Origin of the sequence: Salmonella sp. NW645 (genome assembly GCF_051703725.1) — a bacterium.
In the GTDB taxonomy this organism is placed as follows: Bacteria; Pseudomonadota; Gammaproteobacteria; order Enterobacterales; family Enterobacteriaceae; genus Salmonella; species Salmonella enterica.
The window spans coordinates 230,686-288,356 of the sequence record NZ_JAMMKR010000003.1 but is presented as its reverse complement, the minus strand read 5'-3'; the positions used below and the strand labels follow the sequence as shown (position 1 = coordinate 288,356).

53 protein-coding genes, 1 other RNA gene and 1 pseudogene (2 of these 55 only partly in view) are annotated in these 57,671 nt (G+C 53.0%); 26 read left to right on the top strand and 29 right to left on the bottom strand.

From position 1 onward, the window contains the following. Both ispA and xseB read right to left on the bottom strand, forming a co-directional pair. Positions 1-709, bottom strand: partial view of a (2E,6E)-farnesyl diphosphate synthase gene (ispA, locus tag NA389_RS08580; protein WP_000348072.1) — the 5' portion only. The gene continues 191 nt to the left of window position 1, outside the view; only the first 709 of its 900 coding nucleotides appear in the window; it begins with the start codon at positions 707-709; its stop codon lies beyond the left edge, outside the window. Then, positions 710-952 (bottom strand): exodeoxyribonuclease VII small subunit, encoded by a 243-nt coding sequence (xseB, locus tag NA389_RS08575; protein WP_001124944.1) that lies wholly within the window; start codon positions 950-952, stop codon positions 710-712. 209 nt (positions 953-1,161) lie between these two features. Between xseB and thiI the strand changes: the two genes are divergently transcribed. Next, on the top strand, positions 1,162-2,610 hold the full coding sequence (gene thiI, locus NA389_RS08570) for a tRNA uracil 4-sulfurtransferase ThiI (RefSeq protein ID WP_000668648.1): 1,449 nt from the start codon (positions 1,162-1,164) through the stop codon (positions 2,608-2,610). Between the two features lie 43 nt (positions 2,611-2,653). Here the strand turns inward: thiI and phnV are convergent, their stop codons facing one another. The 5 genes from phnV to phnR form a co-directional block, all read right to left on the bottom strand. Beyond that, on the bottom strand, positions 2,654-3,451 hold the full coding sequence (gene phnV / locus NA389_RS08565; RefSeq protein WP_000909790.1) for a 2-aminoethylphosphonate ABC transport system, membrane component PhnV: 798 nt from the start codon (positions 3,449-3,451) through the stop codon (positions 2,654-2,656). Between the two features lie 2 nt (positions 3,452-3,453). Continuing rightward, complete coding sequence (gene phnU / locus NA389_RS08560) at positions 3,454-4,314, bottom strand: 2-aminoethylphosphonate ABC transporter permease subunit (RefSeq protein WP_000052718.1); 861 nt, start codon at positions 4,312-4,314, stop codon at positions 3,454-3,456. A gap of 2 nt (positions 4,315-4,316) precedes the next feature. After that, on the bottom strand, positions 4,317-5,426 hold the full coding sequence (gene phnT, locus NA389_RS08555) for a 2-aminoethylphosphonate ABC transport system ATP-binding subunit PhnT (protein WP_000928796.1): 1,110 nt from the start codon (positions 5,424-5,426) through the stop codon (positions 4,317-4,319). A 5-nt stretch (positions 5,427-5,431) separates the two neighbouring features. Continuing rightward, positions 5,432-6,445, bottom strand: coding sequence for a 2-aminoethylphosphonate ABC transporter substrate-binding protein (gene phnS, locus NA389_RS08550; protein ID WP_000778000.1), 1,014 nt, complete (start codon positions 6,443-6,445; stop codon positions 5,432-5,434). Between the two features lie 197 nt (positions 6,446-6,642). Beyond that, a complete protein-coding gene (phnR, locus tag NA389_RS08545) occupies positions 6,643-7,362 on the bottom strand; it encodes a phosphonate utilization transcriptional regulator PhnR (RefSeq protein ID WP_031564525.1) in 720 nt (239 codons plus the stop codon). 139 nt (positions 7,363-7,501) lie between these two features. On the opposite strand from phnR, the gene phnW reads away from it, so the two are divergent. The 3 genes and pseudogenes from phnW to NA389_RS08530 form a co-directional block, all read left to right on the top strand. Next, the gene (phnW, locus tag NA389_RS08540; RefSeq protein WP_000203956.1) at positions 7,502-8,605 is read left to right on the top strand and encodes a 2-aminoethylphosphonate--pyruvate transaminase; all 1,104 of its coding nucleotides are present in this window, start codon (positions 7,502-7,504) and stop codon (positions 8,603-8,605) included. A gap of 9 nt (positions 8,606-8,614) precedes the next feature. After that, on the top strand, positions 8,615-9,424 hold the full coding sequence (gene phnX / locus NA389_RS08535) for a phosphonoacetaldehyde hydrolase (RefSeq protein ID WP_001527428.1): 810 nt from the start codon (positions 8,615-8,617) through the stop codon (positions 9,422-9,424). 5 nt (positions 9,425-9,429) lie between these two features. Continuing rightward, a pseudogene (locus NA389_RS08530) lies at positions 9,430-9,512 on the top strand (hypothetical protein); the annotation flags it as partial. A gap of 8 nt (positions 9,513-9,520) precedes the next feature. Here the strand turns inward: NA389_RS08530 and yajL are convergent. Together yajL and panE are read right to left on the bottom strand one after the other, a co-directional pair. Continuing rightward, positions 9,521-10,111, bottom strand: a complete 591-nt coding sequence (yajL, locus tag NA389_RS08525; protein WP_001275811.1) for a protein deglycase YajL — start codon at positions 10,109-10,111, stop codon at positions 9,521-9,523. Then, complete coding sequence (gene panE, locus NA389_RS08520; protein WP_000705814.1) at positions 10,074-10,985, bottom strand: 2-dehydropantoate 2-reductase; 912 nt, start codon at positions 10,983-10,985, stop codon at positions 10,074-10,076. Before panE ends, yajL begins: the two co-directional genes overlap by 38 nt. A gap of 125 nt (positions 10,986-11,110) precedes the next feature. Between panE and NA389_RS08515 the strand changes: the two genes are divergently transcribed. Further along, positions 11,111-11,602: a YajQ family cyclic di-GMP-binding protein gene (locus NA389_RS08515; RefSeq protein WP_001138913.1), complete on the top strand. Its 492-nt coding sequence runs from the start codon at positions 11,111-11,113 to the stop codon at positions 11,600-11,602. 46 nt (positions 11,603-11,648) lie between these two features. Here the strand turns inward: NA389_RS08515 and NA389_RS08510 are convergent, their stop codons facing one another. The 8 genes from NA389_RS08510 to NA389_RS08475 form a co-directional block, all read right to left on the bottom strand. Then, positions 11,649-13,013: an MFS transporter gene (locus tag NA389_RS08510; RefSeq protein WP_001000935.1), complete on the bottom strand. Its 1,365-nt coding sequence runs from the start codon at positions 13,011-13,013 to the stop codon at positions 11,649-11,651. Positions 13,014-13,233: 220 nt separating this feature from the next. Next, positions 13,234-14,124, bottom strand: a complete 891-nt coding sequence (cyoE, locus tag NA389_RS08505; protein ID WP_000971352.1) for a heme o synthase — start codon at positions 14,122-14,124, stop codon at positions 13,234-13,236. Positions 14,125-14,135: 11 nt separating this feature from the next. After that, positions 14,136-14,465, bottom strand: a complete 330-nt coding sequence (locus tag NA389_RS08500; RefSeq protein WP_000019878.1) for a cytochrome o ubiquinol oxidase subunit IV — start codon at positions 14,463-14,465, stop codon at positions 14,136-14,138. Then, positions 14,465-15,079 carry a cytochrome o ubiquinol oxidase subunit III gene (locus NA389_RS08495; RefSeq protein WP_000179833.1) on the bottom strand — a complete coding sequence of 205 codons (615 nt, stop codon included), beginning with the start codon at positions 15,077-15,079 and terminating at the stop codon, positions 14,465-14,467. Before NA389_RS08495 ends, NA389_RS08500 begins: the two co-directional genes overlap by 1 nt. Beyond that, on the bottom strand, positions 15,069-17,060 hold the full coding sequence (cyoB, locus tag NA389_RS08490; protein WP_000467158.1) for a cytochrome o ubiquinol oxidase subunit I: 1,992 nt from the start codon (positions 17,058-17,060) through the stop codon (positions 15,069-15,071). Before cyoB ends, NA389_RS08495 begins: the two co-directional genes overlap by 11 nt. A gap of 10 nt (positions 17,061-17,070) precedes the next feature. Then, positions 17,071-18,027 carry a cytochrome o ubiquinol oxidase subunit II gene (gene cyoA, locus NA389_RS08485; RefSeq protein WP_001239448.1) on the bottom strand — a complete coding sequence of 319 codons (957 nt, stop codon included), beginning with the start codon at positions 18,025-18,027 and terminating at the stop codon, positions 17,071-17,073. 452 nt (positions 18,028-18,479) lie between these two features. Next, positions 18,480-19,955 carry a muropeptide MFS transporter AmpG gene (ampG, locus tag NA389_RS08480; protein ID WP_000098466.1) on the bottom strand — a complete coding sequence of 492 codons (1,476 nt, stop codon included), beginning with the start codon at positions 19,953-19,955 and terminating at the stop codon, positions 18,480-18,482. A 43-nt stretch (positions 19,956-19,998) separates the two neighbouring features. Next, entirely contained in the window at positions 19,999-20,577 is a 579-nt protein-coding gene (locus tag NA389_RS08475; RefSeq protein WP_001539323.1) for a lipoprotein, read from the bottom strand. A gap of 303 nt (positions 20,578-20,880) precedes the next feature. Here NA389_RS08475 and bolA point away from each other — a divergent pair, with 303 nt between their 5' ends. From bolA to fadM, 9 genes are all read left to right on the top strand, one after another. After that, positions 20,881-21,198, top strand: coding sequence for a transcriptional regulator BolA (gene bolA, locus NA389_RS08470; protein ID WP_000973433.1), 318 nt, complete (start codon positions 20,881-20,883; stop codon positions 21,196-21,198). A gap of 346 nt (positions 21,199-21,544) precedes the next feature. Then, a complete protein-coding gene (gene tig, locus NA389_RS08465) occupies positions 21,545-22,843 on the top strand; it encodes a trigger factor (RefSeq protein WP_001198403.1) in 1,299 nt (432 codons plus the stop codon). A gap of 247 nt (positions 22,844-23,090) precedes the next feature. Continuing rightward, positions 23,091-23,714 carry an ATP-dependent Clp endopeptidase proteolytic subunit ClpP gene (gene clpP, locus NA389_RS08460; protein ID WP_000122260.1) on the top strand — a complete coding sequence of 208 codons (624 nt, stop codon included), beginning with the start codon at positions 23,091-23,093 and terminating at the stop codon, positions 23,712-23,714. Positions 23,715-23,964: 250 nt separating this feature from the next. Next, a complete protein-coding gene (gene clpX, locus NA389_RS08455) occupies positions 23,965-25,236 on the top strand; it encodes an ATP-dependent protease ATP-binding subunit ClpX (RefSeq protein WP_000130314.1) in 1,272 nt (423 codons plus the stop codon). 185 nt (positions 25,237-25,421) lie between these two features. Then, the gene (gene lon, locus NA389_RS08450; protein ID WP_001067723.1) at positions 25,422-27,776 is read left to right on the top strand and encodes an endopeptidase La; all 2,355 of its coding nucleotides are present in this window, start codon (positions 25,422-25,424) and stop codon (positions 27,774-27,776) included. 190 nt (positions 27,777-27,966) lie between these two features. Next, complete coding sequence (gene hupB, locus NA389_RS08445) at positions 27,967-28,257, top strand: nucleoid-associated protein HU-beta (RefSeq protein WP_254888479.1); 291 nt, start codon at positions 27,967-27,969, stop codon at positions 28,255-28,257. Between the two features lie 290 nt (positions 28,258-28,547). After that, entirely contained in the window at positions 28,548-30,419 is a 1,872-nt protein-coding gene (ppiD, locus tag NA389_RS08440; protein ID WP_000969434.1) for a peptidylprolyl isomerase, read from the top strand. A gap of 149 nt (positions 30,420-30,568) precedes the next feature. Further along, complete coding sequence (locus NA389_RS08435; RefSeq protein WP_000680324.1) at positions 30,569-30,943, top strand: helix-hairpin-helix domain-containing protein; 375 nt, start codon at positions 30,569-30,571, stop codon at positions 30,941-30,943. A gap of 103 nt (positions 30,944-31,046) precedes the next feature. Continuing rightward, positions 31,047-31,445, top strand: coding sequence for a long-chain acyl-CoA thioesterase FadM (gene fadM / locus NA389_RS08430; RefSeq protein WP_001194543.1), 399 nt, complete (start codon positions 31,047-31,049; stop codon positions 31,443-31,445). A 107-nt stretch (positions 31,446-31,552) separates the two neighbouring features. Here the strand turns inward: fadM and queC are convergent, their stop codons facing one another. Both queC and NA389_RS08420 read right to left on the bottom strand, forming a co-directional pair. Continuing rightward, complete coding sequence (gene queC / locus NA389_RS08425) at positions 31,553-32,248, bottom strand: 7-cyano-7-deazaguanine synthase QueC (protein WP_000817203.1); 696 nt, start codon at positions 32,246-32,248, stop codon at positions 31,553-31,555. 64 nt (positions 32,249-32,312) lie between these two features. Continuing rightward, positions 32,313-34,013 (bottom strand): SgrR family transcriptional regulator, encoded by a 1,701-nt coding sequence (locus tag NA389_RS08420; protein ID WP_001238163.1) that lies wholly within the window; start codon positions 34,011-34,013, stop codon positions 32,313-32,315. A gap of 100 nt (positions 34,014-34,113) precedes the next feature. On the opposite strand from NA389_RS08420, the gene cof reads away from it, so the two are divergent. Next, entirely contained in the window at positions 34,114-34,932 is an 819-nt protein-coding gene (gene cof / locus NA389_RS08415) for an HMP-PP phosphatase (RefSeq protein ID WP_000113033.1), read from the top strand. A gap of 49 nt (positions 34,933-34,981) precedes the next feature. Here the strand turns inward: cof and cdsH are convergent, their stop codons facing one another. After that, positions 34,982-36,037 (bottom strand): cysteine desulfhydrase, encoded by a 1,056-nt coding sequence (gene cdsH, locus NA389_RS08410; RefSeq protein ID WP_000987850.1) that lies wholly within the window; start codon positions 36,035-36,037, stop codon positions 34,982-34,984. 112 nt (positions 36,038-36,149) lie between these two features. Between cdsH and decR the strand changes: the two genes are divergently transcribed. From decR to amtB, 5 genes are all read left to right on the top strand, one after another. Next, the gene (gene decR / locus NA389_RS08405) at positions 36,150-36,608 is read left to right on the top strand and encodes a DNA-binding transcriptional regulator DecR (protein WP_000884593.1); all 459 of its coding nucleotides are present in this window, start codon (positions 36,150-36,152) and stop codon (positions 36,606-36,608) included. A 40-nt stretch (positions 36,609-36,648) separates the two neighbouring features. After that, positions 36,649-38,421, top strand: coding sequence for a SmdA family multidrug ABC transporter permease/ATP-binding protein (locus NA389_RS08400; RefSeq protein ID WP_001235560.1), 1,773 nt, complete (start codon positions 36,649-36,651; stop codon positions 38,419-38,421). Then, positions 38,414-40,195, top strand: coding sequence for a SmdB family multidrug efflux ABC transporter permease/ATP-binding protein (locus tag NA389_RS08395; protein ID WP_001256069.1), 1,782 nt, complete (start codon positions 38,414-38,416; stop codon positions 40,193-40,195). Before NA389_RS08400 ends, NA389_RS08395 begins: the two co-directional genes overlap by 8 nt. Before the next feature lie 212 nt (positions 40,196-40,407). Then, on the top strand, positions 40,408-40,746 hold the full coding sequence (glnK, locus tag NA389_RS08390; protein ID WP_000780341.1) for a P-II family nitrogen regulator: 339 nt from the start codon (positions 40,408-40,410) through the stop codon (positions 40,744-40,746). Positions 40,747-40,777: 31 nt separating this feature from the next. Then, positions 40,778-42,064 carry an ammonium transporter AmtB gene (gene amtB / locus NA389_RS08385; RefSeq protein WP_000684925.1) on the top strand — a complete coding sequence of 429 codons (1,287 nt, stop codon included), beginning with the start codon at positions 40,778-40,780 and terminating at the stop codon, positions 42,062-42,064. Positions 42,065-42,163: 99 nt separating this feature from the next. Here amtB and tesB read toward each other — a convergent pair whose 3' ends face one another. Next, complete coding sequence (tesB, locus tag NA389_RS08380; protein WP_000084176.1) at positions 42,164-43,024, bottom strand: acyl-CoA thioesterase II; 861 nt, start codon at positions 43,022-43,024, stop codon at positions 42,164-42,166. A 214-nt stretch (positions 43,025-43,238) separates the two neighbouring features. On the opposite strand from tesB, the gene NA389_RS08375 reads away from it, so the two are divergent. Further along, on the top strand, positions 43,239-43,808 hold the full coding sequence (locus NA389_RS08375) for a YbaY family lipoprotein (RefSeq protein ID WP_000779801.1): 570 nt from the start codon (positions 43,239-43,241) through the stop codon (positions 43,806-43,808). Between the two features lie 32 nt (positions 43,809-43,840). Here NA389_RS08375 and NA389_RS08370 read toward each other — a convergent pair whose 3' ends face one another. Then, a complete protein-coding gene (locus NA389_RS08370; RefSeq protein WP_000961285.1) occupies positions 43,841-44,230 on the bottom strand; it encodes an MGMT family protein in 390 nt (129 codons plus the stop codon). An 84-nt stretch (positions 44,231-44,314) separates the two neighbouring features. Here NA389_RS08370 and ffs point away from each other — a divergent pair. After that, an RNA gene (ffs, locus tag NA389_RS08365) (signal recognition particle sRNA small type) lies at positions 44,315-44,411 on the top strand. Between the two features lie 49 nt (positions 44,412-44,460). On the opposite strand, the gene NA389_RS08360 is transcribed toward ffs, so the two are convergent. Next, the gene (locus NA389_RS08360; protein ID WP_079917107.1) at positions 44,461-46,011 is read right to left on the bottom strand and encodes an EAL domain-containing protein; all 1,551 of its coding nucleotides are present in this window, start codon (positions 46,009-46,011) and stop codon (positions 44,461-44,463) included. 224 nt (positions 46,012-46,235) lie between these two features. On the opposite strand from NA389_RS08360, the gene NA389_RS08355 reads away from it, so the two are divergent. Together NA389_RS08355 and ykgO are read left to right on the top strand one after the other, a co-directional pair. After that, on the top strand, positions 46,236-46,496 hold the full coding sequence (locus tag NA389_RS08355) for a type B 50S ribosomal protein L31 (RefSeq protein WP_000801415.1): 261 nt from the start codon (positions 46,236-46,238) through the stop codon (positions 46,494-46,496). Between the two features lie 5 nt (positions 46,497-46,501). Continuing rightward, positions 46,502-46,642 carry a type B 50S ribosomal protein L36 gene (ykgO, locus tag NA389_RS08350; protein ID WP_001197749.1) on the top strand — a complete coding sequence of 47 codons (141 nt, stop codon included), beginning with the start codon at positions 46,502-46,504 and terminating at the stop codon, positions 46,640-46,642. A gap of 55 nt (positions 46,643-46,697) precedes the next feature. Here ykgO and NA389_RS08345 read toward each other — a convergent pair whose 3' ends face one another. From NA389_RS08345 to acrA, 6 genes are all read right to left on the bottom strand, one after another. Next, the gene (locus tag NA389_RS08345; protein WP_000136183.1) at positions 46,698-47,168 is read right to left on the bottom strand and encodes a YlaC family protein; all 471 of its coding nucleotides are present in this window, start codon (positions 47,166-47,168) and stop codon (positions 46,698-46,700) included. A gap of 116 nt (positions 47,169-47,284) precedes the next feature. Further along, a complete protein-coding gene (maa, locus tag NA389_RS08340) occupies positions 47,285-47,836 on the bottom strand; it encodes a maltose O-acetyltransferase (RefSeq protein ID WP_001278791.1) in 552 nt (183 codons plus the stop codon). 178 nt (positions 47,837-48,014) lie between these two features. After that, on the bottom strand, positions 48,015-48,233 hold the full coding sequence (locus NA389_RS08335) for an HHA domain-containing protein (protein WP_001280991.1): 219 nt from the start codon (positions 48,231-48,233) through the stop codon (positions 48,015-48,017). 27 nt (positions 48,234-48,260) lie between these two features. Further along, entirely contained in the window at positions 48,261-48,635 is a 375-nt protein-coding gene (tomB, locus tag NA389_RS08330; RefSeq protein WP_000344807.1) for an Hha toxicity modulator TomB, read from the bottom strand. A gap of 495 nt (positions 48,636-49,130) precedes the next feature. Then, the gene (gene acrB, locus NA389_RS08325) at positions 49,131-52,280 is read right to left on the bottom strand and encodes an efflux RND transporter permease AcrB (RefSeq protein ID WP_001132508.1); all 3,150 of its coding nucleotides are present in this window, start codon (positions 52,278-52,280) and stop codon (positions 49,131-49,133) included. Between the two features lie 22 nt (positions 52,281-52,302). Next, positions 52,303-53,496 (bottom strand): multidrug efflux RND transporter periplasmic adaptor subunit AcrA, encoded by a 1,194-nt coding sequence (gene acrA / locus NA389_RS08320; protein WP_001039202.1) that lies wholly within the window; start codon positions 53,494-53,496, stop codon positions 52,303-52,305. 141 nt (positions 53,497-53,637) lie between these two features. On the opposite strand from acrA, the gene acrR reads away from it, so the two are divergent. Continuing rightward, on the top strand, positions 53,638-54,291 hold the full coding sequence (gene acrR, locus NA389_RS08315) for a multidrug efflux transporter transcriptional repressor AcrR (RefSeq protein ID WP_000101756.1): 654 nt from the start codon (positions 53,638-53,640) through the stop codon (positions 54,289-54,291). A gap of 118 nt (positions 54,292-54,409) precedes the next feature. Further along, a protein-coding gene (gene mscK / locus NA389_RS08310) for a mechanosensitive channel MscK (RefSeq protein ID WP_000178238.1) crosses the window boundary here: on the top strand, positions 54,410-57,671 show its 5' portion. 101 nt of this gene lie beyond the right edge of the window; the window shows 3,262 of its 3,363 coding nt (coding positions 1-3,262); it begins with the start codon at positions 54,410-54,412; the stop codon falls past the right edge of the window.

Sequence of the window (57,671 nt, the reverse complement as noted above, 5' to 3'; positions counted from 1 at the left end):
TACCTAACGTTGCAGTATCGCCCACCACATCCAGAATGTCATCCTGAACCTGGAAGGCAAGGCCGATACTCTCTGCATAGCGGTCAAGTATCGGCAGAGTATTCCGTCCTTCATCGCCCGCGCTCAACGCGCCAAGTCTAACGGCGGCGCGAATGAGCGCGCCGGTCTTATGGCGATGAATGCGTTCCAGCGCGTCCAGAGTGATCCGCTGGCCTTCTGCCGCCAGATCCAATGCCTGACCACCGCACATACCGGCGATGCCGCTGGCGTTCGCCAGTTCGGCGATCATCGCGATACGATCGCGATCGGCGACTTCCGGCATCGGCGCGTCGCTGATAATGGCAAACGCCAGCGTTTGCAACGCGTCTCCCGCCAGGATTGCGTTGGCTTCGCCAAATTTAATATGGCAAGTCGGCAGGCCGCGACGCAAATCGTCATCGTCCATTGCTGGCAGGTCGTCATGGATCAGCGAATAGGCATGAATGCATTCGACCGCCGCAGCTGGCGCATCCAGCGTTGCCGTACTGACGCCAAACATTTGACCGGTGGCGTAAACCAGAAATGGCCGCAGGCGTTTACCGCCTAATAATGCGCCATACTGCATGGCTTCGACCACGGGAGTGTTCTGAAAGGGCAGTGGCGCGATAAAACGGCTCAGCGCCTGATTCGCTTGCGTTACGCAAGCCTGTAGCTGCTGCGTAAAGTCCATTTACTCATTATCCGCGATAAAAGGCTCAGGTGAAGCCTCTTCATTATCAGACAGCAAAATTTGCACGCGCTGTTCCGCCTGCTGCAGTTTTGCCTGCCCCTGACGCGCCAGTTGTACGCCGCGCTCGAATTCATTCAGCGCGTCTTCCAGCGGCAAATCGCCGCTTTCCAGGCGGGTAACAATATGTTCCAGCTCGCTCAGCGCAGTTTCAAAGCTGGCGGGCGCCTCATTTTTCTTCGGCATGATGACTGTTTGACTCTCTGTAATGGCAGCACAAGTCTATGGTAACGGACTCACACTGATAAGCAAATAACGCGCAATGGTAAGGGGAAATGCGCAAGATGTCCGTGATAGTGATATACTTCCGCGCCTGGATGCAGCCGTAGGTATGGGCTGCTGTACTATTTCTCCACGACAAGCCTTAGATAGCTTGCTAAAGAACCATTGCCGCCATGAAGTTTATCATTAAATTGTTCCCGGAAATCACTATCAAAAGCCAATCTGTGCGTTTGCGCTTTATAAAAATTTTAACCGGGAACATCCGTAACGTTTTAAAGCACTACGATGAGACCCTCGCGGTTGTCCGTCACTGGGATAACATTGAAGTTCGCGCCAAAGATGAAAACCAGCGTCTGGCGATTCGCGACGCGCTGACCCGCATTCCGGGGATTCACCATATTCTTGAAGTCGAAGATGTGCCGTTCACCGATATGCACGACATTTTCGAGAAAGCGTTGGCGCAGTATCGCGAGCAGCTTGAAGGCAAAACCTTCTGCGTGCGCGTAAAACGTCGCGGTAAGCATGAGTTTAGCTCCATTGAGGTGGAGCGCTATGTCGGCGGCGGATTAAATCAGCATATTGAATCGGCGCGCGTGAAGCTCACTAACCCGGATGTGACGGTGCATCTGGAAGTGGAAGATGATCGCCTGCTGTTAATCAAAGGGCGTTATGAAGGTATTGGCGGTTTCCCGATTGGCACCCAGGAAGATGTGCTGTCGCTGATCTCCGGCGGTTTTGACTCCGGCGTCTCCAGCTATATGCTGATGCGTCGCGGCTGCCGCGTACACTACTGCTTCTTTAACCTCGGCGGCGCGGCGCATGAAATCGGCGTTCGCCAGGTGGCGCATTACCTGTGGAACCGCTTTGGCAGCTCCCATCGCGTGCGTTTTGTAGCGATTAACTTCGAACCGGTGGTCGGCGAGATTCTGGAGAAAGTTGACGACGGCCAGATGGGCGTGGTGCTCAAACGTATGATGGTACGCGCGGCGTCGAAAGTGGCGGAACGTTACGGCGTACAGGCGCTGGTGACCGGCGAAGCGCTGGGCCAGGTGTCCAGCCAGACGCTAACCAACTTGCGCTTGATCGATAACGTGTCTGACACGCTGATCTTGCGCCCGCTGATCTCTTACGATAAAGAGCACATTATCAACCTGGCGCGCCAGATTGGTACGGAAGATTTTGCCCGTACGATGCCGGAATACTGTGGCGTGATTTCCAAAAGTCCGACGGTGAAAGCCATTAAAGCGAAAATTGAAGCCGAAGAAGAAAATTTCGACTTCAGTATTCTCGATAAGGTGGTAGAAGAAGCGAACAACGTCGATATTCGTGAAATCGCCCAGCAGACCCAGCAGGAGGTGGTGGAAGTAGAAACCGTGAGCGGTTTTGGCGCCAACGATGTGATTCTGGATATCCGTTCTGTCGATGAGCAGGATGACAAGCCGCTGAAAGTGGAAGGCGTCGACGTCGTTTCGCTGCCTTTCTACAAGCTGAGCACTAAATTTGGCGACCTCGATCAGAGCAAAACCTGGCTGCTATGGTGCGAACGCGGCGTAATGAGTCGCCTGCAGGCGCTCTATCTGCGCGAGCAGGGGTTTGCCAATGTGAAGGTGTATCGTCCGTAATTCCTTTGCCGGGTGGCGGCTATGTCCTACCCGGCCTACCGTTTTATTTGTGCCCCAACCGTTTTGCAATGCGCTCCAGCTTCATCATCAGCAGCAGCGTAATGGCCACCAGCACAATGGTCAGCGCCGCGCCGTCGGCGATATTTCCACGGTCGGTCAGGCTAAAGATAGCCACCGGTAGCGTCGTCCAGCCCGGCGGATAAATCATCATCGTCGCGCCCAACTCCCCCATGGAGAGCGATAAACTCAGCGCCAGCGCTGACATCATCCACGGCATCAATAACGGCAACGTCACGTGACGCAGACGATACCAGGGCGATGCCCCCAGACTCGACGCGACGTTTTCAATATCGGCGGAAATTCGCGCCAGTCCGGTCGACACGTTACTGAAGGTAAAGGCGGAAATCAGCACAAAGTGCGCTGTCAGCACAATCCATAGGGTGCCGTTCATTTGCAATGGCCCCTGGCTGAAAGCAACCAGAATGCCCAGGCCCACGGATACTGACGGAATCGCACTCGGCAGATAGAACACCATACTTAACCATTTCTGCGTTTTCACCCCATATTGACGCAGCGCCAGCGCCGCCCAAACGCCGCAAAGCAGCGCAAACAGGCTGGCGCAAAAGCCAATCGTGAGGCTGGCAAGTAGGGCGTCCCATGCCGCACCGTGCAGAGCGTTAACAAAGTGGTTCAGTGTGAAGCCACTCGGCAGAATACCGTTCCACTGCTGGCTAAGGCTGGACATCAGAATCACTGCCAGCGGCAGGAAAAAGAACACGATAAACAGTACGCTAGCCACAACGCCCGCCGCTGCGCGTCCTTTAGGTGACCAAATTAGCATGGCTAGCTCCTTACGCTGGTACGCGATGCCGCCAGGCGATAGAGGGAGAACAGCCCCAGCGACAAGACAATGTTAATCAACGCAATCATGCAGGCGACCGTATAGTCGGACTCCAGAATCGCTTTGCTGTAAACCATCATCGGCAGGGTGTTAACTCCCTTCGCGCCAATAAACAGTACGATGCCAAACTCGTTAGTGGTCAACAGCAGGCACAGGCTGCCACCAGCCATCAGCGCCGGTAGCGCCGCCGGGAAAATCACCTGCCCAATCACCCGTAATGGGTGCGCCCCCAGAATGCTGGCTGCCTCTAGCTGGCTTTTATCAATTTGCCGCAGCGCGGCCATCAGTGGCCGCATCACCAGCGGAGTGAACACCGTGATCTCCGCCAGAATGACGCCCTGCATCGAGTAGAGAAAATCCACCGGCGGTAGCTCAAAGGCAAACAGGCTCATCAGCGTACCGTTGAGCAGACCCGCTGACCCATAAATAAAGGTGAACGCCAGCGTAATCAGGAAGGTCGGCAGCGCAATAAAAGTATCGACGACCCGACCAATCAACTCGCTTCCGGGGAAAGGAATAAACACCAGAATCAGCGACATCACGCTGCCCAGCAGCAGGCAACCGGCGGTGGCGAAAAAGGCGATTTGCAACGTGTTCAGCAACGCGCCGACAAAGCGTTTCGAGTCGACCACCTGGCGGAAGGTCTCGAGCCCGATCTCGCCATTGGCACCGCGTAGCGCCTGTTCAACGATGAGCGACAGAGGCCAGAAAAACAGTGTCGCCAGCACCAGCAACGGGAGCAGCAGCCACAGCAGCGGGCGTAGGTTAAGCGCCGGTTTTTCCAGAGGTAAAATGAGTGACATGGTTATACCTCAATCAGGACCGCATCATCCGGTTCGAACCACAGCGCCAGCTTGTCGCCCACGCGCGGCAGCGGATTGACATGCGTCAACACCATCCGCACCGTTTCGCCAGCAACGTCACACAACAGATGGGTTAAATCGCCCTGCCAGTGCACCGATTGCAGTGTGGCGTTGAAGCGGTTGCTGTAGGCCGAACGCGGCGTCAGGCTGAGGTGCTGAGGACGAATGCACAGCAGTTTGTTGTAACCGTGGTGGCTGCCCCGGCTGAACGCGCGAATCACCGCACCGCCGCAGCTGACGTCCACCAACCCCGGAATCTCCGTTATCCCCAGCGCAATGGCGGAGAGAATATTGGCGCGACCTAAGAATTCGGCGGCAAAACGATTGGGCGGATGCTGATATAGCGCGCGGGTTTCGCCGTGAGCAATCAGCGAGCCATCCTTCATAATGCCGATTTTATCGGCCAGGGTGAGCGCTTCCGTTTGATCGTGGGTGACGTAGAGAATAGTGAGTTCCGGCAGCTCACGGTGAAGACGGGCGATTTCTTCCACCATATTATGACGAATCTGTGCGTCCAGCGCTGACAGTGGTTCATCCAGCAACAGCACGCGCGGGCGCACGGCAATCGCGCGGGCGATGGCCACGCGTTGCTGCTGGCCGCCGGAAAGTTGATGCGGATAACGGGTGGCGTAATCACTCATGCCAACCGTTTTCAGCGCCTGCGTTACACGCTCATTAATTAGCGCCTTTGGCTGCTTCTGCGCACGCAGGCCAAAAGCGACGTTGTCTTCCACTTTCAGATGCGGGAACAAGGCGTAGTTCTGCACCACCATCGCCAACCCGCGTTTATAGGGTGGCAGATGGGTGACGTCCGTATCGCCAATCAGAATACGGCCGCCTGCAGGTTGCACAAAGCCCGCAACCGCACGCAGCACCGTCGTTTTTCCAGATCCTGATGGGCCAATCAGCGCCAGCACTTCGCCAGGTTCAATCGTCAAAGAGAGCGGTTTAAGCACCACGTTGCCGTGATACGCAACGCGCAGTGAGTCGAGGACTATCCCCGATGTCCCCTGCGATGCAGGGGCGTGAACGGCGGTCGTTTTCATCAGCATCAGGCTTACTCGCTTTCGGTCACTTTGTGCCAACGGCTAATATCTGCCGACAGCGAAACGGCTACGTCATCCCAATTTGGCTGCCAGCTCTGCACGCCTTCTAACGCGGCAGTGGCGGCCTTGTAATGTTCGTCGCTCGGCGTCACGTCGCTGCGTACCGGCATTCCCCAGGAGAGTTCGCTGACGCGAGTCTGCGCTTCTTTACTCAGCAGGAAGTTAATCAGCTTTTTACCGTTTTCACTCTGCGGTGCCCCCTGGACCAGGCCAATGACATAAGGGATGGCCAGCGCGCTGCGCTCGCCTTTGTCGTTGGCCGGCCAGAAGATTTTCACGTTCGGGTTACGTTCCATCTGCGCGAGGTTCATTTGCAGGTCGCCGTTAGCGACGTAGATTTCACCTTTATTAACCAGCGCGGTTAGCTTGCCGGTAGAGGCAGATGGCCCGACGTTATTGGCCTGCAGCTTGCCGAGATACGCAAAACCGGCATCTTTACTGCCGAAGCTGTGGAAAGCCTGCAGCATTACCGCCGTGCCGTCAGCGGCCTGACCTGGCGTGGAATACTGGAGTTTATTTTTGAATTTACCGTCAAGCAGATCCTGCCAGCTCGCCGGGGCAGTTTTCAGCAGTTTGCTGTTGTAGATAAAGCTCAGATAGTTCTTTACCAGCGGCGAATAAAGGTTGTTGGCATCGGGGATAGCCGATGCGGCGTCGGTGTTAAAGTTCGCCAGCAGCTTTTCGGCGGCGGCGCGCTGAATGAATGGCGGCGCGGTTACCAGCACGTCGGCTTGCGGATTCGTACGCTCTTTTGCCAGACGTTCCACTACCACGCCACCACCGCCTTCAACATAGCGTACGGTAATGCCGGTCGCTTTAGTGAATGCGTCAAACTGCACCTGGTACCAGCTGTTATCGCCATCGTGCAGCCCGTCGATGGAGTACACTGTGACCACTGATTCCGCCCATGACGGGGCGCTGGCGAGAGCGAAGGCAGACAGCAGAGCAAGTCGGGAAAGTTTCATCGTAATAGCCTCATAGCGTACATTGCATTTTCTGGCCTATACCAGGTTTGCTTTTTACGCTAAACGGCTTATGTGACAAAACGATGAAAAAGAAATAAATCAGTCCACGCTGGATGATGCTGCGCTTATCCGGATAGCCGTGAGACGATACGATTGACAGGCCGGATAAGGCTCGCAGCCAACATCCGGCGCACCCGCTAGTGGGTATCTACCTCAATGCGCAGGCTGTCGTGACGCCAGTATTCGATATCCAGATCCAGCACTCGCCCGTGTTGATCGTAGTTCAGACGGCGCAGCAACAGCGCCGGGCGTCCTTCCATAACTCCCAGCGCATGTGCGGCCTGCGCAGGCATGGCGGTGGGGTAGAACGACAGATGCATGCTGGTATAGGTGAGGTTGTAGTGCGACTCGTATACCTCGGTCAGGCTGCCGTTGAGATCGTACTGCAGCAGCTCAGGCACGCGGGCGGGCAAACAATGGTTTTCGCAGTAGCACACGGCGCGGCCATCGGCGTAACGCAGACGGGTCAGCAGATAGATTTGATCAAACGGCTGGAGCTGGAGGGGCTCCATAACCTCGACAGGCACGGTGGTTAACACGCCGCTCAGTAGCGCGGTTTTTGGCTCCCGCCCCTGCTCGCGACAAAGCTTATGGAAGTTGGTGTTCTGGGTCGGATCCAGCCACAGGCGTTCCGGCGTAACGAACCAACCGCGACGATCGGCGCGCCAGATAAGCCCACTGGACTCCAGCTGCGCCAGACTTTCGCGGATAGTAATGCGCGTGGTGTTGAAGATCGCGCACAGTTCGCGTTCAGACGGCAGTTTATCACCGCTTTTCAACGCACCGCTCTGAATACGCGCCTGAAGCTGCGCCTTGATCAACAGGTACTGCGGGATATCGCCCGGGATAGATTTCATGCTTACTCGCTTCCGTTTTGCCTGCCGCCATTATACAAGCAGAGATGAATTTTTTGTTGCAGCGCGATTTTCTCTTTGACCCGTCGCGGCAAAGATCGTCATGATAAATGCAATCTGGTATAGACCAAAGGTAAATAACATGACTTCGCGTAACTATCTGCTGCTGACTCCTGGCCCGCTCACCACCTCTCGCACCGTGAAAGAAGCGATGTTGTTCGATAGCTGTACCTGGGATGATGATTACAATATCGGCGTGGTAGAACAGATCCGCCAGCAGTTGACCGCACTGGCAACGGCCTCCGAAGGCTACACCTCCGTACTGCTGCAAGGCAGCGGCAGCTATGCTGTGGAAGCCGTACTGGGCAGCGCATTGGGGCCGCAGGATAAGGTGCTGATCGTCAGCAACGGTGCATACGGCGCACGAATGGTCGAGATGGCCGGCCTTATGGGTATCGCCCATCACGCTTACGACTGCGGCGAAGTTGCGCGCCCGGACGTGCAGGCGATCGACGCGATCCTCAACGCCGACCCGACGATCAGCCATATCGCCATGGTGCATAGCGAAACGACCACCGGGATGCTCAACCCCATTGATGAGGTGGGCGCTCTGGCGCATCGCTATGGCAAAACCTACATCGTTGACGCCATGAGCAGCTTCGGCGGCATCCCCATGGATATTGCAGCATTACACATCGATTATCTGATCAGCTCCGCCAATAAATGCATTCAGGGCGTGCCGGGTTTTGCTTTCGTGATTGCCCGCGAGCAAAAACTGGCCGCGTGCAAAGGGCGTTCCCGCTCGCTGTCGTTAGATCTCTACGCCCAGTGGCGCTGCATGGAGGATAACCACGGCAAATGGCGTTTTACTTCGCCCACTCATACCGTCCTGGCGTTTGCCCAGGCGTTGAAAGAGCTGGCGGAAGAAGGTGGCGTGGCGGCACGTCATCAACGCTATCAGCAAAATCAGCGCAGCCTGGTGGCCGGAATGCGGGCGCTGGGCTTTAACACGCTGCTGGATGACGAACTTCATTCGCCCATTATCACCGCCTTTTATTCACCGGAAGACCCGCAGTATCGCTTTAGCGAATTTTATCGCCGCCTCAAAGAGCAGGGCTTTGTTATCTATCCAGGCAAAGTGTCGCAAAGCGACTGCTTTCGCATCGGCAACATTGGTGAAGTATATGCCGCCGATATCACTGCCCTGCTGACCGCCATTCGTACCGCCATGTACTGGACGAAATAAGGAACCATGATGAACCGTATTCACGCTGTTATTCTCGACTGGGCGGGCACCACCGTCGATTTTGGCTCCTTCGCGCCGACGCAAATTTTCGTCGAGGCGTTCCGTCAGGCATTTGATGTGGAGATCACCCTCGCCGAAGCACGCGTGCCAATGGGGCTGGGTAAATGGCAACACATTGAAGCGCTGGGAAAATTACCTGCTGTTGACGCGCGCTGGCAGGCAAAGTTTGGCCGCTCCATGAGCGCAGCAGATATTGATGCCATCTATGCCGCCTTCATGCCGCTACAGATTGCTAAAGTTGTCGATTTTTCTTCTCCTATTGCCGGAGTTATCGACACGATCGCGGCGCTACGAGCCGAGGGTATCAAGATAGGCTCCTGCTCCGGTTACCCACGAGCGGTGATGGAGCGCCTGGTTCCCGCCGCCGCCGAGCATGGCTATCGTCCGGATCATTGGGTGGCAACGGACGACCTGGCCGCGGGTGGTCGCCCGGGGCCGTGGATGGCGCTGCAAAACGTGATTGCGCTGGGCATTGATGCGGTCGCGCACTGCGTGAAGGTAGATGATGCCGCGCCGGGCATTAGCGAGGGGCTTAACGCGGGGATGTGGACGGTGGGGCTGGCGGTATCGGGTAACGAATTCGGCGCAACATGGGACGCCTATCAGACAATGTCGCAAGAGGACGTTGCGACCCGCCGCGAGCACGCGGCCAGCAAGCTGTATGCCGCCGGGGCGCATTACGTGGTGGATTCACTGGCGGATTTACCTGGGGTGATTGCGCATATTAATGCGCGTCTGGCGCAGGGCGAACGCCCGTAAAATAACTGCCGGATGGCGCTGCCGCTTATTCGGCCTACAGACTGTACCGTTTTGTAGGCCGGATAAGGTATTTACGCCGCCATCCGGCAATCATTCTTACTCGTAGTAGTTATAAATCCCCGCCGCCATCACCAGTTGCGAAGCCACTTCATGCGCTTTTTCACGACCAACCAATAGGTCGATGATTTTCAAACCAAAATCGATAGCGGTACCCGGTCCCTGGCTGGTTAATAATTTTACCCGCGCATCCCACACCACACGCTTATCCTGCCACTGTTCGGCGGGGATCTTATCTTTCAGTGCCGGAAAACCGGTCATATTGCCGATAGGGAAGATATCGTGCGGCACGAGCACTGTGGCGGCTGCGGCGCAAATGGCTGCGACAATGCGCCCGGAGCGGTGAAACTGCTTTACGGTTTCGACCAGCAGCGGGCTGTCGCGAAAGCACTCGGCGCCTTTAATTCCGCCGGGCAACACGATGATGTCATAATCGCCGTCGGCAACTTCAACCAGCGGCGCATCCGCCAGTAGCTTTACACCGCGCGAGCAGACAATCGTCAGGCCGCCATCGCTGGCGACGCTTGCAGTAGTGACCTTAATTCCGCCGCGAACCAGCAGATCGATAGTGGTGACCGCTTCGGTCTCTTCACTACCAGGGGCGAGGCATACCAGTGCCTGAGCGCTCATATTCACTCTCCTTTCGCTTTACCATTTCAAACAGGCGGCTATTTTCCGGAACGGCGAGACCGTGCACGCGGGCGCGCTTGAGTAAATAACCGGTGATGTAGTCAATTTCGGTATGGCGCATGGCGCGCACGTCCTGCAACATGGATGAGATGTTTTCTGCCGTACTGTCAATCACTTGCTCAACATAATAGCGTAAATCGTCTGCCGATGTGTGGTAGCCTTCACGTTCAATCACGGCGGCGACCTCTTCGCAAATCGCGTTGATTTCATCAGGATGATGGCGCAGCTCGCCGTTCGGGCAGTTCCAAAGCGCGGTGAGCGGGTTGATAACACAGTTGACCGCCAGTTTGCGCCACATCTCTGCGCGGATATTGTTATGCCAGGCGACATCGGGCAGTACCCCCTGCAGGATATCGGCGAGATAACTGTAATCGCCGTCTTGCTCGCGCGCCGGGCCAATATGCGTAGTACCGTTAGCGACATGAATAATGATATTACCGTCGCGGCGCGCAGCATGGGTGATAGTCCCCATCAACATCGGCTGTTGGATATTTTGCAGTTCTTCTATGGTTCCCATTCCATTATGAATGAGCAGGATAGGCGATGTCACCGGTAGGGTTGACGCCAGGGTTCGTACTGCGTCGGAAACCTGCCACGCTTTCAGCGTGACTAATAACAGTTCGCTCTTCGCCAAAAAATCCGGATCGTTTGCCGTCAGTGATTCGTTGAAAAAGGAACCATCGGTATCGATCAGATTTACGCTGCAATAAGGTTGTGGCACCCGTAGCCAGCCCTGTACGTCATGTCCGTGTTTGCACAGTGCCGAAAGCCAAAGTTGTCCTAAGGCTCCGCATCCCAGTACAGTAATTTTCATTGTTCCTCCTCACCTGCAACAGCGCCAGGTGTTATGGCGCTAATTATAGCGTCATCAGCTAAGCTTCTCGTTAAGCCTCGTTGCAGGTATTATGCAACGCAACGAAAATGAAGGGAGAAGAAAAGATGCCATCTTTCGATATTGTTTCTGAAGTTGATCTGCAGGAAGCGCGTAACGGCGTGGATAACGCGGTTCGCGAGGTTGAGTCTCGTTTTGACTTTCGTGGCGTAGAGGCGACTATTGAACTGAACGATGCCAATAAAACCATCAAGGTGCTGAGCGAGTCCGATTTCCAGGTCAATCAGTTGCTCGATATTCTGCGCGCCAAGCTGCTTAAACGCGGTATTGAAGGCGCTTCGCTGGATGTACCGGACGAGTTCGTGCATAGCGGTAAAACCTGGTATGTGGAAGCGAAGCTGAAGCAGGGCATTGAAAGCGCCGTGCAGAAGAAAATCGTCAAGCTGATTAAAGACAGCAAACTGAAGGTGCAGGCGCAAATTCAGGGGGAAGAGATTCGCGTGACGGGCAAATCACGTGACGATCTGCAATCGGTAATGGCGCTGGTTCGCGGCGGCGATTTGGGCCAGCCGTTCCAGTTCAAAAACTTCCGCGATTAAGTTGTTATGCCGGATAGAGCCTCGTCGCCATCCGGCAATGCTGCATTCATCCTTTGCTGATAAGCTGTTCAACTTCAAAGCGATTGGTCACTTTGCTGTCGATTTTGACGTAAGCGGAATGCTCTTCCGCCACGATCAGCGCTTCGCTTACGCCTTTCATTGCCAACAGTCGCTGTTTTAGCCTGTCGTCAGCAACGATATCCGCTGGAATTTCCACACGCAGGCTGCTGACATAGGGCGGCTCTTTCATGGTACTTGCCACCGCCAGCCATACCATCGCCAGTACGGCCCCGGCAAGAAAAACGGTTTGCCCATCAAACGTGCCGTCTATCCAGCCGCCCAGCGAGCCGCCAAGCGCCACGCCAAGAAACTGACTGGTAGAATAGACGCCCATCGCCGTTCCTTTATACCCCGCGGGCGACTCTTTGCTAATAAGAGAAGGCAGCAGCGCCTCCATCAAATTAAAGGCAAGGAAAAAGAGTTGTACGCCAATCACCAGCTCCCAGAAATGCTGGCCCGCTCCCCACAACACGATTTCCGCGACGATAATGAGCCCCACGCAGAACAGGAATACCTGCTTCATCCGCCGTTTGACTTCAGCATAGATAATAAAAGGCACGACGGCGGCAAAGGCGATCACCATGGTTGCCAGATACACCTTCCAGTGTTCGGCGGCAGGAAAACCGGCATCGGCAAGCTGGCCGGGCAGGGCGACAAAGGTGGACATCAATAAAATATGCAGACACATAATGCCGAAATTAAGCTTGAGCAGCCTCGGCTCCGCCAGCACTTTACTGAAGCTGCCTTTGACCATCCCGGATTCGCGATTCAGCACATGGTTGGTACTGTTGGGAACCACCCAGATCGTCAGAAGAATGCCCAGGGTGGCGAGGGCGGCGATCATCCAGAACAACGCGTTCAATCCCAGACTATGGGTAACAATTGGCCCTAATACCATCGCAATCGCGAAGGTGATACCAAAGCTGACGCCGATAAACGCCATCGCTTTGGTGCGGTTTTGCTCTCGGGTCAGGTCAGACAGGAGCGCCATGACGGCGGCGGCAATAGCGCCGGACCCCTGTAGCGCTCGCCCCAGAATAATGCCCCAGATTGAGTGGGAGAGCGCGGCAATGACGCTGCCCGCGACAAATACCGCCAGTCCGCCGACAATCAGTGGTTTACGGCCAATGCGGTCGGACAGCAGCCCAAAGGGAATTTGAAAGATAGCCTGCGCCAGCCCGTAAATGCCGATCGCAATGCCGATTAATGCTTCGCTGGCGCCCTGTAGCGCCATACCGTATGTGGTCAGTACCGGTAGAACCATAAACATGCCCAGCATACGCAACGAAAAGACGGTCCCTAAACCCCATGTGGCACGCAGCTCCCCTGGCGTCATTTTATAATCGTTCATTGCCACCTCTGTATGAAATTCGCACCTAGTGTAAAGCGCCAGGTTGGTTGGGTAAATATGCGCTTTATTAACAAATGTTGTGGTGGTGAGGGTAGGCCACGAGAGACGAAAAATGCCGGATGGCGATACTCACGTCGCTTATCCGGCCTACAGGTAACGTGCTTTTGTAGGCCGGATAAGGCATAAGCCGCCATCCGGCATAGAAGAGGTGACGATGAACTTACCAGACGTAAGTCAGCAGATTCTGCGAATTCGGCACCATAAAATCAACGGACATCATGATACTCAGCGCGGTAATCGCAATGATAGAGAAGCCGAACAGCTTGCGCGCCCAGACCTTATCATCTTCCACTTTGTAACCGCGTAGCGCCATGCCGAGCCACCAAACGCTGACCGCCGCGGCGACCACCAGGTATTTGTAACCGGCATAACCGCCCAACGTTAGCATTAGCGTTGCAACGGCAAACGCAATGATGTACAGCGTGATGTGGTTTTTAGCGACTGAGATTCCTTTTACCACCGGCAGAACCGGGATATTGGCCGCCTGATAGTCCTTAAAGCGGAAAATGGCGATGGCGTAAGAGTGCGGCATCTGCCAGAGGCTGAAAATAGCCAGCAGGATCGCCGCGCCGCTGTCAAAGTCGCCCGTTACGGCGCAGTAGCCAATCACCGGCGGCGCTGCGCCGGAGAGAGAACCAATCAGCGTTCCGTAGACGGAGTGACGCTTCATGTACAAGCTGTACACGCCAACGTAGACCACAAAGCCCATCACCCCCAGCCAGCAGGCCAGAGGATTAGCGCCAAACCACAGCAGCATAAAGCCAGCAATACCCAGCAGGGTGGCGTATACCAGCGAGACGCCAGGAGAAATCAGGCCTTTGACCAGCACCCGATTCTTGGTCCTTTCCATCTTCCTGTCGATATCCCTGTCGATGTAGTTGTTAAATACACAACCCGACGCCACAACCAGTGACACCCCGACCAGCGTATAAATGAACAGGGGATAGTCAATGCTGCCCTTTGAGGCCAGCAGAAATCCCCCGATCACCGAGATCAGGTTGCCAAAGATGATGCCTGGTTTCGTTACTTGCAGGTATTGCTTAAACATCATACTCGCCGCTCTTAGTGCATCATCATGTTGTAGTTGAGGTTCCACATAATCCAGATGGAGCCCACAACCAGGATGGCGATGATCAGCACGGTAAAGATGAAGGCCGTCATGTTCCAGCCTTCATCAGATTTGGTGTTCATGTGCAGGAAACACACCAGATGCACCAAAATCTGCACCACTGCCATTGCCAGGATAGATCCCAGAATAACGGCCGGAGAGGCAGCGCCAGTCATCACCATCCAGAATGGAATAACCGTCAGGATGACCGACAGGATAAAGCCGGTCATGTACGTTTTTACGCTGCCGTGGGATGCGCCGCCGCTCTCGGTAGAATGACTCATTACATCGCCCCCATCAGATAAACAACAGTGAATACGCAAATCCAAATCACATCCAGGAAGTGCCAGAACAGGCTCAGGCACATGATGCGGGTACGGTTAGTGCTGGTCAGACCGCGACGGGCAACTTGCACCATCAGCACCGCCATCCAGATCAAACCGGAAGTGACGTGCAGACCGTGCGTGCCGACCAGCGCGAAGAACGCAGACAGGAAGCCGCTGCGATCCGGGCCCATACCGTTAACAATCAGGTGATGGAATTCATAGAGTTCCATCCCGATAAATCCGGCGCCAAACAAGAAGGTCAACGCCAGCCAGGAGATAACCTGGCTCTTGTTGTTCTTGTGCATGGCGATCGCCGCCATGCCGTAGGTAATGGAGCTAAATAACAGCAGGAAGGTTTCAACCAGAACGAACGGCAGTTCGAAAATGTCCTTACCTGTCGGGCCGCCAGCGGTGCCGTTCACCAGAACGGCATAGGTAGCAAACAGAATAGAGAACAGAATGCAGTCGCTCATCAGGTAGACCCAAAATCCGAAGATTTTGTTCTGGCCTGCGTCATGGTGCCCGTGTTCGTGCGCGTGGGCAGTCGCGTGCGTTAAAGTATCAGTTGCCATTTTTCAGCCCTGCCTTAGTAATCTCATCGAAATGCTGGTTTTCCAGTTTTTCGACTTCCGGGACCGGCACGTAGTAATCCACATCTTCATCAAAGCTTTTTACAATCCAGCTGATGATCATGCCTGCGAAACCCACTATCGCCAGCCACCAGATATGCCAGATCATGGCGAAGCCAAATACCGTCGCGAAGGCGGCGATAACAATACCGGCACCACTATTTTTCGGCATATGAATCTCTTCATACTGTCCAGGCTGTTGGTACGCTTCGCCTTTTTCTTTCATTTCCCAGAAGGCGTCACGTTCGTGAACGTGCGGCACAACGGCAAAGTTATAGAACGGTGGCGGAGACGAGGTTGACCACTCCAGCGTACGGCCACCCCATGGGTCGCCGGTCAGATCGCGGTTCTGATCGCGGTCGCGAATAGAAACGAAGATCTGAATCAGTTGGCACAGGATACCCAGCGCAATCAGCGCGGCACCGGCGGCGGCAACCATCAGCATCGTATGGAACTGCGGATCAATTTGCTGGCTGAGGCGACGGGTCATGCCCATGAAGCCCAGTACGTACAGCGGCATAAAGGCTACAAAGAAACCGATAATCCAGAACCAGAAGGCGCGTTTACCCCAGGTTTCGTTCAGCTTGAAGCCAAACGCCTTCGGCCACCAGTAGGTCATACCCGCGAAGCAGCCAAACACCACGCCGCCGATGATCACGTTATGGAAGTGCGCAATCAGGAACAGACTGTTGTGCAGGACGAAGTCCGCGCCCGGTACCGCCAGCAGAACGCCGGTCATACCGCCGACCGAGAAGGTCACGATAAAGCCGATGGTCCACATCATTGCGGAATGGAAGACAATACGGCCCTGATACATGGTGAACAACCAGTTGAAGATCTTCACCCCGGTCGGGATGGCGATAATCATGGTGGTGATACCGAAGAAGGCGTTAACGTTCGCGCCCGCGCCCATCGTGAAGAAGTGGTGCAGCCAAACGATAAACGACAGTACGGTAATACAGACGGTCGCCCAAACCAGCGAGGTATAGCCGAACAGACGTTTACGCGAGAAGGTCGCTGCGATTTCGGAGAATACCCCGAAGACCGGCAGAATCAGAATGTACACTTCCGGATGGCCCCAGGCCCAAATCAGGTTGATGTACATCATCATGTTGCCGCCCATATCGTTGGTAAAGAAATGGGTGCCCAGATAGCGATCCAGGGTCAGCAACGCGACGGTAACCGTCAGAATCGGGAAAGAGGCGATGATCAGTACGTTGGCGCACAAAGAGGCCCAGGTAAAGACCGGCATCTTGAACATTGTCATACCCGGCGCACGCATCTTCAGGATCGTCACGAAGAAGTTGATACCGGTTAACGTCGTACCAATACCCGAGAGTTGCAACGCCCATATCCAGTAATCGACCCCGACGCTGGGACTGTACTCTATTCCCGATAGCGGCGGATAAGCCAGCCACCCTGTCTGCGCGAATTCACCCACGCCCAGTGAGAGGTTAACCAGGATAACGCCGACAACGGTGAACCAGAAGCTCAGGTTGTTCAGGAAAGGGAACGCAACGTCGCGCGCGCCGATCTGCAGCGGAACCACCAGGTTCATCAGACCGATAACGAAGGGCATCGCCACGAAGAAGATCATGATTACGCCGTGAGCGGTAAAGATCTGATCGTAGTGGTGCGGCGGTAGAAAACCCGCTTCGCCTGCGGAGGCAAGCGCCTGCTGGCTACGCATCATGATGGCATCGGCGAAACCACGTAACAGCATCACAATTGCGACGATGATATACATGATGCCGAGGCGTTTATGGTCAACCGACGTTAACCACTCTTTCCATAGGTAGGTCCACTTACCGAAGTAAGTAATCGCTGCCAGTATCGCCAGTCCCCCGACGATAATTGCAGCGATCGTTACCATGACGATAGGTTCATGGAACGGTACTGCATCCAGTGATAATTTTCCGAACATCTTATCTTCCTCAACCCTTGGAGTTGGCGGATTCCGCGTGGCTCATGTCCATACCTTCCATTCCTTCATGCGAGCTGTGCTCACCTTCAGGTTGGGTCATGTCCATGCTCTTACCGTGGTCCATGAATTTGTTAATAACGTCCTTGAACAAATCTGGTTTCACGCTGGAGAAATATTCCACCTTGTTGTACTCGCTTGGCATAGCCACTTTCTCGAACGCCGCCATATCATTCATGGTGTTCGGAGACTGCTTCGCTTTTGCGACCCATTGGTCGAATTCTGCGCGGTCTTTGGTGGCGATAGCTTTAAACTTCATACCAGAGAAGCCCGGGCCGCTATAGCTGGCGGAGATGCCATCGTAGGTTCCGGGTTCGTTGGCGATCAGATGCAAACGTGTTTGCATACCGGCCATGGCATAAATCTGGCTACCCAGACGCGGGATAAAGAAGGAGTTCATCACGGAGTTGGAGGTCACTTTGAAATAAACCGGCGTGTTCGCCGGGAAGGCGATCTCGTTGACGGTGGCGATACCCTGCTCCGGATAGATGAAGAACCATTTCCAGTCCATGGAAACCACTTCGATGGTGATCGGTTTTTCGTCATGCGCCAGCGGCTTGCTTGGTTCAAGCGCGTGCGTGGTTTTCCAGGTCAGTACGGCAAGGAAAATGATGATTAAGATAGGCACCGTCCAGACCACGGCTTCCACTTTATTGGAGTGTGACCAGTTCGGGCTATACTTCGCATCCTTATTACTCGCACGATACTTCCAGGCGAAACCAACAGCCATCAAGATGGCGGGAATAACGACGATCAACATCAGGCCAAATGCCGTCAGTATCAGCGAACGTTGCTCCAGTCCAATCTGTCCTTTGGGATCCAGCAGCGCAGAATTACAGCCACTGAGTAATGCAGTGCCTGCAATTAATGACAACCATCCCAAACTTTTATTGTATTTCCTGAGTCTCATTTAACGACCTCAATTCCACGGGACCTGGTGGCGTTTAAAGTGTAGGGGCATTTTACGGTAAGGTTACATTACTGTAAACATGATTGGTTCTGTGTTACCAAGTTCTGCCGCGCATGTCACATATGTTGCCAAGTATGTCGAAATAACTTTAAGACACTGTTGAAACTTTGCGTTATAACGGATGAGGTCTGTAAGTGGGATGTTGAGGGATAATTGGTATAACCAATGTGAAAATAAAACAATTACTTAACAATTTATTATCAATAAAAGGACAATCAACGGCAGAAATTTAAATTTAATCGGCTGAATCGTGTAAAGAAAATAGGTAGCGTAGAAATTACCAATAATTTCCAAAATTCTGTTGCGCACAAAAAGACAAATATATTTTTTATCAATTGATGGTTATTTAGCCGTTATAATTCCGGGTCGTTATTACAACGGCAAATAATGTTTTAGAGCAGGCGTGTTTTTCGTAGCGCCAGGTAGTCCAGCAACCCGCCAAAGACAATGCCGCACACGGCAACCGCTACCGCGGTCTCAAGCAATCCGGGCAGGAATGAGAAGTTGGTGTAATCCACCGCGTTCATGGTCAGCAGGAGTACCCATACCGCCAGCAAAGCGACGCCCGCGAGCAGGATTGAAAGCGCGAAATTGTAGGCGCCACGGTATTGCGTGCGGGGAATGAAACGCTCGCTCTGCCAGCTATATTCCAGCGTTTGCCGACAGACCAGCAACAGTAACAGCCCGGGAACGGCGGCGACAACCGAGAAGAGGTAGAATGTCGGCCAGCCGTGCGCTTCAACGAACCAGCCCGCTACGGGACCAACATAAACGCGGCCTACTGCGGAGAGGGCCGACAGTAGGGCAAACTGTGTTGCGGAAAACGACTTATTACATAGCGTCATTAATAAGGCGACAAAGGCGGCAGTCCCCATCCCGCCGCACAGATTTTCGAAAAAGACCGCCGCGCCCATGCTGAACATGTTTTTATCGGTAATGGAGAGCAACCAGTAACCGGCGTTGGACGCGCCTTGCAAAATGCCGAAAATCAGCAGCGCGCGAAACAGCGAAAGACGCTGCATTAATATGCCGCCGTATAACGCGCCGACGATTGTCGCCAACAGGCCCAGCGTTTTATTGACCACGCCGACTTCGCCGGCGTCAAAGCCGACGCCGCGAATCAAAAAGGTGGTGGTCAGGCTCATGGCGAAGGCGTCACCCAGTTTATAAAGCACAATGAGCAGTAAAATCAGCCAGGCGTTATTACGGCCAAAGAAATCGCGTAGTGGCGCGACGACGGCCTGTTCCAGCGATTTCGGGGACGGGATACTATCGGTCGGCTCCGGCGCCAGTAAGGTGGCGATAATGCAGGGGATCAGCAATGCCGCCATCAGCCAGTACATGCCCTGCCAGCCGAGCCAGCGATCGGCCAGCCATAGCGCCAGTCCGCCGGAAACCAGCATCCCCAACCGGTAGCCAAGCACGCTGATTGCCGCGCCAGCGCCGCGTTCTTCTGCGGGTAAAACATCGGTTTTCCAGGCGTCGAACACGATATCCTGCGAGGCGGAGCAAAAAGCAATCACCACCGCCAGCGCCGCCATCCAGCGTAGCTGCGTGCCGGGTTCAAGAAAGCCCATCGCCGCAATCGCCGCCAGTAACAACAGTTGGGTGGCGAGTAACCAACCGCGACGACGACCTAAAAAAGGCGGCGTGTAGCGGTCCATCAGCGGGGACCAGAGAAACTTAAACACATAGGCCTGACCAACCAGCGAGAAGAAGCCAATCGTTTTAAGATCGATATTCTCGACGGTCATCCACGCCTGTAGCGTACCGGAGGTGAGCGCCAGCGGGAGGCCGGAGGCAAAACCCAATATCAGCAGAATGGCTGAACGCGGTTGCTGGAAAATACGTAAATATTGACTTGACATAGGCATCTACAGACCCGGCTTCTGCCGGGTCTTGTTGTTGCTATTAACGGGCGTTTTGCTTGATAAAATCGTGAATACTGGTGTCCTGAGACATATCAGCGATAGTATCGGTCAGAACACTGTTCACCGCGTCGGCAATATTCTGGTTAGAGGCCTGGAATGCCCCTTCAATAGAGTAGTTGGCGCGATAGTTTTTGGTCATCTTGTTGCCATTTGCCGCGGTCGCAATAATCGCGATATCCGCTTTGGTCGCGATGTTGTAGCGCACGCTGCCCTGGGAAACATCAGCATACAGTTGGTTAACAATAATCTGCAGATTAACCGCGCCGTTAGGCCCGATCATATAGCCCCGCGCCGTCATCTGTTTTTCCAGGACTTCTTGTAACAGGAAGCGTAAATCGCGGGAGGCGGTTAACGTTACCAGCTGGTTGTTACGCGTGACTTTCGCTAACGCTTGATCCTGGCGTTGGTCCGCGCCGGTAATGCTAACGGTGACGCCCATCAGGCTCGGATCCTGCTGTGGCAAGGTGATCTTCGGCGCGACGTCAATGGTCGTCGGCGGTGTGGCGCATCCTGCCAGCATAAACAGAGCGACTAACGGAAAGAGAAGTTTTTTTAACATATTCAGGCTCTCAATGACGCTTAAAACGTGATAGGTAAAAATTCCCGCCATCATAACACCGCTAACGGCGAGGGGAAGTGGTCAACGCAGGTAAATTCGTCGTAATGTCCGATTTGGTATTGATAACGGCGCGAGCGGGGATTTTGAGCGCTAAAAGAATGATTAAGGCAGTAAACTTCATACGTTTGGCTGAAATAATCAGACGAAAGCTAAATTTTTGTTGTCATGCTGTAATGGAAACGGTAAAAGCGGCTAGTATTTAAAGGGATGGGTGACATCACAGCGTTGTCGGAGGAGATTTTCATGATGATACGTGAGCAAATAGAAGAAAAATTAAGGACAGCGTTCGACCCCGTGTTTCTCGAAGTTGTGGATGAAAGCTATCGTCACAATGTTCCTGCAGGATCGGAAAGTCATTTTAAGGTCGTGCTGGTGAGCGATCGCTTTACAGGCGAACGTTTTCTTAATCGTCATCGGATGATTTACGGTACGTTAACGGCGGAACTCTCCACAACCGTACATGCGCTGGCACTGCATACTTATACCCTCAAAGAGTGGGAAGGGTTGCAGGATACTATCTTCGCGTCGCCTCCTTGTCGCGGCGCGGGAAGCATCGCGTAGCAAAACGGATTTGCAACTACCTCCGCTTTTCCAGTATGTTGCTACAGAATTATGTGAAAACGGCCTGCGGGCCGTTTTGTTTTGTCTGAATTTTGAGCGTGTCGTACAGTATTCAGACAAAAATTAGCCGAGAATTGTGAAAACCGCCGCAGCATCGCACAATCACCGTTCTCGACTCACAAAAGTGATGCCGCTATAATGCGCCGTCTTATATATGAACGTCTTCGGGATGATTCTGACGACAGGGAATGTGATTGATTATGAGAACATCCCGGTTCCGCGAAGCAAATAGCACGTGCTTGCGGAGTAGAGTTGACCGAGCACTGTGATTTTTTGAGGTAACAAGATGCAAGTTTCAGTTGAAACCACTCAGGGCCTTGGCCGCCGTGTAACGATTACAATCGCTGCTGACAGCATCGAGACCGCTGTAAAAAGCGAGCTGGTCAACGTAGCGAAAAAAGTACGTATTGACGGCTTCCGTAAAGGCAAAGTACCGATGAATATCGTCGCTCAGCGTTATGGCGCTTCTGTTCGCCAGGACGTGCTGGGCGATCTGATGAGCCGCAACTTCGTTGACGCGATCATCAAAGAAAAAATTAACCCGGCAGGCGCGCCGAACTATGTTCCGGGCGAATACAAAGTGGGTGAAGACTTCACTTACTCCGTCGAGTTTGAAGTCTATCCGGAAGTTGAACTGACCGGCCTCGAGTCCATCGAAGTTGAAAAACCGGTTGTTGAAGTCACCGACGCTGACGTTGATGTGATGCTGGACACCCTGCGTAAGCAGCAGGCGACCTGGAAAGAAAAAGACGGCGCTGCTGATGCGGAAGACCGCGTGACCATCGACTTCACCGGCTCTGTAGACGGCGAAGAGTTCGAAGGCGGCAAAGCGACCGATTTCGTTCTGGCGATGGGCCAGGGTCGTATGATTCCGGGCTTTGAAGACGGCGTTAAAGGCCACAAAGCTGGCGAAGAGTTCACTATCGATGTGACCTTCCCGGAAGAGTACCACGCTGAAAACCTGAAAGGTAAAGCGGCTAAGTTCGTTATCAACCTGAAGAAAGTTGAAGAACGTGAACTGCCGGAACTGACCGAAGAATTCATCAAACGTTTCGGCGTTGAAGATGGTTCCGTAGCCGGTCTGCGCGCTGAAGTACGTAAAAACATGGAACGCGAGCTGAAAGGCGCGGTGCGTAACCGCGTTAAGTCTCAGGCGATCGAAGGTCTGGTAAAAGCTAACGACATCGACGTACCGGCTGCGCTGATCGACAGCGAAATCGACGTTCTGCGTCGTCAGGCTGCGCAGCGTTTTGGTGGTAACGAGAAACAGGCTCTGGAGCTGCCGCGCGAACTGTTCGAAGAACAGGCTAAGCGTCGTGTAGTTGTCGGTCTGCTGCTCGGCGAAGTCATTCGTACCAACGAGCTGAAAGCGGACGAAGAACGCGTTAAAGGTCTGATCGAAGAGATGGCGTCTGCTTACGAAGATCCGAAAGAAGTGATTGAGTTCTACAGCAAAAATAAAGAGCTGATGGACAATATGCGTAACGTCGCTCTGGAAGAACAGGCTGTTGAAGCGGTTCTGGCAAAAGCGAAAGTGTCTGAAAAAGCCACTTCCTTCAATGAGCTGATGAACCAGCAGGCGTAATTTTTCGCATTAAAAGCACGAAATTTGCACAAAAACCCGTCACCTTTCAGTGACGGGTTTTTTTTTGTCACGCATTTTGCATGGTAAGGGTGCGAAAACCGCGTTTCAGTGTTAGCGTTAGAGCAAAAGATTGTTATGCTTGAATTATGGCGATGCCGTACCCATTACAGAGGGACTGGCTGATAATCCGTCCATCAGGTTACAATCAGTACAGCAGATTTTTTCAATTTTTATCCAGGAGACGGAAATGTCATACAGCGGAGAACGAGTTAATTTGGCCCCTCATATGGCGCTGGTGCCGATGGTCATTGAACAGACCTCACGCGGTGAGCGCTCTTTTGATATCTATTCTCGTCTACTTAAGGAACGCGTCATATTTCTGACCGGCCAGGTCGAAGACCATATGGCTAACCTGATCGTGGCGCAGATGCTGTTCCTGGAAGCGGAAAACCCGGAAAAAGATATCTATCTGTACATTAATTCTCCTGGCGGCGTAATTACTGCGGGGATGTCCATCTATGACACCATGCAGTTTATTAAGCCAGACGTCAGCACCATTTGTATGGGACAGGCGGCCTCTATGGGGGCGTTTTTGCTGACTGCCGGGGCGAAAGGCAAACGTTTCTGCTTGCCGAACTCTCGCGTCATGATCCACCAGCCGCTGGGCGGCTACCAGGGCCAGGCGACGGATATTGAAATTCACGCCCGCGAAATTTTGAAAGTAAAAGGGCGCATGAATGAACTTATGGCGCATCATACGGGTCAATCTCTTGAGCAGATTGAACGTGATACTGAGCGCGATCGCTTCCTCTCCGCGCCTGAAGCGGTAGAGTACGGTTTGGTTGACTCAATTTTGACCCATCGTAATTGATGCCCTGGACGCAAGTGTGCCGCTATACACTTCATCCTTCACGCTACCTCGGTGTTGGCTGCCAGCGCGCCTCCCGGTGACTTACTTATGTAAGCGCTGCGGAGTCGCTGAGTTGCCGCCTTGATGTAGCTCGAATGATTTTGTGTATATACTAATGAAGGGCGGCACAACGCTGATTAGCGGCTTGCGCCTGAGAATGGCATTTGCGTCGTCGTGTGCGGCACAAAGAACAAAGAAGAGGTTTTGACTCATGACAGATAAACGCAAAGATGGCTCGGGCAAATTGTTGTACTGCTCTTTTTGCGGCAAAAGCCAGCATGAAGTGCGCAAGCTGATTGCCGGTCCATCCGTGTATATCTGCGACGAATGCGTCGATTTATGTAACGACATTATTCGCGAAGAAATTAAAGAAGTTGCTCCGCACCGTGAACGTAGTGCGCTGCCGACGCCGCATGAAATTCGTACTCACCTGGACGATTACGTTATCGGCCAGGAGCAGGCGAAAAAAGTGCTGGCGGTGGCGGTCTATAACCACTACAAGCGTCTGCGTAACGGCGATACCAGCAATGGCGTCGAGTTAGGCAAAAGCAACATTCTGCTGATTGGACCGACCGGTTCCGGTAAAACGCTGCTGGCGGAAACGCTGGCGCGCTTGCTGGATGTGCCGTTCACTATGGCGGATGCGACCACGCTGACCGAAGCGGGTTACGTGGGTGAAGACGTCGAGAATATCATTCAGAAACTGTTGCAGAAATGCGACTACGACGTGCAAAAAGCGCAGCGTGGGATTGTCTACATTGATGAAATCGATAAGATTTCGCGTAAATCAGACAATCCGTCCATTACCCGCGACGTTTCCGGCGAAGGCGTACAGCAGGCGTTGCTGAAACTGATCGAAGGCACCGTCGCCGCGGTTCCACCGCAGGGCGGTCGCAAACATCCGCAGCAGGAATTCTTACAGGTAGATACCTCTAAGATTCTGTTTATCTGCGGCGGCGCGTTTGCCGGTCTGGATAAAGTGATCGCTAACCGTGTTGAAACCGGCTCCGGCATTGGTTTTGGCGCGACGGTGAAAGCGAAGTCCGACAAAGCCAGCGAAGGCGAGCTGTTGTCGCAGGTTGAACCGGAAGATTTGATCAAATTTGGTCTGATTCCTGAGTTTATCGGTCGTCTGCCAGTGGTGGCGACGCTGAACGAACTCAGCGAAGAAGCGCTGATTCAAATCCTGAAAGAGCCGAAAAATGCGCTGACCAAGCAGTATCAGGCGCTGTTTAACCTGGAAGGCGTCGATCTGGAATTCCGTGACGAAGCGCTGGACGCTATCGCCAGGAAAGCAATGGCGCGTAAAACCGGCGCCCGTGGCCTGCGTTCTATCGTCGAAGCGGCGCTGCTGGATACCATGTACGATTTGCCATCTATGGAAGACGTCGAAAAAGTAGTGATCGACGAGTCCGTTATTGCCGGTCAGAGTAAGCCGTTGCTGATTTACGGCAAACCGGAAGCGCAGGCTTCTGGCGAATAATTAAACATTCATACAATCAGTTAGCCAAAAAAGGGGGGATTTTATCTCCCCTTTCGTTTTTCCTGTAAACACGCCGTTGAATGTGTGGGAAACATCCCCATATACTGACGTACATGTTATAGGTGGTATGGAGCACAGCTATACTATCTGATTACCTGGCGGACACTAAACTAAGAGAGAGCTCTATGAATCCTGAGCGTTCTGAACGCATTGAAATCCCCGTATTGCCCTTGCGCGATGTGGTGGTTTATCCGCACATGGTCATACCCTTATTTGTAGGGCGGGAAAAATCTATCCGTTGTCTGGAAGCGGCTATGGACCATGATAAAAAAATCATGCTGGTCGCCCAGAAGGAAGCATCAACGGATGAGCCGGGTGTAAACGATCTTTTCACCGTCGGGACCGTGGCCTCTATTTTGCAGATGTTGAAACTGCCTGACGGCACCGTAAAAGTGCTGGTCGAGGGGTTACAGCGCGCGCGTATTTCCGCGCTGTCTGACAACGGCGAACATTTCTCCGCGAAGGCGGAGTACCTTGATTCGCCAGCCATTGATGAGCGAGAACAAGAAGTGCTGGTGCGTACCGCTATCAGCCAGTTCGAAGGCTACATCAAGCTGAACAAAAAAATTCCGCCGGAAGTGCTGACGTCACTCAATAGCATTGACGACCCTGCACGTCTGGCTGACACCATCGCCGCGCATATGCCGCTGAAACTGGCGGATAAACAGTCCGTACTGGAGATGTCCGACGTTAACGAACGCCTGGAATATCTGATGGCGATGATGGAATCTGAAATCGATCTGCTGCAGGTTGAGAAACGCATTCGCAACCGCGTGAAAAAGCAGATGGAGAAATCCCAGCGCGAGTACTATCTGAACGAGCAAATGAAAGCGATTCAGAAAGAACTTGGCGAGATGGACGACGCGCCGGACGAAAACGAAGCGCTGAAGCGTAAGATCGACGCGGCGAAAATGCCGAAAGAGGCGAAAGAGAAAGCGGAAGCGGAACTGCAGAAGCTGAAAATGATGTCTCCGATGTCGGCGGAAGCGACCGTGGTGCGCGGCTACATCGACTGGATGGTGCAGGTGCCGTGGAATGCGCGTAGCAAGGTCAAAAAAGACCTGCGTCAGGCGCAGGAAATCCTTGATACTGACCATTATGGTCTGGAGCGCGTGAAAGACCGCATCCTTGAGTATCTCGCGGTTCAAAGCCGTGTAAATAAAATCAAGGGGCCGATCCTGTGTCTGGTGGGGCCGCCGGGGGTAGGTAAAACCTCGTTGGGCCAGTCCATCGCTAAAGCAACAGGGCGTAAATACATCCGTATGGCGCTGGGCGGCGTGCGTGATGAAGCGGAAATCCGCGGTCATCGCCGGACTTACATTGGCTCTATGCCGGGTAAACTGATCCAAAAAATGGCCAAAGTGGGGGTTAAAAACCCACTGTTCCTGCTCGATGAGATCGACAAAATGTCTTCTGACATGCGCGGCGATCCGGCTTCCGCACTGCTGGAAGTGCTGGATCCAGAGCAGAACGTGGCGTTCAGCGATCATTACCTGGAAGTGGATTACGATCTCAGCGATGTGATGTTTGTCGCCACTTCCAACTCCATGAACATTCCGGCGCCGCTGCTGGATCGTATGGAGGTGATCCGTCTGTCCGGTTATACCGAAGATGAGAAGCTGAATATTGCTAAACGTCACCTGCTGCCGAAGCAGATCGAGCGTAACGCGCTGAAGAAAGGAGAACTGACGGTCGACGATAGCGCGATTATCGGTATTATTCGCTATTACACGCGTGAAGCGGGCGTGCGTAGTCTGGAGCGTGAAATCTCCAAACTGTGCCGCAAAGCGGTTAAACAACTGTTGCTCGATAAGTCGTTAAAACATATCGAAATTAACGGCGATAATCTGCACGACTACCTCGGTGTGCAGCGCTTTGATTATGGCCGCGCGGATAGCGAAAACCGCGTAGGTCAGGTGACGGGGTTGGCGTGGACGGAAGTGGGCGGCGATCTGTTGACCATCGAAACCGCCTGCGTACCGGGCAAAGGCAAGCTGACCTACACCGGTTCGCTCGGTGAAGTGATGCAGGAATCCATTCAGGCGGCGCTGACCGTGGTGCGCGCGCGCGCGGAAAAACTGGGTATTAATCCGGACTTTTACGAAAAACGCGATATCCACGTTCACGTGCCGGAAGGCGCAACGCCGAAAGACGGTCCAAGTGCCGGTATCGCGATGTGTACCGCGCTGGTTTCCTGCCTGACCGGTAATCCGGTGCGCGCAGATGTGGCAATGACCGGTGAGATCACGCTGCGCGGTCAGGTGTTGCCGATCGGCGGCCTGAAAGAAAAACTGTTGGCGGCGCATCGCGGCGGGATTAAAACGGTCTTAATTCCATTCGAAAATAAACGTGACCTGGAGGAAATTCCGGACAACGTGATTGCCGATCTGGATATTCACCCGGTTAAGCGTATTGAGGAAGTTCTGACGCTTGCTCTGCAAAACGAACCGTCTGGAATGCAGGTTGTAACCGCAAAATAGTGACCTCGCGCAAATAGCGCTAATAAAAACAGGGCTGGCAGGCTATTTCGGACTTGCCAGCCTTTTTTTGTATAGCTAATTTAGATGGTTGATTGGGTCTGCCACCATTAACGGGTGTTGTAAGGGCGTGGCAGGCCTGATATAACTGCTGCGCGGTCGTACTTCGAAGGATTCAGGTGCGATATAAATTATAAAGAGGAAGAGAAGAGTGAATAAATCTCAACTGATCGAAAAAATTGCTGCAGGGGCTGATATCTCTAAGGCTGCGGCTGGACGTGCGTTAGACGCGATTATTGCTTCTGTTACCGAATCTCTGAAAGAAGGGGATGACGTTGCACTGGTAGGCTTTGGTACTTTTGCTGTTAAAGAGCGTGCTGCCCGTACTGGTCGCAACCCGCAAACAGGTAAAGAGATCACCATCGCCGCAGCCAAAGTGCCGAGTTTCCGTGCAGGTAAAGCGCTGAAAGACGCGGTAAACTAAGCGTGATCCCCTCGGGGGATGTGACAAAGTACAAGGGCGCATCAACTGATGTGCCTTTTTTATTGACGATTCGGGACTTTCTGCGCGTTGCGGGCTGACAATTGCCCTCGTTTCTTGTCACAATAGGCTTTTGCGCGCCGCGTTCAGAAAATGCGATGCGCGTGAAGTCTATATACGCAAATCATTCAGGTTGCGTCGACGCGGCAACTGAGCGAATCACTCGGTAGCCAGCAGAGAAGCCGCCTGAAAGATAAAGTGTAAAGTCACCTACAGCGGAGTGTGGTTACACCATGATGGACAGCTTACGCACGGCTGCAAACAGTCTCGTGCTCAAGATTATTTTCGTTATCATTATCGTGTCGTTCATTTTGACCGGCGTTAGTGGTTACCTGATTGGCGGAAGCAATAACTACGCCGCAAAAGTGAATGGCCAGGAAATCAGCCGGGCACAGTTTGAGAATGCGTTTAATAACGAACGTAACCGTATGCAGCAGCAGTTGGGCGACAGGTATTCTGAACTGGCGGCCAACGAAGGTTATATGAAAAGCCTGCGCCAGCAGGTGCTGAATCGTCTGATAGATGAAGCGCTGTTGGATCAATATTCCCGCGAACTGAAACTGGGCATCAGCGATGAGCAGGTAAAGCAGGCGATTTTCGCCACTCCCGCTTTTCAGGTGGACGGTAAGTTTGACAACAACCGCTATAACGCGATTGTGAATCAGATGGGAATGACCGCCGATCAGTACGCTCAGGCGCTGCGTAACCAGCTTACCACTCAGCAACTGATCAACGGCGTGGCCGGTACTGATTTTATGCTGAAAGGGGAAACCGACGAACTGGCGGCATTAGTCTCTCAACAGCGCGTGGTGCGTGAAGCCGTTATTGATGTCAACGCGCTGGCGGCGAAGCAGCAGGTGACCGATCAGGAAGTGTCCAGCTACTACGATCAGAATAAAGTCCGCTTTATGACGCCGGAACAGTTCCGCGTAAGCTATATCAAGCTGGATGCCGCGACGATGCAGGCACCGGTCAGCGATGCGGATATTCAGGCCTATTATGACCAGCATGTAGATCAGTTTACTCAGCCGGAGCGTATTCGTTACAGCATTATTCAGACCAAAACGGAAGATGATGCGAAAGCGGTACTGGATGCGCTGAACAAGGGCGAAGATTTCGCCACGCTGGCGAAAGAGAAATCTACCGATATCATCTCTGCGCGTAATGGCGGCGATATGGGCTGGCTGGAAGAGTCTGCCACGGTGCCGGAACTGAAAAACGCCGGATTAAAAGAAAAAGGCCAGATATCTGGTGTGATTAAGTCGTCTGTCGGTTTTCTGGTGGCGCGTCTGGATGATATTCAGCCTGCCAAAGTGAAACCGTTAAGCGAGGTTCGCGACGACATTGCCGCGAAAGTGAAACAAGAAAAAGCGCTGGATGCTTACTATGCGTTGCAGCAGAAAGTGAGCGATGCGGCAAGCAACGACAATGAGTCGTTAGCAGGCGCTGAACAGGTCGCTGGTGTAAAAGCCGTTGAAACCGGCTGGTTTAGCCGTGACACCTTACCGGAAGAGCTGAACTTCAAACCGGTAGCCGATGCTATCTTTAATGGCGGTCTGGTAGGCGAAAACGGTACGCCGGGGCCGAATTCAGACATTATCACCGTGGATGGCGACCGGGCTTTTGTTGTACGCGTGAGCGAACATAAACCTGAAGCCGTGAAGCCGTTGGCAGAAGTGAAAGAACAGGTCACTGCCCTGGTGAAGCATAACAAAGCGGAACAACAGGCGAAGCTGGATGCGGAAAAACTGCTGGTCGAGCTGAAAGCGGGCAAAGGCGCGGAAGCGATGAAAGCGGCGGGTCTGAGTTTTGGCGAGCCTAAAACGTTAAGTCGTACCAGTCAGGATCCGGTGAGTCAGGCGGCCTTTGCATTAAGCCTTCCGACGAAAGATAAGCCAGTTTATGGCGTGGCGAACGATATGCAGGGTAACGTCGTTCTGCTGGCGTTTGACGAGGTGAAAGCGGGTGCCATGCCGGAAGCGCAGAAAAAAGCGATGGTGCAGGGCATCACGCAGAACAATGCGCAAATTGTCTTTGAAGCGCTGATGAGTAATCTGCGTAAAGAGGCGAAAATCAAAATCGGCGACGCTCTGGAACAGCAGTAATCGTCGAGGCGCTTCGCAAAAAATTGCAAAACGTTGTATCCCACAAAGGCCGCTTTCGCGGCCTTTTCCATTTCTGAGAATTGCCGTTTGTTCGTTTTTCTCCGCCCCGCTATCGTGGCTGCACTGTTAACAAACAAGGAGAAAACAGTATGAAACACGGAATTAAAGCACTGCTTATTACACTTTCTTTAACCTGCGCGGGCATGGCCCATAGCGCACTGGCGGCGACGCCTGTCGCAAAAAATGCAGCGGTGGAAACAAAAGCGGATACGCCTTCTTCATCCTCCGCCAAAGCGGCATTACCTACTAAAGCCAGCGATGATGAAGGTACCAGGGTGAGCATTAATACCGCGTCTGCGGAGGATCTGGCGCGGGTGATGAACGGCGTTGGGCTGAAAAAAGCGCAGGCTATTGTGAGCTATCGGGAGGAGTATGGTCCTTTTAAAACGGTGGATGATTTAAAGCAGGTGCCGGGAATGGGAAGCGCGCTGGTGGAGCGTAATCTGGCAGTTTTAACATTGTAATCACTTGCACAGTGGCAAAAATTTGCCAGACTGTAGAGGTCATACCAGTTATGACCTCTGTACTTGTCGTTTACTTATAACAACAACGTAAGGTTATTGCGCTATGCAAACACAAATCAAAGTTCGTGGATATCATCTTGATGTTTATCAACATGTTAATAATGCCCGCTATCTGGAATTTCTGGAAGAGGCCCGTTGGGATGGGCTGGAAAACAGCGACAGCTTTCAGTGGATGACGGCCCGCAATATTGCCTTTGTGGTGGTAAACATCAATATAAATTACCGTCGCCCGGCGGTATTGAGCGATCTACTGACCGTGACCAGCCAGGTACAACAGCTTAACGGTAAAAGCGGCGTATTAAGCCAGACGATTACGCTGGAGCCAGAAGGGCAGGTGGTGGCCGATGCGCTCATCACGTTTGTTTGTATTGATTTAAAAACGCAAAAAGCGCTGCCGCTGGAAGGCGAATTGCGTGAAAAGCTGGAACAGATGGTGCAATAACGCCCCTCGCTGTCTGATGGCGTTGAACTGATCCGGCCTGGCGATATTGACCATGGTGAATATCGCCAGGCTGGATAAGGTGCATGCACCGCCATCCGGCAAAACAATCACCTTAACCCGGTTTTTTGCTTCATTGCCGCCATCACCGCCGCTTTATTCGACAGATAATGATTCAGGCCGTTAGCGCGCAGATTACAGGCCGCGCAATGACCACAGCCATCGCCTTTAATGCCGTTATAGCAGGTCAGCGTCTCTTCGCGAACCAATTCCAGTTGGCCCCAATAATCGGCCAGTGCCCAGGTTTCAGCTTTATCAATCCACATTAAGGGCGTTTCGAAACGGATATCTTTCGCCATGCCCAGATTTACCGCGTGATTCAGCGCTTTGACGAACTCATCGCGGCAGTCTGGATAGCCGGAAAAATCGGTCTCGCAAACGCCGGTGATCACCGCTTCGGCTTTGACCTGATAAGCGTAAATCGCCGCCAGCGTCAGAAAGAGAATATTGCGTCCCGGTACGAAAGTATTGGGGATACCGTCAGCGTTTGGTTCATAGTCCGGCACCGGAATGCTATCCCGCGTCAGGCTGCTGACCGCCAGTTCGTTCAGCAAAGTGACATCCAGCACTTTATGCGCGCGTGCGCCAAGTTTTAACGCCAGCGCGCGCGCGACATCGATCTCTGCGCGGTGGCGCTGACCATAATCAAACGTGACACAATGCACTTCATCATACTGATGCCGCGCTTGCGCCAGACAAGTGGTGGAGTCCTGACCTCCACTAAATACAACAACGGCGCGTTTCATAGTTATCCTGATCAATGACGAAAACCAATATGGTAACGCGTACGGATAATCCCGACCAGCTTCTTCACGGCGAAGGCGGCGGAAGCCAGGCTTCGCTAAATTCAAACCAGCCGCGAGGGGTGAGTCGAACGCCGTTAACGCCCGGTGGGGCGCTGATGCGATAGTGATAATTAAACAGCGGCGTAAGTGTGGCGTCATCCATCAGGTTGGCAAAAACTTGTTGTAGCGCGGCGCGGCGATCTTTTTCATTGGGCTGAATTTGCAGAGCGTCAAGCGTAGCCTGCAGATGGGAAAACGCAGGCGCGTCCAGGACATGTGACCAGATCTGATCGCAACGTAGCCACTGCTCCAGCGTATATTCCGGCGCTTCGCCGATCAGCCTGTCGCCCATCATCAGATCCGCTTGCGCCAACGCAGGGCAGTTATCCCAGTTTTTGGCATTATGAAAAATCAATGTTAACTCACAGCCGAGCGTCGCCAGGTAATGTCGAAGCTGTTCCGCCATCGTATGCAGCTCTACGGGAAGGTGGTACGCCAGGGTAAGTTTTTTCGGCAATGGCGTTTCATCAACGTCCTGCCATTGCGGGATTGTCCAGCCGGGTAGCAGCCCCTGACTTGGCATAATCAAGTTCTCATCTACCGGCAAGGTTTTCAGCAGCGAAGTATGATGGATAATATGTATCAGACGCCGCGCCTGCTGTACGTTGAGCCGTGAGCCCTTTTTGAGGGTTAAATAGCAAAAACCCAGACTAATACCACTACTTACCTGACTCAGCGTCGCCAGCTCTTCCGGTTTGCCGATGGCAATCTGCACCGGATGGCGGCAACTGGTGCCCAGATCCTGGGCAAACAGTTGCGGGGTGATCCAGAATTCAATCGCTTTCAGCAGCGGATGGCTGAGGTGATAATGGTCATGACTTTCCAGACGCACCAGTTCCGGCGTGAACAACGCCAGGCGAAAAGGACCGGTGCCGATAAGCGGCAGGTCAGGATGCGCCAGACCGCTACAATAGCTCGCCAGACGATGCGCCAGCCAGTAATCAGGTCGGTGAAGGAGAAAGGTCAGGCACTGAGGATGCGTTACTTCGATCCGTGCGACGCTAATAAACAATTTGCTTAGCGCCGGTAGGGTAAGCAGCCTTTCCAGGCGTTCGTGTAGCTGCGCGGTGTCCACCGCATCGCCATTATGCCAGTGCAGCGTGGAGCGAATATAAAAATCCCAGCGTAAACCGTCGGCGGAAACCTCCCAGTGATGCGCCAAATCCCCGCAAGGATATTGGCTATCGCGGTCGAAGCGCGTTAACCCGGAAAAAACTTGCCCTGCGAGATGCTGTTCCGCGCGTCCTGGCAGGAAACCCGGCTGCAGCGGATCAAGCGGACGATAGTAGGGAATACGCAATGTCGGCGTATCGTTTTGCCATTGGCCGCCCATAAAAGGCTGGAGCATCGCCCGTAACTCGCCAGGCGCCAGCTGCGCCAGTTCCAGTACGTTGAGCTGCTGCCCTTTTTCCAGCGCCTGTTCCATCATGGCGGTGCGGAGCGATTCCGGCGTGACCAGAAACTGGAGCCGTCCACGTTTCCCGCGCCCGGACTGCGCCTCCCATCTTAGCCAACCCGCCTGCTGGGCCTGACGCAGCAGCGTTCGCAGATGGCGCTCGCTACAAAAACAGCGTTCGGCCAGTTCGCTAACGGTGACATGTTGCGTTTCCCCGGCGGAAGGCTGCCAGAGGCGTTGATATTGATTAAGCCGATTCAGTAGCCTCATAGAAACCCGGAACACTTCCTTTTATCTGTTCACTATTACTTCCGTATATCTCAGGTAATACTGAACAACAAGTTAACCGCGTCACAGTGTGGAGAAAGAGATGGCCCGTCTGGCAGCATTTGATATGGATGGCACGTTATTAATGCCCGATCACCATTTGGGTAGAGAAACGATCGCCACGCTGGCGCGTCTGCGCGAACGCGATATCACTCTGACATTCGCTACGGGTCGTCATGTGCTGGAGATGCGGCATATTCTGGGGACGCTTTCACTGGATGCTTATCTTATTACCGGTAACGGGACGCGAATTCACTCGCTGGAAGGCGACGTGCTGCATCGTCAGGATCTCGATCCTCAGGTTGCCGATACGGTGATGCATCATGCCTGGGATACCCGAGCCAGTATGCATGTGTTTAATGACAACGGCTGGTTTACAGGCCAGGAGATCCCCGCGCTACTCCAGGCGCACGTCTACAGCGGCTTTCGTTATCAGGTTATCAATATAAAAAGCATTCCGGCCCATCAGGTGACGAAGATCTGTTTTTGCGGCGATCATGACGATCTGATCCGTTTGCGCATTCAGCTCAATGAGGCGATGGAAGAACGCGCTCACCTCTGTTTCTCTGCCGTCGACTGCCTGGAAGTGCTACCGCTGGGGTGCAATAAAGGATCGGCGCTGGCGGTATTGAGCAATCATTTAGGGCTTTCACTGGCAGATTGCATGGCATTTGGCGACGCGATGAACGATCGGGAAATGCTGGGCAGCGTCGGGCGGGGGCTCATTATGGGCAATGCCATGCCGCAGCTTATCGCCGCGTTGCCACACCTTTCGGTTATCGGACATTGTGGTAATCAAGCGGTATCACACTTTTTGACGCATTGGCTGGACAATCCGCATCTACCTTATTCCCCCGAATGAGAGATCTCTTCCAGCAAGCCAGACATTCAGTCTGGCTTTTTTTTGGTGTCTAGTCGCCGGTAAGTAATTTTGCGATGGCCGCTGACCACGGCGTCAAATCGCCGATATGGTCGCTAACCCAGGACGGATGGTAATAGGTATCCAGATAGCGATCGCCGCTATCGCACAATAACGTCACGATAGCGCCGGTTTCTCCAGCCTCGCGCATCCGGGCCGCAAGCTGCAGCGCTCCCCACATATTCGTGCCGGTAGAGGCACCGACTTTACGGCCTAGCTGCGTTTCCAGCCAGTGTGCGGTGGCAACGCTGGCGGCGTCCGGCACGCGCAGCATCTCATCTACGACATCCGGAATAAAAGAAGGCTCTACTCGCGGACGACCAATTCCTTCAATTTTACTGCCCACCGGGCTGCGTAATGAAGCGTCGCGATCCTGCCAGTAAGGTAAAAAGACGGAATTTTCCGGATCCACCACCATGAGCTGAGTATCATAGCCCTGGCAGCGAATATAGCGCCCAATCGTCGCAGAGGTTCCGCCCGTTCCGGCGCTCATGACGATAAATCGCGGTACCGGATGGGGTTCGTTGCGCATCTGGCGGAAAATACTGTCGGCAATATTATTGTTGCCCCGCCAGTCGGTAGCTCGTTCTGCGTAGGTAAACTGGTCCATATAGTGACCGTTCAGTTCATGCGCCAGCCGCTCGGAGGCGGCATAAATTTCGCAGGCGCTCTCCACAAAATGACAGTGGCCGCCGTAAAATTGAATCTGTTCGATTTTACGTTTTGCGGTACAGGCGGGCATGACGGCGATGAACGGCAGTCCCAGTAAACGCGCGAACCAGGCTTCGGAAATCGCCGTTGAGCCTGATGACGCTTCAATAATCGGAGTGCCTTCTTTAATCCAGCCATTGCACAGCCCATAAAGGAACAGCGAGCGCGCCAGACGATGCTTGAGGCTACCGGTGGGATGCGTGCTTTCGTCTTTCAGGTAAAGCTGGATACCTGGAAATGCCGACAGGGGCAAACGAATAAGATGCGTATCCGCCGAGCGCTGGTGGTCAGCGTTAATTTCATTAATGGCATTTTTAACCCAATTGCTACTCATCATTAATATCCATTTATCATTTTGTGCCAAGAGTAGCGAAAAGTACGGAAAAAATTGTTGCTATTTGACCTTTAAATTACAATGTAAGGAGAAAAATATTCTCTATGGGGTGGGTATGTTAGATAAAATTGACCGTAAACTGCTTTGCTTATTGCAGCAGGACTGTACCCTCTCTTTGCAGGCGCTGGCGGATGCCGTTAATCTGACGACAACACCTTGCTGGAAGCGGCTTAAACGCCTGGAAGATGACGGTATCCTGCTTGGCAGGGTCGCGCTGCTGGACCCGGAAAAACTGGGGCTGGGATTAACCGCTTTTGTGTTGATAAAAACGCAGCACCACAGCAGTGAATGGTACTGTCGGTTCGTGACCGTCGTCTCTGAGATGCCGGAAGTGCTTGGCTTCTGGCGGATGGCGGGGGAATACGACTATCTGATGCGAGTTCAGGTGGCCGACATGAAGCGGTATGACGACTTCTATAAACGTCTGGTCAATAGCGTCCCAGGACTGTCAGACGTCACCTCCAGTTTTGCGATGGAACAGATTAAGTACACCACCTCTCTGCCCATTGAATAATTCTCCCGGTATTGCCGGAAATCATATCAGGAAATAACGCGTGCGATTATTTGCTCAATTAAGCTGGTACTTTCGCCGGGAATGGCGTCGCTATCTTGGCGCGGTGGCCCTGCTTATGCTTATTGCGATGCTTCAGCTAATCCCGCCCAAAGTGGTGGGGATTGTCGTGGATGGCGTAACCGCACAGCATTTTACTCCAGGCCGAATAGCGATGTGGATTGGCACCATTGCCCTGATCGCCGTAGTGGTCTATTTGTTGCGCTATGTCTGGCGCGTGCTGCTATTTGGCGCTTCTTATCAATTAGCCGTCGAACTGCGTGAAGATTATTATCGCCAGCTGAGTCGTCAGCATCCTGAATTTTATCAGCGCCATCGGACGGGCGATCTTATCGCGCGTGCGACGAATGATGTGGATCGCGTCGTATTTGCGGCGGGCGAGGGCGTTCTGACGCTGGTTGACTCGCTGGTAATGGGCTGCGCGGTACTGATTGTCATGTCGACGCAAATTAGCTGGCAGCTAACGCTATTAGCGCTGTTGCCGATGCCGATTATGGCGCTGATGATCAAACGTTACGGCGATCGGCTGCATGACTATTTCAAACTGGCGCAGGCCGCCTTCTCCAGCCTGAACGACCGCACGCAGGAGAGTCTGACCAGCATCCGCATGATCAAAGCGTTTGGTCTGGAGGACCGCCAGTCTTCGCTGTTTGCGGCGGATGCCGAAGATACCGGCAAGAAAAATATGCGCGTGGCGCGTATTGACGCGCGTTTTGATCCAACCATTTACATCGCCATTGGCATGGCGAACCTGCTCGCGATTAGCGGCGGAAGCTGGATGGTGGTTAACGGCAGCCTGACGCTGGGCGAACTCACCAGCTTTATGATGTATCTGGGGTTGATGATTTGGCCGATGCTGGCGCTGGCCTGGATGTTTAATATCGTGGAGCGGGGTAGCGCCGCTTACAGCCGCATCCGCGCCATGCTGGCGGAAGCGCCGGTAGTTAAGGATGGCGAAGAGCCGGTCCCGGCGGGGCGCGGCGAACTGACGGCGGCCATTCGTGAGTTTTGCTATCCGCAAACGACGCATCCGGCGCTGGAGAATGTGAACTTTCGTCTTAAACCGGGTCAGATGCTGGGGATATGCGGTCCGACCGGCGCGGGGAAAAGCACAATATTGTCGCTTATCCAGCGCCATTTTGATGTGACGCAGGGAGAGATCCGATTCCATGACATGCCGTTGACGCATCTGCAACTGGATAGCTGGCGTAGCCGACTGGCGGTCGTCAGCCAGACGCCGTTTTTGTTCTCGGACTCTATTGCCAATAATATTGCGCTCGGACGCCCGGAGGCGACTCAGGAGGAGATTGAACAGGTGGCGCGTTTAGCCAGCGTACATGAGGATATTCTCCGCTTGCCTCAGGGCTACGACACGCAGGTAGGTGAACGTGGCGTCATGTTATCGGGAGGGCAAAAACAGCGTATCTCGATTGCCAGAGCGCTGCTGTTAAATGCGGAAATTCTGCTTCTCGATGATGCGCTTTCTGCAGTAGATGGCCGCACGGAGCATCAGATTTTGCATAATTTGCGCCAGTGGGGCGAAGGGCGTACGGTCATCATCAGCGCGCATCGTTTATCCGCGCTGACCGACGCCAATGAAATTATCGTTATGCAACATGGTCATGTTGTTCAGCGCGGCGATCACGATCAACTGGCGCAGCAGATTGGCTGGTATCGCGATATGTATCGCTATCAGCAACTGGAGGCCGCTCTGGATGACGCGCCGGAACGCGGCGAGGAGGCGGTGAATGCGTAGTTTTGGACAGCTATGGCCGACGCTGAAACGGTTGCTGGCGTATGGCTCGCCATGGCGAAAACCGCTCTCTGTCGCGGTGATGATGCTGTGGATTGCGGCAGCGGCGGAGGTTAGCGGTCCGCTGCTGATCAGCTATTTCATTGATAACATGGTGGCCCGCCACCATTTACCGTTGGGCAAGGTCGCGGGGCTGGCGGCCGCCTATGTGGGGCTACAATTTCTGGCGGCGGGTCTGCATTACGCCCAGTCTTTATTATTTAACCGGGCGGCCGTTGGCGTGGTTCAGTCCTTGCGCACGGACGTCATGGATGCCGCCTTGCGTCAGCCGCTAAGCGCCTTCGACACGCAGCCTGTCGGACAATTAATTTCACGCGTGACCAACGATACGGAAGTCATCCGCGATCTGTACGTCACGGTCGTCGCGACGGTATTACGTAGCGCGGCGTTGATCGGCGCCATGCTGGTCGCCATGTTCAGCCTTGACTGGCGGATGGCGCTGGTGGCGATTTTGATTTTTCCGGCGGTATTGACCGTGATGATCATTTATCAGCGCTACAGCACGCCGATTGTACGCCGCGTGCGGGCATATCTGGCGGATATTAACGACGGCTTTAACGAAATCATCAACGGGATGAGCGTAATTCAGCAGTTTCGCCAGCAGGCGCGCTTCGGCGAACGCATGGGCGAGGCCAGCCGCTCGCACTACATGGCGCGGATGCAGACACTACGCTTAGACGGCTTTTTATTGCGTCCGCTGCTTAGCCTCTTTTCTGCGCTCATTTTGTGCGGTCTGTTGATGCTTTTCAGCTTTACGTCTGCCGGCACGATTGAGGTCGGGGTGCTGTATGCGTTCATTAGCTATTTGTCACGTCTGAACGAGCCGCTCATTGAACTGACCACCCAGCAATCCATGCTACAGCAGGCGGTTGTGGCGGGAGAGCGTGTTTTTGAACTGATGGATCGCCCGCGCCAGCTCTATGGCAGCGACGACACGCCGTTGCAAAGCGGGGCGATTGATATTGATCATCTGTCGTTTGCTTACCGCGACGATAATCTTGTTTTACAGGACATTACGCTATCAGTACCGTCCCGTAGCTTTGTGGCGCTGGTGGGGCACACCGGCAGCGGGAAGAGCACGCTCGCCAGCTTATTAATGGGGTACTACCCTCTGACGCAAGGCGAAATTCGGCTGGATGGGCGAGAGATCTCCTCTCTTAATCATCGCGTTTTACGCCAGGGCGTGGCGATGGTTCAACAGGACCCGGTAGTGATGGCGGATACCTTTCTGGCTAATGTGACGCTGGGGCGCGATGTCTCCGAGGCGCAGGTGTGGCAGGCGCTGGAAACGGTACAACTGGCAGACCTGGCGCGCGGCCTGAGCGACGGGCTGCATACGCATCTCGGCGAGCAGGGAAATACGTTGTCTGTCGGGCAAAAACAGCTATTGGCGCTGGCGCGCGTGCTGGTTGACGCCCCGCAAATATTAATTCTTGATGAAGCGACGGCCAGCATCGATTCCGGCACTGAGCAGGCGATACAGCAGGCGCTGGCGGCGATTCGCGAGCGCACCACGCTGGTGGTTATTGCCCATCGGCTATCGACAATCGTGGAGGCGGATACCATTCTGGTTCTCCATCGCGGCCAGGCGGTGGAGCGCGGGACGCATCAACAATTGCTGGCGGCGCAAGGGCGCTACTGGCAAATGTATCAATTACAGCTAGTTGGCGAGGAGTTAGCCGCCAGCGTACACGAAGAGCCCGGCCCTGCGGCGTAAGGTTTGGCGCCACAGGGCAAAACCTCGCCCATCATGCACCGTCGTGGTGCGTTTTTCTTTCCCTGCTTCAATGTTGGGGCGCGTCAATATAAAGACGCGCCGCTAACCGCGCCTTTCCTCGCTCGCCAGCTTCTGGCACATCCTTTGCAATATCCATTCTGAAGAGTCCATGCGCGGCGGCAGCCGTTACCTAATTCTGACTGGAGGGTTCTATGAAGCTGGTTACCGTGATTATCAAACCGTTCAAGCTGGAGGATGTGCGGGAGGCGCTTTCTTCCATTGGCATTCAGGGACTGACCGTCACCGAAGTGAAAGGGTTTGGCCGTCAGAAAGGACACGCCGAACTGTATCGCGGCGCGGAGTACAGCGTGAATTTCCTGCCGAAGGTCAAAATTGATGTGGCTATCGCCGACGACCAACTGGAAGAGGTGATCGATATCATCAGTAAAGCGGCTTACACCGGAAAAATTGGCGACGGCAAAATTTTCGTCGCGGAGCTCATGCGCGTTATTCGGATTCGTACCGGCGAAGCTGACGAAGCAGCGCTGTAAGACCCGCCACACAGCAACAGGAAATGAAAAAATGAAGATAGCGATGATAAAAACCACACTGGCTTCAATGGCGCTGCTGCCTGGGCTAACGATAGCCGCGCCGGCGGTTGCCGATAAAGCGGATAGTGCTTTTATGATGATTTGCACCGCGCTGGTGCTGTTCATGACGATACCGGGTATCGCGCTGTTTTACGGCGGATTAATTCGCGCCAAGAACGTGCTGTCAATGTTAACGCAAGTGACCGTCACCTTTGCGCTGGTCTGTATTTTATGGGTGGTGTACGGCTATTCGCTGGCTTTTGGCGAAGGGAATCATTTCTTCGGTAATGCCGATGGGGCGATGTTGAAGAATATCGCGTTGACGGCGGTAACGGGTACGATTTATCAGTATATTCATGTCGCGTTTCAGGGATCTTTCGCCTGTATTACCGTCGGGCTGATTGTCGGCGCGCTGGCGGAGCGTATTCGTTTTTCGGCGGTACTGATTTTTGTCGTGGTGTGGTTCACGCTCTCTTATATCCCGATTGCGCACATGGTGTGGGGCGGCGGCCTGCTGGCTGCTCACGGCGCGCTGGATTTTGCCGGTGGTACGGTGGTGCATATTAACGCCGCTATCGCCGGGCTGGTAGGGGCTTATTTAATTGGCAAACGCGTCGGCTTTGGGAAAGAAGCATTTAAACCCCATAACCTGCCGATGGTCTTTACCGGTACTGCGATTCTGTATATCGGCTGGTTTGGATTTAACGCGGGTTCTGCGGGGAGCGCAAACGAGATAGCAGCGCTGGCCTTTGTGAACACCGTGGTGGCGACCGCCGCCGCGATTCTGGGGTGGATTATCGGCGAGTGGACGCTACGCGGTAAGCCTTCCCTGCTGGGGGCGTGTTCCGGCGCGATTGCCGGTCTGGTCGGCGTGACGCCAGCCTGTGGCTATGTTGGCGTTGGCGGCGCGCTGGTTATCGGCGTTATTGCGGGGCTGGCGGGATTGTGGGGAGTCACCATGCTTAAACGTCTGTTACGGGTAGATGATCCGTGCGACGTATTTGGCGTTCACGGTGTTTGCGGAATAGTCGGCTGTATCCTGACCGGCGTTTTTGCCGCCAGTTCGCTGGGCGGCGTTGGCTTTGTCGACGGCGTTACGATGGGACATCAGGTGATGGTACAGCTGGAAAGTATTGCTATTACGGTCGTCTGGTCCGGCGTTGTCGCGTTTGTTGGTTACAAACTGGCGGATATCCTTGTTGGACTGCGTGTACCGGAAGAGCAGGAGCGCGAGGGGCTGGATGTGAACAGTCACGGCGAGAATGCGTATAACGCGTGATTGCGCAACATGCCTGATGGCGCTGCGCTTATCCAGTTTACCGTAGGCCGGATAAGCGCAGCGTCATCAGGGCATTAACGCCGCATAGCGGCATGTTTTTTAATTGTGATTACGCATTACCCCTTCCTGCACGGTTGAAGCGACCAACGCGCCATCCTGAGTATAAAACTCGCCGCGAACAAAGCCCCGGGCGCTGGAGGCGGAAGTGCTCTCCACGCTATAAAGTAGCCATTCATTAAAATTGAACGGACGATGGAACCACATAGAGTGATCGATAGTGGCGATCTGAATGCCCTTTTCCAGAAAACCGATGCCGTGAGGCTGAAGCGCGACGGGAAGGAAATTCAGATCCGAGGCGTATCCCAGTAAATATTGATGGACGCGAATGTCATCCGGAACGGTGCCGTTGGCGCGAATCCATACCTGACGCACAGGCGCGGCGACGTGACCTTTCAACGGATTGTGAAATTCGACGGGACGAATTTCCAGCGGGCGATCGCAGAGAAACTTTTCTTTCAGAATCGGCGGCAGTAAATGCGCCAGCGATTGCGCGATTTCCGTTTCTGACGGTAGTCCTTCCGGCCCGACTGCCGTCGGCATGGTTTTTTGATGTTCAAAACCCGGTTCCGGCGCCTGGAATGAGGCGGTCATATAAAAGATGGGTTTCCCGTTCTGAATAGCGGCAACGCGGCGGGCGCTGAAGCTGTTCCCATCGCGCAGCACTTCTACGTCATAGATAATGGGTTTTTGGCTGTCGCCTGGCCGCAGAAAATAACTGTGGAATGAATGCACCAGTCGCGCTTCCGGCACCGTTTCTTTGGCGGCATAGAGCGCCTGGCCCACCACCTGACCGCCAAATACCTGGCGCAGCCCTAAGTCTTCACTTTGGCCCCGAAAGAGTCCTTCTTCAATTTTTTCCAGATTCAATAATGTCAGCAAATTATTCAGTGTCTGACTCATACATACTCTCCAGGTGACAACGATGCCGAAGCGAGGTAGGGCAGAGTATAACGCAATTTTGCAAGTGGTCCGATGGGTACAAAAGTCTGAATAACAGACCAATTCCAGGCAAAAATGAGTGACATGTGCCACACTTAATCACGTTATGTTTCTGTTAACCACTCTTCCGGCGGGGGGAAAGGCCTGCTGGTGCATTGATGATAAGGAGAATTGAATGAAACTCGTGCACATCGTAAGTGGTTTAGCGGTTGCGATATCTCTGGCGGCCTGCGCTGATAAAAGCGCTGATATCCAGACGCCTGCGCCAAACCCTAACATGTCGATTACAGCTAACCAGTCTACTATTCAGCAACCCAATGTTTCCGGTACCGTCTGGATCCGCCAGAAGGTCGCTCTGCCGCCAGATGCGGTGCTGACCGTGACGCTTTCAGATGCTTCGCTGGCTGATGCGCCGTCTAAGGTGCTGTCGCAAAAAGCGGTACGTACCGAAGGTAAACAGGCGCCTTTCAGTTTTGTGTTGCCGTTTAACCCATCAGATATTCAACCTAACGCGCGCATTCTCCTGAGCGCGGCCATCACCGTTGATAATAAGCTGGTATTTATTACCGATAGCGTGAAACCGGTGATTAACAATGGCGGCACTAAAGCGGATCTGACGCTGGTACCGGTACAGCAAACGGCGGTGCCTGTGCAGGCCGGCGGTGGTGCGACGACGACGGTTCCATCGACTTCGCCGACCCAGGTCAATCCGTCTTCTGCCGTTCCTGCGCCTACCCAGTATTAATCCTGCGCCAACCCTCTCCGTTACGGAGAGGGTTAATATACCCAGCGATAGCGTTGTAAATCGATTTGTCCGCTTCCCGACACCACCACGCCTTCCGCCAGTAATGCCTGACGTTGCCGCTGTAGATCCGGCCCGGTAAGTGATATTGCGCCGTGGCGGTTCACCACCCGATGCCATGGTAAAGTGCTGCCTTCCGGCAGACGTTTTAACACTCCGCCGACCTGACGCGCCGCCCGAGGGGAACCGGCAAGCCGGGCGACATCACCGTAGGTCGTGACAAATCCTTCCGGGATCGAGGCGACGATTTGCCAGACGCGTTGAGGAAAAGTGTCCTGAATATCCATAATAGAATCCTGCGTTAATGCTTCAGGATAATCTGGAATAAGGGGGGAGGAAAGCCCGGATGCGCAAGAAACCAGCATCCGATGCCTGATGGGTTGCAATTGCACGATATAGCAGTGATAATGCGCCTGCGCGTTGGTTCACAACGCTCTCAATGGGGGCTCTGTTGGTTCTCCCGCAACGCTACTCTGTTTACCAGGTCAGGTCCGGAAGGAAGCAGCCAAGGCAGATGACGCGTGTGCCGGGATGTAGCTGGCAGGGCCCCCACCCATTTGTGCCTCTCCACACTGTTTTTTTCTGCTGTGCGACGTTATAGCCGCTGTTCCGCCCAAAGAATAAATGCCGTAGCGGGTAGGGGCTTACTGTATAACCAGCCCTGACCATAATGTACGCCATGCTGGCGTAGCCACTGTTCTTGCCTGGTCGTTTCGATGCCTTCTGCGACCATCTTAAGTTTGAGCGTTTTCGCCATTTCAATAATATGCGGCGTGACGTTTTTATATTCCAGCGCATCGACAAAAGATTTATCAATTTTAAGGACATCTACATCCAGATTTTGTAAGTAGCTGAGGCTGGAATAGCCGGTGCCAAAGTCATCAATATAAATTGAATGTCCCGCGTTACGGTATCTGGCGACAATTGGCGCGCTGGTTTTCGGATCGGCGAACTCGCGTTCTGTTAATTCAAGCGCGATTTGCGACGGAGAAATTTGGCTACGGTTCAGCAGCGTGCTTAACAGCGCCGGCAGCGTTTCTGACGCCAGATCGGATGCCTCAAGATTGATTGAAATATGTTGTTCGGGATGGGACTTTAACCAACTCCCCATGTCTTCAAAAACGGTTTCGATGATTAGCCGGGTTAGCGGCTCCGTGAGCCCGGTTTGTTCAGCCAGCGCGATAAAAATTTCCGGCGAAAGGAAGGTGCCGTCCGCCTGTTGCCAGCGAGCTAAAGCTTCGGCATCGACAATTTTTCCGCTGCTCAGGGAGACAATAGGCTGATAGTGTACGTTAATTTCGCGATTGTCTATCGCATCCTGGAGACGGTGGCGGGGCGACTGTAGCCGACGCAAAATACGCAGAATAAAGGCCGCAGCCAGCAGACCCGTTACGATGCCCGCCGGTAGCCAGATAAACGCCTGTCGATACCAGCTCCTTTCCAGCGGAGCGGTCGGTGCCCAGCTTACGATAGTAATGCCCATTTCCGGAAAGGGGTGGATAGCATACTGAATGCCTCGGTTTTCCAGCCGCAGGGGCGTCTCATGGTGAATGAGCGGAAGAATAGCGGGGTCAAGGTTACCGCTGCTGGCAACCACAGTATTGCGTTCCCGGCCAATAATAGCGACGTCAATCGGCCATGCGCCAAACGGAATCACATCGATAAAGGACGCCGGGTCGATCATCACGATATAGCTGTCGCTCCCGAGTGCCGCCATATAGCGTTTTATACCCAGATCGTTTTGCGCCGTAAACCAGGCGCGATAACCGTCGCGAGTGATTTTCATGGGCGGAGGGAAAGCGGGAATATGGCTCTCTTTTTCAAGTGAGGAGCAAACGGGAATCGAATTTTTAAGATACAGAACTTCCTGGACATACCGAAAGCTATAAGACACGCGGCGCATGGCGAGTAAATGGGCGCTGCTGCAGGGCTCGCCTTTAAAGGAGGCAATATGCGTTAACGCGGCTTTTGCCTGGTCACTGACCCTTTCTGTACGTAGCGCTACCCGGGACGAGAAGATATCCAGCTCTTCATTAAACCTTTTTTCAACTTGACGGTGCGCCAGCCACAGGCTCAATCCTATCGGGAAAAGGACAGACAGGATAAGCACTCCCGTTACCAGGCTGACCAGATGTCGTGTTGTCACAGTGATGTCCTTATAAACACAGCGTAGAGAAAGTATATCCGATCGTAAATCGCGCCCTTGAATGATAAAGCTATTTTATCGATTTTACAGATACAGGGGCCAGACTAACGCGTTACGCCACGTTGCTTTTGCCGCCAGGAAGAGATCGTGAATGTTTACCGGTTGAAAAAGGAGCGTTGATAGCGTATTTTGCTGTTATGTTATAACATAATCGAGAGGGCGCAATGAAACCTGATATTCATCCTGTATACCGCACCGTCGTATTTCACGACACCAGCGCAAATGAATATGTGAAAGTGGGATCAACTATCAAAACTGAACGTGAAATCGAACTGGACGGCGTGACATATCCGTATGTCACTATTGATGTGTCATCAAAATCGCATCCTTTTTATACCGGTAGACAGAAAACGTTTGATAGCGAAAGTAGCGCCGCACGCTTCCAGAAACGTTTCGGTCATTTTATCGGCGCTAAAAGGGGGTAAATGAAATGCAGGTGTTAAACTCACTTCGCAATGCAAAACAACGGCATCCGGATTGCCAGATAGTCAAACGCAAAGGACGCTTATACGTGATTTGTAAAACAAATCCGCGTTTTAAGGCGGTTCAGGGGCGTAAAAAAAGGCGTTAAAAAAACAACAGTTCAGGGAAAGCAGTGCGTACCAGGGAGGGTGCGCACTTTTTTATTACCGGCTGGCTTCTGCGCGGGCCAGCGTAAAAATATCGTAGAAGGAAAGTTCGCCCTTACGGGCAACCATTTTTTGCAGCTGGACTTTATGTTCATTATCCACCTGTGGAGATTGAAGAATCGTCTCAATGAGCGTGGGGGGAACAAAGCGGGTGTTGTACCATTCGCCGTTGTAACAGACCCGGAGGTCCAGCACATCGATGTCGTTATAGTGATAACGCGGGGCGATGTCGAAAAAGAAGAAGCCATTAAATGCGATAAATAACACCACTAACAGCCACACTGACCCCACCAGCGTTTCTGATTGCAGCATGACCGCCAGCGTCGCAAACCAGGCCGCATACATCGCGATAAATAACCCAGGATGCTTGCGGATAAAACTGATACTAAAACGCGGCCTGTTATCGCGTTTTTCACGGACGTTTAAGTCATCAATAGTTTCGCTAAGCAGGCGCTGTATCTCTGTCATCTTTTGCCTTCATGATTTCTGCGACATAGGGGTAGTAACAGCCCATTTTAAAGGGAGGTGTAACGTGAAAAAAGTAACAGATTAACCACGAATTAGCATAACAGTTATCATTTTGACTACAATTTTTTAATGATTCGCGCCGGATTTCCGCCTACCACGACGTCTGGCGGTACGTTTTTTGTCACCACAGCGCCTGAAGCGACGACGACGTTATCGCCGATGGTTACGCCAGGATTAACGACGGCTCGTCCGCCTATCCAGACGTTATTTCCGATAGTGACGGGTTTACCGAATTCTCTGCCGCTGTTGCGTTCGACGGCGTCCAGCGGGTGCGTGGCGGTATAGATATGTACCCCTGGCGCGAGCATACAATTATCGCCAATATGAATTGGGCAAACATCAAGCATGACGCAGTCGAAGTTAGCGTAAAAGGAGTGACCAAGAAAAATATTATAGCCGTAGTCGCAACGAAAGGAAGGTTCAATATAGGCGTCTTCGCATCGACCCAACAGGTCGCGTAAAATCGCCTGACGCTTATTTATTTCATCAGGCGTAGTATAATTGTATTGATGGATGAGTTGACGCGCCCGCAGTCGATCCTGGCATAAAGTTTCATCGGTCGGGCAATACAGTGCCCCAGCGATCATTTTTTGTTTTTCGTCACTCATCGCGCGCTCCCCTTGGTGGATATTATCGCAATAGAAGCAATAATAAAGTATTAGAGGGAACGTTCCCTGCTATCGGTATGTGATCTATATCACTGTTCTATAATAGCCCGTTGTGTTATTAGCCAGAACGAGGAGGCAGATAACACCTGCGTGTTCTCTAAAAAGTAATGTAGCGTGATTAACGAATGAATTTCCATACTGAAGAGGGGATCTTGTCGTAGAGTTTGTTCATTGTCAATTCTGCAAGACGGTGATCCGCAGCTGAGTAAAATACAGCCAGCTCATTGTCGGACAATTCATATTTATTTTTCTCAATGACGCGCTCCAGAGTGTCAATTGTCTGACAGCGCCGTAAACGCATCAAATAATCAGTTTTAGTTAATGGTTTATCAGACATAAATTCTACCTATGATTGTAATAATTTTTAACAAGACAAACTAACAGGATTAGCCCTGGTGGCGTTGACGAAACAACGGAACAGGCGGTTGCCCGATTTACGCCATTTTTGCAAATCCTGCGTATTAATACCATAGCTGCTGAACAACATAAAGGTGTCGTCCAGGTATTCATCTATCTGCGCAATCAATTTATTGTCTTCATTGTACTTAATTTTATAATTAAGAGCGAAAGTTGCAATATGCTCTATCAGCTCATTGAGCTGCAGGTTGACTGCTGAGGTCGGGTCATTAACCCAGCCATGGTTGCTTTCTTCAAGGTTTGCAAGACAGTCATGATACAGGGTTTCGCAAAGAAATTTAAGCTGTGCTATATCATGTCTTTTGGGTGAGTATTCGTCCATAATGCATCCCCTTTTTAGTGGCTTAAACTAACCGAACACCTTCGGGATGGATACAACTAACTAACCTGGTACTTCCCACGTCACCTTATGATTTAACTATAATCTACTCTAAAAAACTTTTCATCGTCATATTACGAAAAATTACAATTGCGTGAAAGCCGCGTGTTGCCATACTTTTTCGAATTTTAACAGTGATCGTCGGTCGCCTAAAAAGGAACCAGTTTTATTGTTTGTGTAATCATTGGGTTAACGTTTTTTAGCTTTTCAGGCTAAAACAATAGACTCTGACAGGAGAAAATAGCCAGGAATATTCTTAATATTTCTTAATTAATGGCTGAATTAAGAAATGGCCAACTTTCCTAAGAAAAGCCTTTAACGCAGTAAGGATTATACCTTTTATTAATATGGCAAAAAATAATCAATCTAACAATAAGCGTATTTTATGATTTTTGCGTAAAAAAGGCCGCTTGCGCGGCCTTATCTACAGTGAGCAAATCAGCGATGTTCTGTCGAATGACTATGCTCAATATCTTCGCTTTTACGGCTAAAGCGGCGGCGTACCACCACAAAGAAGACCGGTACGAAGAAAATAGCCAGTACGGTTGCCGTTACCATCCCGCCCAGTACGCCAGTACCTACCGCATTCTGCGCGCCGGAACCCGCGCCGGAACTGATAACCAGCGGCATAACCCCCAGCATGAACGCTAACGAGGTCATCAAAATCGGGCGCAAACGCATCCGGACAGCCTCCAGCGTCGCTTCTACCAGACCTTTCCCTTCTTTATCCATTAAGTCTTTGGCGAATTCGACGATAAGTATCGCGTTCTTCGCCGACAACCCAATGGTTGTGAGCAGGCCCACCTGGAAGTAAACGTCGTTAGTCAGTCCGCGGAAGGTCGCGGCCAGCAGCGCGCCGATAACCCCAAGCGGAACAACCAGCATTACGGAGAACGGGATAGACCAGCTCTCATACAATGCCGCCAGACACAGGAAGACGACGATCAGCGAGATAGCATACAGGGCAGGGGCCTGGTTGCCGGACAACCGTTCCTGGTAGGACATCCCGGTCCAGTCATACCCAATGCCTGACGGCAGCTTGCTGGCCAGTTCTTCCATCATCGCCATCGCTTCACCGGTACTCTTGCCTGGCGCCGCCTGACCCAGAATTTCCATCGAAGGCAGACCGTTATAGCGTTCCAGACGCGGCGAACCATATTCCCAGCGGGAAGAGGAGAATGCGGAGAACGGCACCATCTGACCATCGCTACCACGAACGTACCAGTCGTTAATATCATCCGGCAACATGCGGTATTTCGCTTCGGACATCACGTAAACTTTCTTCACACGACCGCGATCGATAAAGTCGTTTACATAGCTGCCGCCCCATGCTGCGCCCAGCGTGGTATTAATGTCGCTAATAGACACGCCCAGCGCCTGAGCTTTTTCCTGGTCGATATCGATTTTAAACTGCGGCGTATCTTCCAGACCGTTAGGTCGAACGCCGACCAGCAGATCAGGATATTTCGCCACCTCGCCGAACAACTGATTACGTGCCTGGGTCAGTTTTTCATGACCAAGTCCCGCCTGGTCAATCAACTCGAAGTCAAACCCGGTTGCGGTGCCCAGTTCAACAATCGCCGGCAGGTTAAAGGCGAAGACCATCGCATCTTTAATTTGTGAAAACGCTGCGGTTGCCCGCTGGGTAATCGCTTCAACCTTGTTTTTTTCGCCTGGACGATCGGCCCAGTCTTTCAACGACACGAATGCAATACCGGTATTCTGACCGCGCCCTGCAAAACCGAAGCCGTTGACGGCGAATACCGATTCAACGTTGGCTTTCTCTTTGTTCAGATAGTAATCCGTGACCTCATCCAGCACTTTTTGCGTGCGCTCTTGCGTCGCGCCGGCGGGGAGCTGGACCATTGTCAGGAATACGCCCTGGTCTTCATCCGGCAAGAAAGAGCTTGGCAGACGAACGAACAGATAAGCCATACCGACGACGATAATGAGATAGAGCAGCAGATAACGCCCGGTGCTGCGCAGAATATTGCCTACGCTATCGGTGTAGTGATGCGTGCTCTTATCAAACAGGCGGTTAAACCAGCCGAAAAAGCCTTTTTTCCCTTCGCCATGATCGCCTTTGGCGACGGGTTTGAGCATCGTCGCGCACAGCGCGGGCGTCAGGATCAGCGCGACCAGCACCGACAGCGCCATCGCCGATACGATGGTGATAGAGAACTGACGATAAATTGCCCCGGTTGAGCCGCCAAAGAAGGCCATCGGAATAAATACCGCCGACAGTACCATCGCGATACCCACCAATGCGCCCTGAATCTGGCCCATGGATTTGCGCGTCGCTTCCTTCGGCGGAAGGCCTTCTTCCGTCATAACACGTTCGACGTTCTCGACCACCACGATGGCGTCATCCACCAGCAAGCCGATGGCGAGCACCATCCCGAACATCGTCAGCGTGTTTATCGAGAAACCGAATGCCGCAAGCACGGCAAAGGTTCCCAACAACACCACCGGAACCGCAATAGTCGGAATCAACGTCGCGCGGAAGTTCTGCAGGAACAGGTACATCACCAGGAACACGAGGATAATCGCTTCGACCAGCGTTTTTACCACTTCATGAATAGAGATCTTCACGAACGGCGTGGTGTCATACGGGTAGACGATTTTCATCCCTGGCGGGAAGAACGGTTCCATTTTTTTCAGTTCGGCGCGAATAGCGGTAGCGGTATCCAGCGCGTTGGCGCCGGTAGCCAGTTTGATGCCAAGACCTGACGCTGGCTGACCGTTAAATTTCGCGATGACGTCGTAGTTTTCGCCGCCAAGCTCAATTTTCGCTACATCCCGCAGACGAACCTGAGAGCCATCCTGATTCACCTTCAGCAGGATTTTGCCAAACTCATCCGTTGAGGTCAGACGCGTTTGGGCAATAATCGATGCGTTAAGCTGCTGGCCTTTTACCGGCGGCGTACCACCGAGCTGACCTGCCGCGACCTGGGCGTTCTGCGCTTTGATCGCGTTAATCACGTCGACCGGCGTCAGTTGGTATTTGGTCAGCTCTGTCGGATTCATCCAGATACGCATCGCATACTGCGAACCAAACAGCTGGACGTCGCCCACCCCAGAGGTACGGCTGATCGGATCTTTCATATTGGCGGCAACGTAATCCGAAATATCCTCCTGGGTCATGGTGCCGTCGGTGTTAATGACGCCCACTACCATCAGGAAGCTACTTGAGGACTTCTCAACGCTCACGCCCTGTTGCTGTACTTCCTGGGGAAGTAACGGCATTGCCAGTTGCAACTTGTTCTGAACCTGAACCTGCGCGATGTCCGCATCGGTACCGGATTCAAAGGTCAGCGTGATCTGCACGGTCCCCGTGGAGTCACTGTTGGAGGACATATACATCAGGTTATCGATACCGTTCATGTTCTGTTCGATAACCTGCGTGACGGTATCCTGTACCGTTTTCGCATCAGCGCCAGGGTAGGTTGCGGAGATCGTCACTGCTGGTGGCGCAATCGTCGGATATTGCGCTACCGGCAATTTGAGGATCGCGAGCCCCCCTGCCAACATGATGATGATGGCGATCACCCACGCAAATATAGGGCGATCGATAAAGAAATTAGGCATGTCTTAACGGCTCCTGTTTAAGTTAAGACCTGGGCTGAGCAGGTTGATCACCGCTTGCGGCTTGCTGTTTGTTATCCGCGGTAATTTCCTGCACTTTAACCTGTGCGCCAGGACGTACTTTTTGCAGCCCGCTGACGACTACGCGGTCGCCCGCTTTCAACCCGTCAGTCACCAGCCACTTATCGCCGATCGCCTGGCTTGCGACGATTTGGCGGGTTTCCACTTTGTTATCAGCGCCAACCACCAGCACCGTGGCATCGCCGCGTGGAGTACGGGTAACGCCCTGTTGTGGAACCAGTAATGCCGTTGGTTTTGTCCCTTCCTGCAGACGTGCGCGAACGAACATTCCTGGCAATAAGGTGTGATCCGGGTTAGGGAAGATGGCGCGCAAAGTAATAGATCCGGTGGTTTGGTCAACGGTCACGTCGGAGAACTCAAGCGTACCGGATTGCGGGAATTTGATACCGTCGCTGGTCACCAGATCGACCTTCGCTTTGCCGTTTTCCTGCTTCAGCGAACCATTTGCCAGCTCCTGCTTCAGGCGCAGGAAATCATTGCTGGACTGGGTCACATCGACATAAATAGGGTCCAGCTGCTGCACTGTCGCCAGCGCCGACGCCTGACCGTTCTGTACCAGCGCGCCTTCCGTTACAGATGACTTACCAATACGACCGCTAATCGGTGAGGTGACTTTGGTATACGCCAGGTTGATACGTGCGGTTTCAACGGCGGCTTTTGCTGCGACAACGGCGGCAGTCGCTTGTTGCGCGTCAGCCAGCGCCTGATCGTATTCCTGCTTACTGATGTACTGCGTACCCAGCAGCTTTTGATAACGCTTCACCGTCAGTTCAGCGATATTCGCGGCGGCCTGCGCTTTTGCCAGATCGCCCTTAGCGCTGTCGTAAGTCGCCTGGTAGGTCGCAGGATCAATCTGATAGAGAGAGACTCCCGCTTCGATATCACTTCCCTCAACGAAATTACGCTTCAGGATAATGCCGCTTACCTGCGGGCGAACTTCGGCGATACGGTAAGCAACGGTACGACCCGGAAGTTCAGTTGTGATTTGCAGTGGTTCCGTTTTTAGTGTGACAACCCCAACTTCTGGCATCTGCTGGCCGCCTTGCTGGTCCTGTTTGTCGTCACATCCTGTTAGCGCTAAGCTGCCTGAGAGCATCAGAACGACCGCCAGAGGCGTTAACCCTCTGTTTTTGTTCATATGTAAACCTCGAGTGTCCGATTTCAAATTGGTCAATGGTCAAAGGTCCTTAAACCCATTGCTGCGTTTATATTATCGTCGTGCTATGGTACATACATCCATAAATGTATGTAAATCTAACGCCTGTAAATTCACCGACATATGGCACGAAAAACCAAACAACAAGCGCTGGAGACACGACAACACATCCTGGATGTGGCCCTGCGTTTGTTCTCGCAGCAAGGCGTATCGGCAACCTCGCTGGCGGAGATTGCGAACGCTGCTGGCGTGACGCGCGGCGCAATCTATTGGCATTTCAAAAATAAGTCGGATTTATTCAGTGAGATCTGGGAGCTATCAGAATCCAATATTGGTGAGCTTGAGATTGAGTATCAGGCAAAATTCCCCGACGATCCACTATCTGTATTAAGAGAAATTTTAGTTCATATTCTTGAAGCTACTGTAACAGAAGAACGACGCCGCTTATTGATGGAGATTATATTCCATAAATGTGAGTTTGTCGGAGAAATGGTTGTGGTTCAACAGGCGCAACGTAGCCTTTGTCTGGAAAGTTACGATCGGATTGAACAAACGTTAAAACATTGTATTAATGCTAAAATGCTGCCTGAAAATCTGCTGACCCGTCGTGCGGCGATACTGATGCGCAGCTTTATTTCAGGGCTCATGGAAAACTGGTTATTTGCTCCACAATCGTTTGATTTAAAAAAAGAAGCTCGCGCCTACGTCACGATCCTGCTGGAGATGTATCAATTGTGTCCGACGCTGCGCGCGTCGACGGTCACCGGCTCCCCCTGATAATATTCCAGGAAAACTCCTGGACATTTTCTGTGTCGCTATTCTGTTTGTTACAGGCGTGATATTCTTGCGACTCAATTATTTCCGGTCTGCTTGCCGGTTCAGACACTTCATTCTCATGACTATGTTGCAGCTTTATAAACGTTCACAGCATTTTGTTTTTATTACAATTAGCGTCCTTATTATCCTGCTGTCCTGTCAGTCTCTGGCATTTGCCCGGGGGCAAACGAATGGCGACCTGCCGTCAAAAGCGGATGTGCAAAACCAGCTGGATACGCTGAATAAGCAAAAAGATCTCTCCGCCCAGGATAAGCTCGTCCAGCAAGACCTTATTGATACGTTAGCTACGCTGGAGAAAATCGAGCGGGTGAAAGAGGAGACCGTACAGCTACGGCAGAAGGTGGCGCAGGCGCCTGAAAAAATGCGCCAGGCGACGGCTGCGTTGAATGCGCTGAGCGATGTCGATAATGATGATGAAATGCGAAAAACGCTGAGTGCGCTTTCGTTACGTCAGCTTGAGCTGCGTGTGGCGCAGGTACTGGATGATTTGCAAAATTCGCAAAACGATCTTGCCGCTTATAACAGCCAGCTTGTTTCGCTACAGACCCAGCCTGAGCGCGTGCAAAACGCCATGTATACCGCCTCGCAGCAAATACAGCAAATCCGTAACCGTCTGGACGGCAATAACGTCGGGGAAGCCGCGCTTCGCCCCAGCCAACAGGTGTTATTACAGGCAAAACAGGCGCTGCTTAATGCGCAGATCGACCAGCAACGTAAGAGTCTTGAAGGGAATACCGTTTTGCAGGACACCCTGCAAAAACAGCGGGATTACGTGACGGCCAACAGTAATCGCCTTGAACATCAGCTTCAACTTTTACAGGAGGCGGTCAACAGTAAACGACTTACGCTAACGGAAAAAACGGCCCAGGAGGCCATTTCGCCGGACGAAACGGCGCGTATCCAGGCGAACCCACTGGTAAAACAGGAACTGGATATTAACCATCAACTCAGCCAGCGTCTGATTGTCGCGACCGAAAACGGCAATATGTTGATGCAGCAAAACATTAAAGTAAAAAACTGGCTCGATCGCGCGCTGCAGTCGGAAAGAAATATCAAAGAACAGATTGCCGTCTTAAAAGGCAGCCTGTTGCTGTCGCGTATTCTTTATCAACAGCAGCAAACCCTGCCCTCCGCCGACGAACTCGAAGATATGACCAACCGCATTGCGGATTTGCGTCTGGAGCAGTTTGAAATCAACCAGCAGCGTGATGCCTTATTCCAAAGCGATGCCTTTGTCGACAAGCTGGAGGAGGGGCATACCAGCGAGGTGAATGATGAAGTTCATGATGCGTTGCTTCAGGTGGTGGAGATGCGCCGTGAGCTATTGGATCAGCTAAATAAACAGTTGGGTAACCAGCTGATGATGGCGATTAACCTGCAAGTTAACCAGCAGCAGTTGATGAGCGTCTCGAAAAATCTGAAAGCCATTCTGACGCAGCAGATTTTTTGGGTGAACAGTAACCGCCCTATGGACTGGGACTGGCTTAAAGCGTTCCCCCAAACGTTAAAAGAGCAATTCAGCGCCATGAAAATCACGGTGAATTGGCAAAAAGCCTGGCCCGCGGTATTTATTGCTTTTTTGGCCGGGTTGCCGCTCTTGCTCATCGCCGGTTTAATCCGCTGGCGTCTGAAATGGTTAAAAGCGTATCAACAGAAGCTGGCCGCCGCCGTGGGATCGCTGCGTAACGATAGTCAGCTCAATACGCCAAAAGCTATTCTGATCGATCTGATCCGCGCGCTGCCGGTGTGCCTGATTATCCTCGCGCTTGGACTGATCTTGCTGACCATGCAGCTAAATATCAGCGATCTGCTCTGGGCCTTTAGTAAAAAGCTCGCGATGTTCTGGCTGGTCTTTGGACTGTGCTGGAAGGTGCTGGAAAAAGAGGGCGTGGCGATACGCCATTTTGGTATGCCGGCGCAGTTGACCAGCCACTGGCGTCGCCAGATTGTACGCATTAGCCTCGCATTGCTGCCGCTGCACTTTTGGTCTGTGGTGGCGGAGTTGTCGCCGCTGAATCTGATGGATGACGTGCTGGGGCAGGCGGTTATTTTCCTCAATCTGCTGGTCATAACATTGCTGGTGTGGCCACTGTGCCGGGAAAGCTGGCGCGATAAAGAATCTCACGGCATTCGACTGGTGACCGTGACGATTCTTTCCATCATTCCGGTGGCGTTAATGGTATTAACGGCGACCGGCTATTTCTATACCACCCTGCGCCTGGCGGGGCGCTGGATTGAAACCGTCTATCTGGTCATTATCTGGAACCTGCTTTATCAAACGGTGCTGCGCGGGTTAAGCGTAGCGGCACGCCGGATTGCCTGGCGACGCGCGCTGGCTCGTCGTCAGAACCTGGTAAAAGAGGGAGCGGAAGGCGCGGAGCCACAGGAGGAACCCGCCATCGCGCTGGAGCAAATTAACCAGCAAACATTACGTATCACGATGCTGCTAATGCTTGCCCTGTTCGGCGTTATGTTCTGGGCGATTTGGTCCGATTTGATCACCGTATTCAGCTATCTTGATAGCATCACGCTGTGGCACTACAACGGCTCCGAAGCTGGCGCTGCGGTGGTGAAAAGCGTGACGATGGGTAGCTTGCTATTCGCCATTATTGCCGCGATGGTGGCCTGGGCGCTCATTCGCAACTTACCCGGCCTGCTGGAAGTGCTGGTGCTTTCACGCCTCAATATGCGCCAGGGGGCTTCGTATGCGATCACCACGATCCTTAACTACGTCATTATCGCTGTTGGCGCGATGACAGTATTCGGATCGCTCGGCGTCTCGTGGGATAAACTCCAGTGGCTGGCGGCGGCGTTGTCGGTAGGTCTCGGTTTTGGGCTACAGGAGATCTTCGGTAACTTTGTCTCGGGTTTAATCATCCTCTTCGAACGTCCGGTACGCATTGGCGATACGGTAACGATCGGCACCTACTCCGGCACGGTCAGTAAGATTCGTATTCGCGCTACCACTATTACCGATTTTGATCGTAAAGAAGTGATCATTCCGAACAAAGCGTTCGTGACGGAGCGGCTGATTAACTGGTCCCTCTCCGATACCACGACCCGTCTGGTGATCCGGCTTGGCGTGGCTTATGGCTCGGATCTGGAGAAAGTGAAAAGAGTCCTGCTACAGGCGGCGATGGAGCATCCGAAGGTGATGCACGATCCGGAACCTGCCGTATTCTTCACCACCTTTGGCGCCAGCACTCTGGATCATGAACTGCGTTTATACGTGCGTGAATTGCGCGATCGTAGCCATACGGTGGATGAACTGAACCGCGCGATCGATCGACTGTGCCGTGAAAATGATATCAATATCGCCT

Excerpts from the sequence above, each read along its gene's own strand:
- bolA (WP_000973433.1), top strand. The coding sequence starts at position 20,881 with ATGATGATACGTGAGCAAATAGAAGAAAAATTAAGGACAGCGTTCGAC.
- NA389_RS08435 (WP_000680324.1), top strand. The coding sequence starts at position 30,569 with ATGAAACACGGAATTAAAGCACTGCTTATTACACTTTCTTTAACCTGC.
- phnR (WP_031564525.1), bottom strand. The coding sequence starts at position 7,362 with ATGAAATCTATCCCGGGCGATATCCCGCAGTACCTGTTGATCAAGGCG.
- tig (WP_001198403.1), top strand. The coding sequence starts at position 21,545 with ATGCAAGTTTCAGTTGAAACCACTCAGGGCCTTGGCCGCCGTGTAACG.
- cyoB (WP_000467158.1), bottom strand. The coding sequence starts at position 17,060 with ATGTTCGGAAAATTATCACTGGATGCAGTACCGTTCCATGAACCTATC.
- cyoE (WP_000971352.1), bottom strand. The coding sequence starts at position 14,124 with ATGATGTTTAAGCAATACCTGCAAGTAACGAAACCAGGCATCATCTTT.
- NA389_RS08510 (WP_001000935.1), bottom strand. The coding sequence starts at position 13,013 with ATGAACGATTATAAAATGACGCCAGGGGAGCTGCGTGCCACATGGGGT.
- NA389_RS08335 (WP_001280991.1), bottom strand. The coding sequence starts at position 48,233 with ATGTCTGATAAACCATTAACTAAAACTGATTATTTGATGCGTTTACGG.
- NA389_RS08420 (WP_001238163.1), bottom strand. The coding sequence starts at position 34,013 with ATGAGGCTACTGAATCGGCTTAATCAATATCAACGCCTCTGGCAGCCT.
- phnW (WP_000203956.1), top strand. The coding sequence starts at position 7,502 with ATGACTTCGCGTAACTATCTGCTGCTGACTCCTGGCCCGCTCACCACC.
- glnK (WP_000780341.1), top strand. The coding sequence starts at position 40,408 with ATGAAGCTGGTTACCGTGATTATCAAACCGTTCAAGCTGGAGGATGTG.
- yajL (WP_001275811.1), bottom strand. The coding sequence starts at position 10,111 with ATGAGCGCTCAGGCACTGGTATGCCTCGCCCCTGGTAGTGAAGAGACC.
- NA389_RS08395 (WP_001256069.1), top strand. The coding sequence starts at position 38,414 with ATGCGTAGTTTTGGACAGCTATGGCCGACGCTGAAACGGTTGCTGGCG.
- fadM (WP_001194543.1), top strand. The coding sequence starts at position 31,047 with ATGCAAACACAAATCAAAGTTCGTGGATATCATCTTGATGTTTATCAA.
- acrB (WP_001132508.1), bottom strand. The coding sequence starts at position 52,280 with ATGCCTAATTTCTTTATCGATCGCCCTATATTTGCGTGGGTGATCGCC.
- NA389_RS08370 (WP_000961285.1), bottom strand. The coding sequence starts at position 44,230 with ATGCTGGTTTCTTGCGCATCCGGGCTTTCCTCCCCCCTTATTCCAGAT.
- xseB (WP_001124944.1), bottom strand. The coding sequence starts at position 952 with ATGCCGAAGAAAAATGAGGCGCCCGCCAGCTTTGAAACTGCGCTGAGC.
- ampG (WP_000098466.1), bottom strand. The coding sequence starts at position 19,955 with ATGTCAAGTCAATATTTACGTATTTTCCAGCAACCGCGTTCAGCCATT.
- phnS (WP_000778000.1), bottom strand. The coding sequence starts at position 6,445 with ATGAAACTTTCCCGACTTGCTCTGCTGTCTGCCTTCGCTCTCGCCAGC.
- thiI (WP_000668648.1), top strand. The coding sequence starts at position 1,162 with ATGAAGTTTATCATTAAATTGTTCCCGGAAATCACTATCAAAAGCCAA.
- panE (WP_000705814.1), bottom strand. The coding sequence starts at position 10,985 with ATGAAAATTACTGTACTGGGATGCGGAGCCTTAGGACAACTTTGGCTT.
- cdsH (WP_000987850.1), bottom strand. The coding sequence starts at position 36,037 with ATGATGAGTAGCAATTGGGTTAAAAATGCCATTAATGAAATTAACGCT.
- NA389_RS08375 (WP_000779801.1), top strand. The coding sequence starts at position 43,239 with ATGAAACTCGTGCACATCGTAAGTGGTTTAGCGGTTGCGATATCTCTG.
- phnX (WP_001527428.1), top strand. The coding sequence starts at position 8,615 with ATGAACCGTATTCACGCTGTTATTCTCGACTGGGCGGGCACCACCGTC.
- NA389_RS08355 (WP_000801415.1), top strand. The coding sequence starts at position 46,236 with ATGAAACCTGATATTCATCCTGTATACCGCACCGTCGTATTTCACGAC.
- phnU (WP_000052718.1), bottom strand. The coding sequence starts at position 4,314 with ATGTCACTCATTTTACCTCTGGAAAAACCGGCGCTTAACCTACGCCCG.
- cyoA (WP_001239448.1), bottom strand. The coding sequence starts at position 18,027 with ATGAGACTCAGGAAATACAATAAAAGTTTGGGATGGTTGTCATTAATT.
- phnV (WP_000909790.1), bottom strand. The coding sequence starts at position 3,451 with ATGCTAATTTGGTCACCTAAAGGACGCGCAGCGGCGGGCGTTGTGGCT.
- ppiD (WP_000969434.1), top strand. The coding sequence starts at position 28,548 with ATGATGGACAGCTTACGCACGGCTGCAAACAGTCTCGTGCTCAAGATT.
- NA389_RS08475 (WP_001539323.1), bottom strand. The coding sequence starts at position 20,577 with ATGTTAAAAAAACTTCTCTTTCCGTTAGTCGCTCTGTTTATGCTGGCA.
- NA389_RS08495 (WP_000179833.1), bottom strand. The coding sequence starts at position 15,079 with ATGGCAACTGATACTTTAACGCACGCGACTGCCCACGCGCACGAACAC.
- tomB (WP_000344807.1), bottom strand. The coding sequence starts at position 48,635 with ATGGACGAATACTCACCCAAAAGACATGATATAGCACAGCTTAAATTT.
- phnT (WP_000928796.1), bottom strand. The coding sequence starts at position 5,426 with ATGCTGATGAAAACGACCGCCGTTCACGCCCCTGCATCGCAGGGGACA.
- clpP (WP_000122260.1), top strand. The coding sequence starts at position 23,091 with ATGTCATACAGCGGAGAACGAGTTAATTTGGCCCCTCATATGGCGCTG.
- amtB (WP_000684925.1), top strand. The coding sequence starts at position 40,778 with ATGAAGATAGCGATGATAAAAACCACACTGGCTTCAATGGCGCTGCTG.
- clpX (WP_000130314.1), top strand. The coding sequence starts at position 23,965 with ATGACAGATAAACGCAAAGATGGCTCGGGCAAATTGTTGTACTGCTCT.
- NA389_RS08500 (WP_000019878.1), bottom strand. The coding sequence starts at position 14,465 with ATGAGTCATTCTACCGAGAGCGGCGGCGCATCCCACGGCAGCGTAAAA.
- NA389_RS08345 (WP_000136183.1), bottom strand. The coding sequence starts at position 47,168 with ATGACAGAGATACAGCGCCTGCTTAGCGAAACTATTGATGACTTAAAC.
- acrR (WP_000101756.1), top strand. The coding sequence starts at position 53,638 with ATGGCACGAAAAACCAAACAACAAGCGCTGGAGACACGACAACACATC.
- acrA (WP_001039202.1), bottom strand. The coding sequence starts at position 53,496 with ATGAACAAAAACAGAGGGTTAACGCCTCTGGCGGTCGTTCTGATGCTC.
- maa (WP_001278791.1), bottom strand. The coding sequence starts at position 47,836 with ATGAGTGACGAAAAACAAAAAATGATCGCTGGGGCACTGTATTGCCCG.
- cof (WP_000113033.1), top strand. The coding sequence starts at position 34,114 with ATGGCCCGTCTGGCAGCATTTGATATGGATGGCACGTTATTAATGCCC.
- ykgO (WP_001197749.1), top strand. The coding sequence starts at position 46,502 with ATGCAGGTGTTAAACTCACTTCGCAATGCAAAACAACGGCATCCGGAT.
- queC (WP_000817203.1), bottom strand. The coding sequence starts at position 32,248 with ATGAAACGCGCCGTTGTTGTATTTAGTGGAGGTCAGGACTCCACCACT.
- lon (WP_001067723.1), top strand. The coding sequence starts at position 25,422 with ATGAATCCTGAGCGTTCTGAACGCATTGAAATCCCCGTATTGCCCTTG.
- tesB (WP_000084176.1), bottom strand. The coding sequence starts at position 43,024 with ATGAGTCAGACACTGAATAATTTGCTGACATTATTGAATCTGGAAAAA.
- NA389_RS08515 (WP_001138913.1), top strand. The coding sequence starts at position 11,111 with ATGCCATCTTTCGATATTGTTTCTGAAGTTGATCTGCAGGAAGCGCGT.
- decR (WP_000884593.1), top strand. The coding sequence starts at position 36,150 with ATGTTAGATAAAATTGACCGTAAACTGCTTTGCTTATTGCAGCAGGAC.